Below are 54,901 nucleotides of genomic sequence, written 5' to 3'. Positions count from 1 at the left end.
GCTTGGCTATTTTGCTGAAGAAGGCATCGACCTGGAGCTGGTGTGCGGCTTCGGCGCCGACAAGGTGATGACCGCCGTCCTTTCCGGCGATGCCGAGATCGGCTTTATGGGAAGCGAGACAACAATCTATGCCTACAACCAGGGGGCAAACGATTATGTGGTAAACTTCGCACAGCTTACACAGCGCGCCGGAAACTTCCTGGTGGCAAGGAAAGAAATGCCGGACTTTGACTGGAACGATCTGAAGGGCGCAAAGGTGCTTGGCGGAAGAAAGGGCGGTATGCCGGAAATGGTATTTGAATATATCCTAAAGCAGCACGACATTGATCCGCTCGCAGATCTTACCATCGACCAGAGCATCGACTTCGGCTCCACCGCTGCCGCATTCTCCGGCGGGCAGGGAGATTTCACGATAGAGTTTGAGCCTTCCGCAACTGCACTTGAAAAAGAAGGAGTCGGTTACGTCGTCGCCTCTCTCGGTGTCGATTCCGGCTATGTCCCCTACACCTCCTACAGCGCAAAATCCAGCTATATGGAGGAGCATCCCGACATCATCCAGGGCTTCACGAACGCGCTGCAAAAGGGCATGGATTACGTAAACAGCCACACACCGGCAGAGATTGCCGGGGTTATCGCTCCGCAGTTCCCGGACAGCGACCTGGAGACCATCACCGCGATTGTCACACGCTACGCCGAACAGGATACCTGGAAAGAAAATCTAATATTTGAAGAAGAGAGCTTCACGCTCCTGCAGGATATCCTCGACACCGCAGGAGAGCTTTCCGGGCGCGTTCCCTACGAAAATCTGGTAACGACGGAATTTGCCGAGAACGCCGCAAAATAATCGCAAAACGGGCGCCCGCGATGGGTGCCCGTTCTTTATGCCGGCTCACTGTCGTTATCTTTAAATTTAATCTGCTTTGATACGCTCAGCGCCATCGTCATCTCTGCCATCAGGAACACAATGGACGTGCCTCCATAGCTGACGAACGGCAGCGTGATGCCCGTCGTCGGGATTGCGTTTGTGACAACGGCGATGTTGAGCACCACCTGCAGCGCAATGTGGATAAAGATACCGGACGCGATCAGCGAACCCAGAAGATCTGGCGCGTTCTGCGCGATAAACAACAGGCGGTACAGCATGAAAGCAAACAGCATGGACAGCACCACCGCACCGAAAATTCCCAGCTCCTCGCAGATGATCGTGAGGATCATATCGTTCTGCGCTTCCGGAACATAGTCAAGCTTCTGCAGGCTGTTTCCAAGCCCCTTTCCAAACACACCCCCGGAACCGATCGCGTAAAGCCCCTGCATGATCTGATAACCGCCAAGGCTGGAATTCGCCTCCGGATCAAGCCATGCAATAACACGGCGCAGACGGAAATTTTCGCTTCCGCTCAGCGTCTGCGCGTACATGATCACGGCGACTACCCCCACTGCCACAATCACTGCACCGACAATAAACGGCGTTTTCTTCGGGAAAACAATAAACAGCATCCCTACCGTAATTCCGGCAATAATGATCGCCGTACTGAGATTATCCGTAAAAAACAACGTGAGCGCTGAGCTAAGCGCGCCGCATCCAAGCACGATCCAGAACGCTTTCATGGTTTTCATATTCTTCCCCATCTTAACAATCAGCACCGACAGGAATAAGATAACCGCAAGCTTGGCTATCTCGGCGGGCTGGATCGAAAGCGAACCAATATAGATCCAGCGCTTTGCACCGTAGATTTCCGTTCCTACAAATTTTGTGATAAATAGCAGGATATTCGCCACCACATAGAGCAGCCCGGCAAATTTCGCATAAACATGATAATCAATCTGTGAAAAGATCAGCACTGCCACAAAACACGCCGCACTGATCGCCGCCTGCCTTTTAAAATAGTACATACCGTCGCCAAAGTCAATCTGCGCCGAATATGCGCTTGTACTGTATAACATAACCAGACCAAAACAGGTCAGCAGAATGATACTTGCCAGCAGATTGTAATCGTAATAATGAAACACCTGCTTCGCGGCGGTTCCCGCTGATTTTGCCATGCTCCGCACCTTTTTCTTCTTTGCTGTTGCCATGGATCTCTCCTTACTTTTCCAAAACCATTTCTCTGTTCTTCCGTAAATTTTAGCACAATCGGACAGCAGATACAACGAAAACTTTTACGGAATCACCTCCAGAAACTTTTACGGAATCACCTCCAGATGCTCCGGCAGGTAACTGCAAAGAAATGCATCCACCCGGTTTTCCTGCCGCAGCTTAAAACAGCCGTATTCAAATACCACCTCATTCACCCTCCACTCCCGCTGGCTCATTTCATATGCACTGACGATATCATGCGTGAATATCTCTTTTCCCGTCCGGTCCCGCATCCCGGAGCTTATCCGCTGATTTTCCATATTTATACCCATTCTTTTCGCCTCGCCCAAACACAAAACGTTATAAAAATGGGAGCGCCGACTTAGACGACAGCGCTCCCCGCTTTACATTTTCTAGTATTCTCTGATTTCCCCGCATGCCATTTTCGCACCGGAATCCCCGGAAGGCTGCGTCCGGAAATCATCCGGCATATCATGGACGATCACCGTGCGGCCAACGACTTCCTCCGGCGTGAAACGATCGGTAAAAAAGACGGACAGCGCATATCCGTTATTTTCCAAAAGCGGCGGCAGGTCGCCCGCATGAAACGGATGACTGCACTTTCCCGGATTAAAATGTCCACCGACATCCGCAAACGGATCTTCCTCCGTCCCTTTGCAGGCGCTTCCCTCATGGATATGAAATCCAAAAAAATTTCCACCGCAGACGCCTTCCTTCACCGGAAGGCCGGCAATCTCCGCCGTCACAAGCGTACCGCCCCAGAGCGGATAAAACAATACATTTCCGCAGATGCAATCCGTCTTTTGCTTCCCGTAGATCATCGCGTATGCCTCCGGCTTTCCCGTCCTTATCCTGTGCAAAAGCATCTCCATATTCCCGGAAATACCGCTGAAATTATCACAGCTCAGTGTTCCTGCCAGCTTCTTTTCCATATTCAATCCCCGCAGTCCGGGCATGATGCCGGCTGATCGAAGCTTAAGTTGAATGCATAGAAGTTTCTGCTGTCCAGCTTATCCTGCACAAGGCGCAGTGCTTCACCGAATCTCTGGTAATGCACCACCTCGCGTGCACGCAGGAATCGGATCGGGTCCGCCACCTCCGGCATGTTGCGCACGACGCGCAGAATGTTATCATACGTGGAGCGCGCCTTCTGCTCTGCCGCCATGTTCTCATGCAGATCCGTGATCGGATCGCCCTTCGCCTGGAATTCGCAGGCGTTAAAAGGAACGCCGCCCGCTGCCTGCGGCCAGATGGAAATGGTGTGATCGATATAATACGGACCAAGCCCGGAATTCTCAATCTCCTCCATCGACAGGTTTCTGGTGAGCTGGTGAATGATCGTAGCAACCATTTCAAAGTGCGCCAGTTCATCCGCTCAGCATTGATGGATATCAGCGCTTTTCTTCTCGTGTAAATCTTCCTGCTTCCGCATAAGCTCTGTCTCCGCCTGCTGCAAAAATTCCGCTGTCGCCCTCTTCAGACGATCGATTTGCTTTTCGCATTCCTCCTCCGTCAGCTCCGAATAATGGATTCTGGCAGTGCAATTCTCCAGATGCAATATTTTTATGTTTTCTTCCACAATATCACCCCTGTCATCCTATGTCTGACGGATTGTACCAGTTGCCTTTTTTCATCCGCACTGCATCCAATTTCTTCCTGCAGCTTCATAAAAGCCATAATCGCAAAAAAATCCGAACCCATCATCTGAGTTCGGATCTCTCTCCTGGAGCATACGGGATTCGAACCCGTGACCTCCACATTGCGAACGTGGCGCGCTCCCAGCTGTGCTAATGCCCCAAAATCTATAATTCATTATACCACTCCGCCTGAAAAATGCAACAGGAAATTTAAAAAAGTTTAATGGAAATTTAAAAAAGTTTAATGGTACCATTTAAGCTTTGGGATCGTCCAGAAGCTCTCGCCGGGATGATAGGTAAGCTCGACCTGCCTGGTAACGCCATGATCCTCCACGCGGCATTGAAACTGCTTATATTCCTGGAAGCGCGGGCTGCTGCTCTGATAGCTTGACAGCACCTTAAAGGATTCCCCGTGAACGCCGATGTACAGAGGAATCATATTGCCGCATTTATCAAAAGATACAATAACCGGAACGACCGTCATGGATTCCGGGAAATAGGACGGATCGGTTAGCTGTGTACGCATCCTTGTGGACTCCTTTTATTTGTTCTAATCATATTATAAAACATATGTTCGAAAAGTAAAGAGGGAAATATTCCCAGTTACTGTTCACTCCGTTCTCAGTAACTTTCACAAATCCATTTAAAATTCGCTTCGCGAATGGGATTTGCTCACACCTGAATCATGTTCTCACGCCTTAACCAGCAAGTGTTTGAGGCTGGTGTGAACAATAACTATTCCCGGACATACATCTGATCACATTTAAAAATCACATGGAAATCCCGGACAAATTGTGATAATATAGAGCCATTGCAGGAGTCAGAAATGGAGGTTGCTTTATGAGACGGATGGAATTTTCTATAGAGGATAACGGCGATATGCTGACGGTCGGGCAGATCGTGACAGTCAAGGAATATCTGACCACGCGGCTGTACAGCTACATGATCGAGCACGCGATCGGAATGTCCCGCCCATACGGCGCCGGCGAGCGGCTGAAAACGGACCGCGGCCGGGTGGTAGAGATAAAGAACACCGGACGTTTCAATATCGCCGTGCTGGAATTTGACGAAGATGAATAAAAATTCCCGGATGATTCATAGCTTGCAAAAGAAAAAAATAAACTAATGTAAGCTTTCGAATCAGCCGGGGATTTTTATGTGGCACGACTTTCATTCTGACGAGATATTCGAATACCTGCGCAAATCACGCTCGGATGACCCCTGTCTTTCCGTGGAGGAGGTTCTTAAGAAGCACGAGCGGATTCTGCGCGATTATGCCGAAAAGCACCTCACCGGTAAAATCCCGGAGAATCACATTTTTCGCGAAATTGCCTCCTCCGAGACGATAGACGGGCGTCCGGAGCTGCTGCGGCTCTTAAAAAGCATCGAAGATACGCGAATTAAAGCTGTTCTGGTGGTGGAGGTACAGCGTCTCAGCCGCGGCGACCTTGAGGACGCCGGACGGCTCATCAAGCTATTGCGCTACACAAATACGAAGGTAATCACACCGCAGAAAACGTATGACCTGCAGGACGAATATGACCGCGATATTTTCGAGCGCGAGCTAAAGCGTGGCAACGAATATCTGGAATATTTCAAGAAAATCCAGGCGCGCGGACGGTTAGCCTCCGTTCAGGAAGGAAATTATATCGGCTCCATCCCACCCTATGGGTACGATAAGGTGTTTGTTACCGTCGAAAAGAAAAAATGTCCCACGCTGGCGGAAAACAATGCCCAGGCGGAGGTTGTGCGCATGATTTTCGACCTCTACGTGAATAAGGATATGGGAATTGTGCGCATCGCAGACTATCTTGATGCACTCGGCATCGCCCCTCCGAAGGGCGTTCACTGGTCTCCCGCCGCCCTTCGCGATATGCTTCAAAATGTCCACTATATCGGAAAAGTTCGGTGGAACCGGCGCAAAACCGTAAATGTCGTAGAAAATCAGGAGGTTCTTAAAACGCGTCCCACATCTGAGCAATATCTGACTTTTGACGGAAAACATACCCCCATCATTTCGGATGAATTGTTTGAAGCCGCGCAGAAAAAACACGGCAGGAATCCCCGCGCAAAGTCAGATGTCACTGTACGCAATCCGCTCGCCAGCCTGCTCTTCTGCCGCTGCGGACGCGCTATGTCCCTGCACACGTACAAAGACCGCTCCGCCCCGCGGTTGATCTGTGATGATCAGACACATTGTCACAGCGGCTCTGTCCGCCATGAAGAGATGATAGACTGCATCTGTGAGATTATGAGAAAATGCATTGCAGATTTCACAGTAAAGGCAGATCCCCCGGTGAAAAGTTCCCGTCAAACCCACACAGCTCTTATCAAACACCTTGAAAATAAGCTTGATACTCTGGAGAAAAAAGAGCTGCACCTGTGGGAAACATATTCTGATAAACAGATGCCGGAGCATATCTTTCAGACACTAAAGGATAAACTTCAAAAAGAACGTTCGGAAACAGAAACTGCTCTTACACTCGCACAGAAATCTGTATCGACGGAAAACCATCACGACAGAAAATCTCTGCGATTTTCAGACGCGCTCGCCGCCCTGAAAAATCCGGATATCTCCGCCGCACTGAAAAACCGCTATCTGAAAACTATCTTTGAACGTATCATCTATCACCGCGAAAGACCGGTACGCATAACAAAAGAACGCTGCTCTCTCCCCTCTCAGGCGCCGGAAATATCCCGTCCGAATGGAAGCTGGTACTCTCCGCCCTTCGAGCTGGACGTCTTTTTCCGGAAATAATGCGTGTGCTGACCCTGTATCCCTTTTCAGAAGCAGCACGTACGCTGCCCCTGCATTCCTTTCGTAAGCAGCACGTATACTGACCTCGCATCCCTTTCGTAAGCAGCACATATACCGACCTCGTATTCTTTTTCAGAAGCAGCGCGTCCTTCACTTCCATCATGCACGTGCTGACTCTTCCGTTCCGATGTCAGTCAAAACGCCCATTGTCTGACGGTCCGGCATCGCATAACGCTGGGAAAGGTAGCGCATGGAGGCGCTGATCTCTCCGTCTGGTCCTCCGTATCACCGTACCATATAAAAAGCACAGGATAGTTTTTCTGTCCTGTGCTTCTTCTAAAATAGCATAAAAATCCGCTTTTGGCAACCACTCTTCAATTTTATTTGATTTATATGTCTTTTTCTGTTATAATTTTTTTGACGGGGAGCGGTGGCAAGCCCGCCCTCCCTGTTTGCCCTTAGCTGATTACTCAGCCCTTTCTTTTTGTTTCGGTTTATACTGCTCTTCTCCCGTCTCGATGAAAAGAATGAAATCATTGATTTCCTTTTCTGTCCATCCTGCAGCTCTTAATCCTAACAATAATCTCGCAACTTCTGTCATGTTCATATCGTTCATGTTCTGCTCCTTTCCCCGCTTGCCCGGCTATTGTCACTCGGTTTCCCTCTTGACAATTACATTATAAACTTTTTTTGGTTTATTGTCAATGCTTATTTTAAACTTTTTATGGTTTATTATCGACGTACTTAATTATATTGCCAGGCTGCATATCCAGCAACTCACAGAGCTGCCCCAAAGTCTTAATGCCTATCATTTCGCCTTTTCTCAGTTTCTGCATGGCTGATTGGCTAAGTATATTTTCTTTCAGTATCCTGGTGCTATTGTAGCCAGATTCTTTCAACGCTTCTATTACATCTATTTTATATGTTAGCATTTCACTATTCCCCCTTTTCTTTATTGTAATTCCAGAGAGAGAAAAAGTCAATAAAAATAATCCAAAAAAAGTTTATTTTTTACTTGACTTTAAACCATTATTGGTTTATAATATAATCATCAAAGGAACGGAGGAAAAAGTAATGAAAAAATATAATTTATCGGCTATAATGAAAAGAGCATGGGAACTGGTTAAGAAAGCCGGTATGACAATTTCCTCTGGTCTTAAAAAAGCATGGAAGGAAGCGAAAGAAATGGAAGAAAACTTAATCGAAAAACTGAAAGTAAATCTTGAAGATATGATGTATAATGATTATCATATCAACCTCGGCATCGACCGCGAGGTGCAGTCTAAAACATGGGAGAAGGGCGAAACTAAAAGAGAATACCTCTCAATCTCCTGCTTTACTGGAAACGGACGTTTTAAAGGCTCCTACAAATGCGGTTACGTTGACCTTGTAACAAACGAATATGTCTGCGAAAGATATGATGATGTGGACGCGGCAAACAAAGAATATATCGGAAGATAAGGAGGAAGATTATGATTATCAATGGCATCGGAGAAGTTGGAGAAGAAGTTATCAAAGGCATTCTGACGAATGAGGGGATCGATGCACTTGAATCCGGAGAAATGTCACTGGAAGAGGCTGGTGAAATGTACAAACTGGAACAGGTGAAAAAATTCAGTAGAATCGGTGAATTCGGGGATACTTTCCGTGCAAATTTCGCAAGGATTCCCGGCAATATCTACGATAAACTCTCCCCCGAAGAGGCTGCCCAGCTCGTGGATGCATTTTACAAATGCTATGGCGATGGAAAGAACGCATAGAAAAAAGGGCTTTAATAGCCCTCTTTCCTTTTTGCATCACTACACAATAACCGTAAATATTTCAATCCGCGCCCGCCAGATAGCCGGCGGAACCATGACAGGAAGCATCTATCCTGCCAGACAAATATATTTTACATGGTGCACGCGCTTTTGTCAACTCTTAATGATTGCATCAAACCCTGCTGCCTTCAGCCGCTTTACCAGTTTCTCCGCATTCGCCCGCACATCAAACGCGCCGCACTGTACTTTGTACTGACCATCCTCTGACTTGATGATGGCATCAAAGCCAGCTGCTTTAAGCTGCGCAACAAGCTTTTCGGCGTTCTTCTTTTCCTTGAAGCTTCCGCACTGCACTCTGTTCTGTTTGTTGAGCGGTTCTGGCTGCTTGTCCGTTTTATGTCCAAAGTACAGATGCCCCCATTTGTTGCTGCTGGAGTCACTGCCGAGATACTGGTATTCTGCAAGCAGTGTTGCGCATTTGTCTTTGTCAATCTTCCCGTTTCCGTCAGAGTAGTTCGTAAAACTCCGAAACTGAAGTATTTTTGCGTCCGTGAAACGCCGCACATCCTTTTTGAATACATCATAGACCGCCTGCCGCGCGGCATCGGATGTCGCCTTGGATCCGTAAGCAGAATAGTTTTTCCGCATGACTTCCGTGATGGTCTTTCCATATCCACCGTTCTCCAGCATATCATGGATACACTGCGCAACACCGAGGAATCCGTTCCGGCTTGCGATCACGCCAGCCTCGCCGTAGACCACCTTCGCAATAGCCTCCACATTACTGTCACCGATCTGCACACCTGAGATGTTCTCGTCAAACGCGCCGATCAGCTTCTTAAAGCGCTCCCAGTCACCGCGCGCCCGAATCTGCGATGGGCAGTTTTTCGCACAGACGTCATAGTGTGAGTATACCCGGCTTGCCGGAATGTTTAATTCCTTCATGAGCTGCTTCGTCACTTCTACGGTGTTCTGGAACGCTTTCTCGTAGTTGTAACCGGCATTAACGCACATTTCGATCGCTACGCTGTTACGGTTGTTCACGGTGCCGAACAGCTTGCCGCCGTAGTTTACTCCGACATGCCAGGTACCGCGGCTATACGGCGCCGCAAGTTCTGCGCTCTTATCGTCTACGTAGAGATGCGCCGACATGCCCTGGAAATTGCCGTCATGCTGGGCTTTTGCGTGCGCTTTCGCGTCAGCGCCTTTGTTAAAATTGTCTGTGTTATGGATAACAATATTTACCGGATTGTTCTCCGCGTATGTATTCTGGTTTGAGATATATTCTTTGCTGATATTCATATGTGCTCCTTTCCGCTGCGTTTTCGCAGCATAAAAAGAGGACGGTTGCCCGCCCCTACTCTGCAAATACCCAGTCCTCTGCCAGCATGTCTGCCTGTGAAGCAAGCCAGCCCATCTGGATACCCGACGTTCCAACAAATGCAATAGCTTCGTTCCCGATTGCTTCATGCCCGCAGTTATAAACATTCCCGTCAACAGTCATATAACTGATATTCGTGGCAAGCTCGATGTGCTGGTTTTTACCGTTCCAGCCTTTACGTGCCACTTTCCTCCCTTTCTTCAGAGCTTCAATTGCAAGACCAAATGGCATACTGTCGCATTCCCGATACGCTTTCTCAAATATCGTCTTCGGACTCCAGGAAATGTATCCGTCCGGGTATCTCAGCAGATAGCCTTCGTCATCCGGATTCTCATTTTCCGGAATCGTCCAGCCTCTGAACACATTATAGTCTCCTCTTGTCATGGGTTCTGCTTCAGTGATTTTTGTTCCAATATATTTTCTCATGGTTTTCTCCCTTCTCCCGGTTCTTTCGGGAATTAAAAAGAGGACAGTCTCCCGTCCCCTGAAATTTTACTTGAATATTCTGTTCTCGGATGTTATATTATAAATACAGGGAACAACCGCCCACAAGGGGTTGACCTCGACAAAATGGTAATAGAATTGCCACCCTGAAACCGGTCAAAGTTTAGAGGGTGGTTTTTCTATGCCTAAAACATCAGTGACAAATCAAATAAATGAATGTCAGTAATGCCAGAATAAACATTCCAAAAGACATTAAGTCTTTAAAATCAAAATGTTTCATCAGCACCACCCCCATTCTATGTAAGAATAGAGGTCAGCCACCCTGCAACACGGTTGTCCTGGTTCAAATATAACATACCGTTATCTGTTTTTCAATTAATATATTCTGCTACTCTTCCAGCTCTATAAGCCATTTATGATAATGTCCTAGTATACCACATATGAAAATGTCCCGGATGTGGTAAAATATCCTCTATCTATTTTAGATTGGAGGAAATCATTATCAGAAAGGTAATACTTACAATGGATGAACAGAAAAAATACGAAGTGATCAAATCTCTGGCAGATCACCCGGATGGGAATAAGGACAGGGCTGCCCTCACCCTTGGCTGCACCAAACGCCATATCAACCGTATGCTGGCTGGATACCGCAAAGAAGGAAAGGCTTTCTTTATCCATGGCAATAGGGGACGTAAACCGTCCACCAGCATCCCTGACGAGACCCGCAATCGCATCATCGATCTCTACCTTACAAAATATTTTGATGCTAATTTCCAGCATTATTCAGAACTCCTTGAGGCCCATGAACACATCTGCGTCTCACCTTCTTCTGTAGCTAAGATCCTGGAAAGTAAATATATTCTTTCTCCGAAAGTTACAAAGGCCAAGAAAAAGCGTATGGAAAAGGAGCTTCAGGATAAAAAGAAAAGTGCCTGCAGCCTGAAAGAAGCCGCTGTGCTCCAAACCAATCTCGTAGCGGTTGAAGATGCTCATTCAAGACGTCCAAGATGTGCTTATTTTGGGGAACTGCAGCAGATGGACGCAACTCCCTATGAATGGATCCCCGGGCAGGTATGGCACCTCCACCTGGCTATTGACGATGCTACCGGCCGGGTCACCGGAGCCTGGTTTGACACGCAGGAAACCTTAAAGGGCTACTATCACGTATTCCACCAGATCCTGACCACCTACGGCATCCCTTACAGGATCTTCACAGACCGCCGTACGGTATTTACCTATAAAAAGAAAAACTCCCCATCTCTTGATGAGGATACCTATACCCAATTCGCTTATGCCTGCAAGCAGCTTGGTGTTCAGCTGGAATCCAGCAGTGTCCCGCAGGCCAAAGGCCGCGTAGAACGCCTCAACCAGACACTACAGTCGCGCCTGCCAATCGAATTACGATTAGCAGGGATCACGACCATAGATGCTGCCAATGAATTCCTCCACTCATACATAAAAGAATTCAATGAGAAGTTCGCGCTTCCCCTTAATGGTATCAAATCTGTGTTTGAAACGCAACCGGAAAATGAAAAAATCAACCTGGTTCTCGCTGTCCTGACAGAACGGACCGTGGATTGCGGGCATGCGATCCAGTTCCGGCACCGCCATTACCGGATGCTGGACGCCAGAGGGAAACAGGTACATTACCGCAAAGGCACAAAAATAATGGTTATCCAGGCTTTTGACGGAAGCCTTTTCTGCTGTGTCAATGACAAGGATGTCCATGCACTGGAGGAGATCCCCGAACATATGGAAAGATCCCGGGATCTGGATGCAGACTATCAGCCGCCCAAAGCAAAAAGACATTATATTCCGCCAATGAGCCATCCCTGGCGCAGCAAAACTTTCCAGAAATTCGTAAAGACACAGGAGCACCATCTAATGGATGACGTTCCAGCATAAAAAGCAGCAGAAAAAGATGATAGGTATATACCTACCGAAAGGAGAGATCACATGAGGGACTGGATCGACTGCATCGAAGCGCATACAAAAGCACAGAAAAAATATGATAAAGAACATACACAGGGAATTTACTTAAAACTGAACCTCCGCACAGACCTTGATATCATCCGCTGGTTTTGGGAACAGCCGTCAAAACAGGGAGCCGTAAAACGGCTGATCCGTGAGGAGATCGCCCGAAAAAAGGCGGAAGGAACAGGGAGCGGAGGCGTTGTCAGGAGAACCGTGGAATAATGGGGTTGGGGCCCCGTTATGCCGCGAAAGTCTCTTGAGATAAGCCTCACGGAAAACGCTGTTTCTAAGGAGAAAGGATATATGCCCTTTCTCCTGCCCCCTGCGGGGCGGGTTCGGGCAGGGCCCGATTATGGGTCAAGGGACAGGTCCCTTGCGGGTTCTTAGGGCAGAGCCCTAAGCTTCCAGAGGACATCTGCCACGTAGCCATATGAAATCAGCACCGGAAAACCGGTGCTAATGTTTCAGTTTTTTCGGGACATTTTCAAAAATGCTTGACATTAATATATTCTGCTACTCTTCCAGCTCCGGCAGTCCTCCCACCGATGTCAGAAGGGATACGATCCCCGCCAGCGCCGAAGAGGATGCCACCAATACCCAGTTTACTTCTCCCATCGCCACGGATGAGCCGATTGTCGCCACGGCGGTCTGCGCCACCGTCTTTACTGCCCTTACTCCTGCCGCTTTAATCCATTTCTTCCAGTCTCTCATGTTTTACCCCTTCTTTCTCTTCCGGCATCGCCAGAAGTTTATGATACAGTTCCGTTGCCACATCATTGCCGCCTAAATTATGATATGCGGTATATACCTTTTTGATAGATTCCTTTGCGTAGATCGGACAATAACCCCGGTCTGTATATTTATTGTAGTTTTCCACAATACTGTCGCGGAGCAGAGACTGTACGCCGTCCGCAATCGCTGTATTCTTCCTCTGCTCCATTTTTAAACGCGCAGACACGCTCCGGTAACCAAGCCCCAAGGCCGCAGAAATGAGCGTAAACAGCCACTCCGTCCAGTGTGCCTGCAGATATTCCAGAATCTCCATCGGAATTCCTTTCCCCGGCGCGTGCCGGTGCGAATTTAAGTAAAATAAAAAGACCTTCGCGGTCCCGCCCTTATATCCATATGCCTCCTATTCTGCCGGCTCTGTTTCCGGCTCTGCTCCTGTCTCTGCTTCCGGGTCCGTCTCCTCTTCCACCAGCTCCCACGCATCCGGATATGTATCCGGGTCCCAGACGCAGCCATCCATCCGGCAGACGTAGCGTCTGCCATCCGTATAGGTCATTCTATCGCCGGTATTGTAGGCGTCATGTGCGCCGGTAGGCTGGATATACTCCGGGTATTCCTCCTTCACAGGCGGGGTGACTGTACCGCCCTGCAGAGTAGTGATCGCGTCCGTGTTGGCTCTGATGGCAGCTGCCATCTCTCCAAGGTTTGTAAAGATGCTGTCGATCTGTTTCTGTACGGATGTATAACTGTTTTCCGGGAGTGCGTTCTGACGGGCAAGTTCCACCAGTTCGGTTCTCTGCTCCTCCGTCAGACCTCCCTGCAGCCAGATGGTATCGATCTTTCCGAGCATGTCCGACAGCTCGTATCTGCCGGAACTGATTACGGTTTTGATAATATCGTACATGGTTGTCCTCCTTAAATGTTGTTAAGCGTGTTCTGCTCCAGGGCGGCTACGCGCTGCTCCAGCGCGCTGTAGGATTCTTTTGGCACGTAGTTCTGTGCGATATAGTTTTCCGTATCTGCCACGTATCTGACAGACATCCATGCTCCCGCATCATTACCGGTCACCGTTGTCGGATAGTTGGTATGGAGAGCGCGGTAAGCGGCGAGGTCTTCAGCGGAGAGCGGGTTTTCAATGGGCTGCGCTAAAATATATTGTACAGTAATCGGATTATCTTTTAATTTTGCTTTCATTTCATCTGCATTCTGCACAGAATCATCTTTTACATATATCCAGTTCTGCCCGGGATATCTCTCCGATCTGTCCTGATATAATCCGATTTGATTGTTTTTGAGATTTGCATCCTTCATGCCGGTATATGCATCACAGAACACTTTCCTTCCGGGAGTTTTGTCTGCATCATGTAAGTCTGCGTAGAATCTGCCGGAAGACGCTACCCAGTTTTTAGAGTTATCAAGAACAGTACTGCATACCCTCTGCACATACACCCCGCGTCCAAAATCCACCTCATCACATACCCACTGCTGCCCGTTTCCATCGGTGTAGTTTCCTCCGGATGTTACCGGGATGCCGGGGAGGCCGTTGGGTGTGGAGAGTGTGAGGGTTTGGGGCGCACGGGGCGGCTCGTAAGCGGTGCCCATTGTTCCAGTTTCTAATTGCGGCTCAATCAGTACATTATCAAAAACTGTACCGGATGCAAACCATACCCATATCTGCGATATGTAATCTCCTTCTTTTGCAGTATATGGTATGCCACCTGCCATATAGTTTCCGGAAATCCCATTAAGCAGTGCATACGCATGATTGCCGCTCATGGCATAACTGACGCCAGGCTTCAGCATCATTTCCCCTTTAAACAGTACAATGTTTACCCCCGATGATGCCGTGCCGTTATACAACAATGTTCCATCGTCATTCACGGTTATTGTGACACCATTAATCACTCTGTTTCCATCCACATACGGGAACGGGATCAGATTCTTCCCTGTCACATCCACATTAATATTCCCCTTATCCCCCGCACTCACAATCTCCTGTGGATATTCCGGGTTCGGTGAGGGCCTGCCTCCGGTGTAGGGTTCGTCAATAATAGCATTTCCTTTGCAGACACTCAGAGCAACGTCCGAATATTTCCTATAGGAAATACGTATATACCGGATTCCTTCCTGCAAATCCCAGCCGCCCGATGCAGTTGACTCATTTTCGCCACTCTGGTATACTAACCGTCTCATAAATGTCATATCCGCATCATAACAGCCGATACCTAACCATAAGCTGTGGTTTTCGGCAGCGGCCCGCATACTATACACTATGTGGCTCACACCAGAGACATCGATATAATTGTTATACTGCTCGTTCTGTTCCGGATTACCCGTACTTCTTATATTTCCTGCCGTATCGATATAACCGTCCTGGGAATTTTCCGGATCCCATAACTGCGCCCCCGCCGTGGTCTTCTGGGTGGAACGCCCGTAAATGCCCAGATGTTTAAACGGTTTTTCTGCACTGTCTTTCAGTACCACGTCTGCCCCCGAAGCACTCTGTATGATACCCGGCGCCGATACAGCAAGCTCTTCCTGCAGGCTCCTGATGCCGGATCGGTTTTCGCTGACCTGCTCCCGGTCTGCAGCGATCTCCGCGGCGGCTGCCTGCACTCTTTCTGTCTGGGTATCCCCTTCCATCTGTATGAAAGAGACCTGCGCGGATCCGGCTGTCTGTACGGCTGATACCTGCGCAGCTCCTGCCGCCTGTACCTCCGACAGCGCCTGTGTCTTCGCGGTGCTGGTATCTTCCACCGCCTGCGTCCCCGCTTCCTCCACGCGCTCCGTCTGGGTCTGTCCGGCATTATTTACATCGGCAACCGCCTGCTGGCGGAGCAGTTTAAAGTTATCTGCCATCTGTCTGACAGCTGCTCTGTCTTCTGCGACCTCTTCCCCGGTCTGCATGACAACTGCTTTTGCCTGCTCGGTCGCGTTCCTGCTCTCTTCCGTCTGCTGTGCAGACAATTCTGCCTGCCCTTCTGCTGCCTCGGCAGCTGCCGCAGACTGTGCTGCGGCTGCCTTGGATTTTTCCGAAGCCTGTTCTGACAGGAGTGCGTTTTCCGCCGCTGTCTGTGCCTGCGCCTTTAAAGCAGCCGTTTCCTTCCTGTCCGCAGATGCCAGCATTGCCGCAGCTTCCGCGTCTTCCGCAGACTTTCCCGCCCCGGCAAGGCTTGCGGCCGCATCTTCTGCCGCCCCACGCGCCCTGTCTGCGTAATACATGGCGTTATCCTCTGCGCGCTCCGGGAAATCCTCATGCCCGTGCGCCCAGCCTTCCGCGGACTTTTCTGCGCCTTCTGCGCGTCCTGCCGTTTCTGTGGTCTCTTTCCGCGTCTGCACAAACGCCTCCATGATCTGGTCGAAATAGCCCTCTGCCTCTTCCTCCAGACCGCCGTCCCCGGTATAGCCTTTTTCCCGAATGCGTACCCGCGCGGCGGATGTCGTGATCTTTGTGGTGCCGTCACTGCCGAGTACGCCAACTGCTCCCCTCTGGGCTTTGAGCCACGAGACCGGCACATCGCAGATATCATCCGTGCAGAGGGAGGTATGCGCCTCCCCGTCCTCGTCAATAAATACACCGCTCTTTACCAGCCCGTCCCAGTCCGGCGTTTCAAAGGTAAACTGTGCCCTGAGGTAATTGTCAGAGCCTTCCACGATGGCAAAATCATCCGTGCGTGCGATTTCCTGGTTTGTGACTGTAAATTTCAGTACTGCTTCCATCTTCTTGCCTCCGTTTGGGTGCTGATATTACTCTGTGCCTGCGGCGATCATCTCATCCTGCAGCACATAGGCCGCATCCTCGAATGCCGCATAGTCCGCGCGGCACTGCTCCCGGTGCTCCTTGTACAGTTTCTTCCCGTCCGTTCCCTGCGGGTAACGGCTGATGCTGATATCCTCCGGATTCTCGGAGCTGATTGTACACCGGTACCCTTCCACGGATACCTGTTTCGTGGTATCCCCCTCTGTTACCGTGATAACGGATTCTGCAGTTAATGTGATGCTCTTTTTCTGGTTGTTTAACATGTCTTTGTCCTCCTTTGGGTTGTGTTTTTACTTTTATGATGCCCTGCCTTCCGGCAGAAACCTCCTTTTTATGCCGCCCCAAGGCCTGCGATGAGGGCGTCCTGCTCTGCTATCCTTGCGCGCAGGGCGTTTATCTCATCCCTTGCCGCGGCAAGCTGGTCCTGCAGGGCGTCTATCCTGTCCTCTGCGGATACTATCCTGGATTCTGCCGTGTAAATGCGCCTGTCACAATCCTGCAGGCTGTCCCTTACCTCCGTATTACACCTGTGCTCGTTTTTGATCATTTCAAACATCAGCGGCACAACGATATTATTGTTCCACATTTCCGGGCTGCCGTCCGGGTTGTGGTCGATAGCGATCGGCATTACACCCTCCCAGTCCTCGACGATAAAGCCGGGGATGGTTTTCCTGTAGCGCTCATCTTCTACGCCAATGTAGCCCTCTTTGTATTTAAACCAGTGTACCGGGATATCGTACAGCGGCTCTATATCCTCTGTTGATAATACGGATACCAGGTCTTTATAACGTACAGATGACGAGGACGCCCTCGCAATACGTCCGGTCAGCCCTACCCTCACATTGGCCGCCTCGGTTGACTGGTAGGTATAGACATTGTGCAGATGCACGGTGCCGTCCACCTCGATCGCATCGCTTGTATAGATCTTCCCGGAAGCAGTAAGGCTGCCGTCTGTTATAAAGTTTTCGATGACTCTAAGGCCTCCGTTGATCCTCACATCTCCCTCTGTTACATTCACGTTGCATCTTACCAAATAATAAGTCCCGTTTGTAACGTCGAGGAATGCGCCATAATCATAGGTTCCCGTCGGGCATCCTTTCTTGCACCCGAAGATGCCAAACCGCTCATTATCAGTGCTGAATCCTCCCAGTGTAAAAATGTTCCCGCTTTTCGTGTCCTGCCGGATAATTGGGTAATATGATGTATTGGTGTGCGGCGTTGCTACAATGCATTTTGTGAACGTCGGGCTGTTGGCCCAGCTTGTACCCGTATGTGTCGGAAGCTGCAGCCCGCCGGTCTTCAAGGTGACGCTGGCGGCTGTCAGACTGCCAGTTACGGTCATAGACGCTGCTTTCAAACTGCCGCTTACTGTCGCGGATGCGGCGGTCAGGCTGCCGGTTGAAGTCATGGATGCTGCTTTTATATTTCCCGCCGACGTGATACTGCCGGTTGCGTCAATCAAGCCGTTGGCGTATATGTTGTAAGCATTTACTGTCCCATCCGAAGAAGCAACAAAGCGATGGGCGTTATTGGGGATGCCGATACTAATAAAATCTGTTCCGACAATGGTCTGCACGTTCCCATTCACGCCAAGTAAATATCCGCTGGTAATCTGAAGATCTCCGATATAACCATCTGTAGCCGTAACACTTCCCGAAAAGCTCCCGGTTGCACCATTTAGCGTGCCGTCAAACGTACTGTTACCTGTGATATGCAGGTTGGTAGCCGTAAAGGAATCCGCGATGGTAGCACCCTCCAGCGTGATCTTATCTGCTGAGATCTTTATACTTTCTGCTGTCTGGTTAATCGCCGATATGATGCCGGATTTTTCAACCCGCAGGGCGATCTGATCAGTATGCTGGGTGATCGTCGACTCTGCGGTGGTGATCCTGTTCTCTGCCGCCGCCAGATCGTTTTGGTACGCATAATAATTTCCTACAGTTGCAATGATGCCGTCTTTTGTAATCTTCTGGCTGGCTTCTGCCTTCCACGTTTCCAGCGATGAGACTTTACCGGATACGGTTGAGACCTCTGATTTTTTCGCATAAGTCTGCGAAACTGCCGTGGTGATAGAGTCTTTTGCAAGGTCGATTGCGGACTGCATCTGGGCGGTGGTGCTGTAGCTGGCAAATTTGTTGTCCACATCCTCCGGTGCCGGCGTCCAGTCGGTGACTTTATTGCCTTTTTCCAGCTTGAACCGCACTTTCAGGTCAATACTTCGTCCCGATGCGGTGTTGGCAATCGATATGTATCCGAGGTCATATCCAGTCCCATCAAATGTGATGGAATCCGCACCTGCTTTTATTTGCATGGACTTCTTAACCATCCCATTCTGATACAGTGACAGATTGTACACCACATCGCTTCCAGCAACCCGCTCCACGCTGAATGTGTAATTACCGGATAAGCCCGCCGCATCGGTCAGTTTTACGATTATAACATTTCTTGCGTCAGCAGTCGTTCCTTTTGCTGTCAAGTATCCATCATCATTGTAGGATATCGTCACACCATTGTCTTTTCTGTAGCTGTAGGCTGTTTTTTTAATCAGGTTCCTACCGCCGATCTGGATATTGTTCACCGCCGTCTGGATATCCTTCTGTTCCACCTTCAGTGCGATCTGCCCCTGCAGCGCAGTTATTGACGATTCCGCCGTCGACAGCCGGTTCAGCGAATCCGTAATCCTGGCGTCCGCATCATCTGCAAACTGCGTAAATTCCTGGCTTGTGACACGCAGCGAGATTGCCTTCTCATTTGCAGCGATTTTCGCCCCATGGTCCGTCAGCGTCTCGCCCTGCTCTGTCAATGCCTGTGTCTGCTCCGACAGCGCCACATTCAGTGTTTTACTGCCCACCTGCACAACGGTCCCGGATATAGTTACGCCCTGGTCCGTCAGCGCCGTATCAAAGCTCTGGAAGTCAATCTTCAGAGCCTGTATCGCAGCATCTTCGGCAACCATTTTATCCCGGATGATTTTCCGCTGGATGGTGTTCTCCGTAGCGCCGAGGGCATCCCAGATAAGATTCCCGTCAGCATCCCAGACAGCAAGCGTATAGTCATCCGACGCGTCCTTACCGATTTGCACCCGCACCTGCGAGCCGTCCGAAATCCGGATGGTATTGTCGGAGATCTGCATACGCCCGTCCGTGCCCGCCACGGTAACAATGGCGGTATCAATGGTACCTGCCCGGAGCTTGTTTGCATTTAAGGACGATATCTGCGCGTCGCCGATGCTCCCTTCCAGCATCCAGCCCTTTGCCGTCACCAGCTCCTCGTTGTATATCTTATCAATCAATGCTGTGTGGGACGCAAACTCATCCGTCGTCAGTGACTTGAACGATGCGTAATCACCCTCGATGTCATGTACCCGGATGTTTGTTGCATCCAGGCTTTCTATGGTGGCATATTTTAAATCTGCTTCATCGGCTTTCAGATAGTTCGCCTCGATCTCCCCGACCGTCAGCTCTGTCAGTGCAAGCTTGCCCTGGATGTCGGTAATGCTATTGTTTATGCCTCCGATCGTGCTGCTCCCGGCAAGCCCCTCTTCAAAGTGCAGGATATCCGATACATTGATAGTGCCTGTATAGCGTCCGTCTGCGGAAACCGTAAAGTTTATGACGGCGGCAGCTTCCTGGTATCTCTCCTGCATCTCTTCAAAAGTTAGCACCGTATTCGATATCTCGCAGGTATCCTTATCCGGGTTGTCCGGGTAGTGCACCATCTTCACAATACGCTGCTCTTCCATGGTACCGGTGGCTTCGTCAACCAGCTTTACCATATCGCCCAGACTGTAGGACAGAACGGAGTATCCTGGCTTCTGTGCGGCAAGGTTCCTTACCTCTGCCTGGTAGGACGCTTCTGGCTTTGCGTGGTCTTCCAGCCACAGTTCTGCATCTTCCTTCAGCGCCTGCGGATCCGTGTAGCTTTCGTCCTTCCAAATGTACGCGAGCACCTTGCTGCTGTACTGGAAGTTTTCCAGATATTTTTTCCCGTCGTTGACAGATTCGATCGTCAGCCCGTTCTCGCCGATCGGGATCACGCGCGTGTAAAACTCGTGGCTGCCGGATTCCTTCTTTAGTCGTTTCAGATTCAGCCCGGAAAGAAAATATACGCCCTTATCCTCCCCGCGCTTTGTGTAAAAGGATACCGTCTTTGCCTTTGTATCATAGACCGGCTCACACATAAACGCCTTACACAGGTTCTGGATCACACCCAATGTGTTGACATGCATCATCCCGGCATTGCGGCGTTTTGTGACGTCGCAGTACCCGACTGTCCAACCGCTCCCCGCAAGGGCGGTGCGCGCCGCCTCATCGACTGTGGTATCGGTCACAGAAAAAGTCTGCCATGCTTTTGCCTGCAGCCCTTCCAGATTCAATACCGCTACGATCTGCGGGAAGGCGCTACTGTCTGCCGGCGCCTCCTTGATCACGTACTCGTCATCCTCTGTCTGCACGTACATCTCATTTTCCAGAGATGGATCCTTTGCGAGGTATGTGAAATACAGCGTCTTATCCCCGGTGGAGACATCGCTCTCTATCCTGCAGTCCTTATACTTTGTGATATGCCCTATGGCATTGTAGTTCCTGTCAAATAGCTTAAGCACAGGGCATCCCCTCCTCTGTTATTCCTCCAGCATGAAGGAGAGCGCCAGCAGCTGCGCCACTGTGGGGATGCTGTACCGCTCCGCCTGTTCGCAGCGCTCCACCTCTTCCCTTTTGGCTTTCCGGATATCGATCTCGATCTTCGTGTCCAGCAGCGCCCCGTATTCCTCCTCAAACGCTTTCCAGTTTTCTTCGGATATCTGGTATTCCCGCGTTTTCTTTCCTTTGATCACGCTGTCCACCATGACAGCATTCCCGGCTCCATCCTTATCGGCATACTGTCTGCATAGTTTTTCGCGCTCCTTGTCGATGTGTTCCGCTTCTTTCTGGAGTTTTTCCAGGTTGCAGGCAAGCGCATAACTGAGCTTCGACGGGAGTACAAGTCCCCCACACCCTGCCAGGTCCGAAAAATGTCTGTTTACTTCTCCGAGAGTCATCTGCATTTTATTTTCTCCTTTACATAAAGCGCGGACGGTACTTCAGCGTGATGTCCGTCCAGCTATTGTTTACAGTTATTGTGTTTATGCCCGGGAGCAGCGCAGGCAGCCCCCAGATCTCCAATTCTTTTTTTACTTCCCCGTCCTGCGTAAACAGGCCGGTCTCCCCATCGAGGATGACGTTCTTTCCCGTCACTAGCTCCCCGATTGTTACCGGCAGGTCTTTCCCGGTACCCGCTTCCCTGCATAGCCCAGTGATCACCGTAGATGCTACGCCTGTCTGCGGTGTGATCTCCACACGTACCGGCGTGACGATGTTCCCGGGATTTGTGACGGAGATCTGTGTCTGCCCTGTGAAGGTCTGTGTCACCATGTCTGCGTATTCGTAACAGGAAAACTCCAGTGTCAGCTTCGCCGCGCGGTTGAATTTCACAAACAGCACGTTCAGCGAGTTTTCCTCCAGGCTATGCTTTGCCAGAATCCCGTAAAACTTATGCGTGAAATCATCCAGCTCCAGCTCCGCCGGTTCCAGCAGATGTGAGAGGATCCGGCTGCACCGCTGCAGGATAGCCTGCCGGTCGCGGTCCGCTTTTACCAGCAGCGTCACCTTTATAGACTTGAATCCTGTGGTATTCCCTATGAGCACCGGCATCGGGCTGCCGCGCACCCACTCACTGTCATTCGATATGGAGTGGAAGCCCGGCGTCACGTTCCACTGCACCGCTTCTGCTTCTGATATGTCCCATCCGTTGATTGTCACCGTAACCACCTCCTAAAAAAGTGTATAAAAAGAGAGCGGTTCATCCGCCCTCTTAAAATCTTTATTTCAGATTTTCAATTATTTTTACCTTGACACCCCCAGTTTTGTCATCAGTGCCTCCTGTAGTACCCGCGACACATTAATATGTGCTTTTTCAGCTTCCACGTTCAGCCAGTTTGGCAGCGTGACATTTCTTCTGACAGTTTTATTATCCATTCTTCTGCGGTACTCAGAAAAATCAATATCTACCAGTGTAAGAACCCCGGCAGAATAATCAAAGATGTCCGCATCTTCACGTGCTTTTGCAATCGCCTGTTCCCTTCCGGAGGGAAGCGGAATCTTTATACCGTCGTCCTCCATGTCTATTCCTTTCAGACCGATTGCATCGCGCGCCATTTCAATGGCATCCGCCATATCTTTCCCTTCCGTATAAATTTCCATATCAGGAACGTATACGAGAAAGTCCCCGCCATGCTCTGCAATAAATGTTGGATATACCTGTTTCATCTCTCCCATCCTTCCTTTCTATAAGATATAACCGGGAAACCGGGGGACTATTTCAGTCCCCATTTCCTTAGGATTTTCTTTGCCGTAATCTCATTGATTTCAGTATGTCTCGGAACCTGTTCTGTATCACTTCCACGTTTGTACGTGTCATGATTCCCGCCATGTTCCTTGAATGAAAACCCTGCCTCTTCCAGTTTCCTTATTAAATCCCTGCGTTTCATTAGTGTACCTCCTTATGTATATATTATACACACTTATTACACATCTGTCAACAAGAATATCCATTTAATACACATTTTTATGACATTTTTGATTGTGCAGCATATGTCTCTATGTCTCTATCGCGGTCGCCTTCTTCTGCCCGCCACGGCTGCATTTTCCTGGCTCAGGGGCTTCTGCAGTGCCCCGACCGTCTCCCCGGTGTCGAGCACAATCTTCATGTTCTTGATTTCCTCTACCATGTCGTGCATGCCGGACATCATCTGCTGCATCATCTCCATCATCCCGCTATTATCCACATTTACCACCGATGCCTGCGGTTGGTAATCCTCCAGCATCCGGTTTAGCCGCATGACGCCGGAATAATCCGGGATGGATGTCTGCAGCTCTGTCTGGCGCTTTGCCATCTCTTCCTGCGCCGCGTCAAGCGTCTCCTGCATCATCTCCTGTGCGGATCTCACCGCCGCTGGCGTGCCGTCCTCCATGCCGAGTGCTACCCCGGCAGGTATCTGCGGACCGGTCTCGCGCCGGAAGAGGCGTGACGGGCTGTGGATCTCTGCCTCCTCTTCCATCGCGCGCTTGATCGACTGTATCACTTTCTGCGCAGACGTCTGGATCTTCGCGTCATCCAGCATCCCCGCAAGGATGCCGTCCAGGGTACTGGAGCCGATCTCTCCGCCTTCTTTCTTCAGCGCGGAAAGCCCCGATGATACTTTGGATACGACTTTGGTCGTGCTCTTATAGACCTCTACGGAATCCGCAGCGCTTTTTATCCCGCCAACCAGACCGGATACCGCATCCTCCCCGACCTTTCCGGCCTTTGCGAGCAGGTTTTTCAGCGAGGAATCCATGCCCGCGTTCAGTTCCTGCAGTGCCGCGCGGTAGTCTGCGTTCAGCGCGTTTAATTCCGCCTGCGCTTCCGTGCGGAGCTGCGCGATCTCTTTATTGGTCTCCTGCCGGAGGGATTCGTTATCTTGCACCGCCTGTGACTGCGCAAGGGCATTTTTCTGCTTAAACAACTTCTCGTATTCCGTAAGCTGCGCATCTGTCGCATTTGCAAGTGAATAGATGTTTGCCGCCGCGTCCGGTCCCTGCTCCAGCAGGTAGTCGTAGAGATCCGTGGAGATCCCGCGCTTCTTTAACTTTTCCAGCTGCTGCTCCCACAGGGCAAGACCTGCTACCTGTGTCTGCAGGTTGTGCAGGAGTGTGTCCATGGTGTAACCGTCCGCGTCCCACGCCTCGAAAAGATCCATGGAGGAGAGGATGTCCTGCTTCCGTTCGGCGACCGCATCCTTATATGCGTCCTGCAATTCCTTTACGCTGTCTGCGAGCTGATCGTTGATATCTTTGCTGTTTTCCAGGTAATCCTCGTCCAGTTCTTTCCTCTGGTCGTACCACTCCTGCATCGCTTCAAAGTATTTCCGGTCTGCTTCGATGCGCTCATCTGTCCCGGTCTTAAACTGCTTTCTGGCGGTATTCCAGTAATCCATCTCCGCCTTTGCGGATACCTTGTAATAGACCTTATATTTATCAAGGATGCTGTCCTGCACGGATGCCTGTGTGGTCAGCCGGTCTTTTGCCGCCTGCGCGATCTGGTCGTTGATGGAATTGATCTGCTTCTGGGCGTCGTAATATCCCTGTGTGCCTTTTTTGAGCTGCTTCTGCACTCCTACCCAGTAGGCTTTTTCCTGCTTCAATGACACGTTATGCAGTGTCTCGTAATTTGACAGATACTTCTCTGCAGCAGAGTAGATCTCGCTGTAATAAGTGGCATCGTCCTTTTTGGTGGTCTTTTTTTTCTTCCCGCTGCCGGTGGTCGTTGTCTTCGAGACCCCGAAGTTTTTCGCGATCTGCCCTGCCAGCGAAGAGGATACCCCGGTCTGCTGGATGCTTATCTGCTTGATCTTCTGTGCAGCCTTTGTGTAGGCATCGGTACCTTTCTTTACGTGCTTCTGCACCTGCTGCCAGTACCACTTTTCATCCTCCAGGGATACCTGGTGGGATTTCTTATATTTCGACAGCCAGGATGTAGCATTGGTGTAGACCTTTGCGGACATCTTTTTCGCAGCTTTTCCGGCAAGGGATGCCTTCCGCGTGATGCCGAATGCCGTTCCTTCGGAGATGCGTTCACCGACATCTCTCTGGAATTTTCTGGACGGCGATTTAATCTCCAGCGCCGCCTTTGCCGCTGCCAGCGTCCGCGACGCCATATTTACCGCCGCATTGACAGCACCACTCGCTCCCCCGTAAATGCCGGAAGCTACGCCGGACGCCATGTTATAGCCGACGTTATAGAACGAGTTTTCCCAGGATGCCACTGCGCTGCGCGCAGAGGAAGCGATAGCACCGCCTGCCTGGGCCGCCTGCTGGCGTGCGGCATTTAGTGCATTAATATATGACTGTGCCGACTGCTGCCCGGCAGTCTGAAAATCTCTGGATTTATCCAGCATTGCCTTTGCTGCTCCACCGGCAACCGTATCCCCGGCACCGGATGCGCTTTTTTCTGCATTTTCCAAGCCGCCTGCAAAAGCTTCCCCGAGGGCTGTCCCGGCTGCGCTGTACTCTTCCGATTTTCCGGTGATTCCTTCTGTTCCCGGAGTCAGCGCATCGTTGATGCTCTTCTGCGTGTCTTGCAGGCCTTTTACGACGGCTTCCCCGAGCGTGCGCCCTGCCGTTTCGTAATCACTGCTTTTTTCGCTGATACCGTCCGGATTCAGGATCAGTGTGCCGTCAGATTCCGATACAGCCTCCTGCAGCCCTTCGGATATTTTCTCGCCGAGCGCAGCCCCTGCCTGCCGATAGTCATCCGCCTGTCCCTCTACTGCCGAAATTGCGTTTCCTACTACTTCCGTAAGCGCATCCCTTATGCTGGTATCGCTCTGTATTCCTTCAGCGATCGGCTTTACAAATTCCTGGCTTTTCTGCCGGAACTGCGTTGTTTCTATATCGTCCGCAGCATCTGCTATCTTTCCCTGTATCTTTTCAGCCACTGCCTCATCGATGCCGTCCAGACCTTTTTCGATATTTTCTTTGATGCCCTCCCCGACCGAAGTATAGCCTGCGATTGCATCGGCATCATCCTGCAGTTTTAGGTTCTCTGCGTACAAATCGGCTATTTCCTTGAATTTCTCAGCGTCCGAGCCGAGCGTATCCACAAGTGTCTGTACAAGATTTGCAGATTCCGGTCCCATTTCAGCCAGCGCGTCATACAGCTCCTGCGACATGTTTCCCCCGGCTTCCTCGCCCAGTATCTTCATGTTTTCGCTCCACTGCTCGATACCGGCTTTCTGGGATTCGAGGTTTGTAAGGATCTCGTCCGCCGTTACTTCCGCTCCGCCAGAAAATTCATCAAACAGTGATACTGTCCCTTCTATGGATCCGGCAATCGAATCCCGCATGTTGCTGTAGGCTTCTGCAATTTTCTCGGATGCTGCTGTCACGGCTGCTGCTTCCTCTTCGGACAGACCGGTCAGATCGTTTCCGTATTCATCAAGTACGCGCGCAGTTTCCCCTGCTGCATCCCCTACCGTATTTATGCTGTCTGACGCTTCTTTCGCGCTCTCCGGCAGCAGACCATACTGTTCCGCGATCCGCTCCAGTGCAGCGCTCTCATCATCTGCCTGCCCTTTTGCTTTTTTGAAAGTCTTGTTCGCCTCTTCCTGCGCCCGCTGCGCGTCCCATAACGTATCGCTTGCACTGATTACTGCTCCTTCGTAATTATTGAACGCGGTGCCGTTTTCCTCCACGTACTTCCTGCTTTTCTCCAGTGTGGCATCATACTCTTCCTGTGCCTGTCTTACTGCGTCATCCGCCCGCGCTTTATCCAGCGTTGCCTGTGCCAGTGCCTCGTAGGTCTGCTGTTCCGCTTTCAGGAGCGCGTTTTTCATCGCGAGCCCTTCCGCGTTTTTGAACATTGCCTCCAGTTCTTCGTTTGTTGCATTCAGTACACCCGTCTCTTCGTTAAACGCTTCCGTCAGTCCGGGAACCGAATCTCCCAGTGCGTGCACTGCACTCTCTAACTGGTACTTCTGGAATTCCGTCAGATTTTCCTGCTCATTCAGATCCATCAGCACTGTTTTGTACGCTTCCAAATTTTCCACATCGTCCGTCGCATTATCCACTACGGCCTGTGCGCTTTCCAGTGCCTTTTCTACTTCATCGTTAGATGCTTTTATATCTTCGACAAACTCGTCCAGGATGCTTTTCTGCGGCGTGATCTCCTCCCCGATGCCGTTGACAACTTCTGTCGCAGTCTCAAACAGACCCGTGATCTTCGGCAGTGCTGCATCTGCAATCGGAGTGACAAGATTCTCCTGGATTGCAGAGCCGAGACCGGATACCGCGCTTTCCAGATCGGAATAGCGCACTTCCTTCAGACTGTCCATCGTGCCGCGCACATTCTTGTAGGCATCGTTCACATCATCCAAGGCAGTGATCACCTGCATAGCGTTGTCCTCGCCGAGCGACGACCATACCTCGCTTGCGATCGTCAGCGCCTGCTGCTGGTTCTCCATCTCCGACAGGTCGTTTATAACAGAATAAAAGACATCGCTCGTCGATGCCTTCCCGTTTTTCCATTCTTCAAATAATTTCTTTGTGCCGTCCGAGAAATAGTCAATGTTGTCCCCGATACGCCCGTCTGCGAGGGAGTTCCCGAATTCCTTTACATAGTCATTTACCTTGTCAAGGTTATATGCCCCGGCGTCCAGACCATTTTCCAGGATGGCAAACATCTCTTCCGCGGAGAAGCCTGCCTGTCCCCAGATCTGGGCATACTCCGTAAGGTTGTCCGTCAGTTCCCCGGAGCGGTTCAGTCCGTTCTGCGCGCCTTTCGTGATGAGGTCAAATGCGGTCGTGGCATCCACGCCCATCGTCTTCATCATGACATCGACCGCGCGGATAGATTCGTTGACATCCATGTCGAAGGTATCGCGCAGGGTGATGGCGGATTCTGTGATCTCCGTCATGGAGGAATCATCCAGTTCGCCCATGATCTGGATGACCTCGCTCATAGCATCCGCCACATCACCATAGCTTTTCCCGAAGTTGTCACCCTTTATCTGTTTCATGACAGCCTGGTATTTCTTCGCGGCGGCTTCGGAAAAACCGGTGCTCGCAGCAAGCTTTGCGGATGCGCCGCTTAAATCGTACATGGATTCCTTTACGGCTTCCGCGCCTTTCTTCAACAGGTCCAGAGCGGCTGAAGCTCCTTTATCCACAAAGGCGGAAGCCACTTTATCCCCCAGCGTCGTCGTGATCTGCGTGACTCCATCCGCAGCGTCACCAAATACTTCCATCTCCTGCGATGTCTGTTTCGCTTCCTGCCCCATCTTATCAATGCTGGTCGCGCAGTGATCCGTCGCCTGTTCTGCTTCTTTCAGATACTGTTCATTTTTCTCTATTTCATCATTCTGCTTTTTCAGAGACTTTTCCGCTTCATAAACCTTTTTGTCCCATTCAGCGATACTGCCGATTTCCTTCGTCCGGGCAATATTCTGTTTATCATAAGCCTTTTCCAGCTCTGAAACCGCCTTCGCCTGCTCCTCGTACTCTTTTGTGCCCTGCTGCCCGGATGCTTCCATCTGCTCCTGCGCCTGTCTTGCTGACTTAAGCTGTTTATCCAGTTCCTCCAGACGCTTGCTCTGCTCACGGTAGTTTTCATTCGCTTTTTTCTGCCCTGCTTGCGCCGCTTCGAGCTGCTTCTGGTACGCTCCCTGCTGCTGTTTAAGCAGCTCCTGCTTCTGGCGCAGATAATCCATTGAGTTTGCATTACCTTCAAATTTTTCAGCCAGCCCTTTTAACTGCGCTTCAAACAACTTTGTGCTCTTCTGCGCCGCCTGCACTGCTGCAGTAAATTCTCTTTCTCCATCAAGGGCAAGTATACACCCAATTTTCTTTCCTGCCATAGTTATACCTCATAAAAATCTGCATTATAAAAGCGCCCATTTCTGAGCGCTTTGCGTTTAGTGATAAAATATATTTATTCTACCGGCAGCTTTAACTGCTCATATTCCGGCACCTTCACAAAATCATCTGTCAGCCGGATGCCAAACTGCTCGAAGATTGCCTTTAAATTCGCGGCAATCCGGTGTGGAGCAAGGTTCTGTCTTACCGCCACCCTGTCCATGACGTTTGCAAGTTTGGCTACTTCGCCAACCGGGATTTTCTCGGCAGCGATGATACCTATTCCCTCTTCCATCTGATGGAACCGGTTTATGTAGCGCGCTGTAAATTCCGTTCCCTTCTGCCCGGTAAGTTTGTGGGCAATAAATTCGCAGCCTTTCTTGGTGACGAGGTAGCAGGGCACTGTGCGGTTATTTTCTGAGGCGTAGGTGCTTTCTGTGAAGAAATCATTGAGGGGAATTTTTCCCTCAACTAACTGACTGCAGTATTTTCTAATATCCTTCAACAAATCGGCATGTCGCTTATCCACCATCTCCGCAACTTCCATTGAAGTAATTGTACTTTTCATAATCTCGTTCATACCGCTGCCCTCGCTTTCATTTCTGCCTTTGCTGCCTTCATACCCTGCATATAGCCATACTCGAAAACATATTCTTTGCCCTTATCCCAGTCGCATTTCGCTTCATCATTATATACACCGAAACCAATATCAAACAGTTCTGAAATCATATCCTTCTCTTTTCTGGATTTCCGTACCAGCCTGTTCCTCTTGATTTCATTCAGCGTATTCAGTGCGCGTTTATTTAAATCTGCTGCCTGTCTTTCTTTCCGCCAGCCCATCCAGATGTACAGAAGTACAGTGGATGCACGTTCCCCTTGTAACTTTTTAAACTGTTCAAATAATCCTTCTGCCTTGTCCAGGTACTTCACAGCCATAATTCGATTAATCAACTGTATCGTCTCCTCGATATCCGGTAATTCTTTATTAACCAGAATAGTTTCCATCTTTCTCCGACATACAACAAATTCGGCGGGATTTTTAACATCATATTGTTTTAAAAGCAGCCACACTTCCAGACTACTTAAATTTTCAGCAGACACTGGCAGAATATCCGGTATTTCTTTTGTCACAAGCTTCTTACTCATGCAGCATCACCGCCTTCCGCCAGAATTGCAGGAGCACTATGTTCCGCAATCTCTTTTTGCGCGGCTTCGTAACCACACTGATAGGCATATCGGAAAGTATCTTCCTGTATAGCGCAGACATATTCCTCAAACCATGTCTGCATTTTATCATAAGAGTCTCTGGTTTTCTGTGACACCTGCGACCCGTTCTCCAGACATTCCTCGTAAATCCTCTGGAAGCTTGCTTCGTCGGGGAATACCCCCCCCCGATAATTTTCTGATGTTTTGATTCTCATAATTAAAAATCTCCTTTCAAATTTTTCTTGAAAGAAGTCTCGCCATCTGATATGATAGATTTATCAGAAGGAGACTTCTGGTGTGGATTTAGAAGTTGCAGTCGTTGGTAGCGGGGCAACTTCTATTTTTTATCCAGTTCTTCTTTAACCATTTGAATCCCTTTATTTATAACCTCCGTTTTAGTTGAACTAAGTCTTTCTGCACACTCATTCAATAGCTCATGTTCTTGTTCGGTAAGTCTGATTTCCAGACGTATATTTTTGGGATTTTCTATTTTAGGTCTTCCTGCTGGGCTCATCTAATCACCTCCAAATATTGCCCGTACATTTATTATAATATGCGCCCGTACAATATTTGTCAAGTATTATTTTATAAAAATGAGACCAGATTTCTCCGGTCTCAAAAATCTGTATATTCACTTTTGCAAATCAGTAACATCGCTTACACGGTTCATATCCCATTTGTTCCGCTTCTGCTCTACTTACCTCCCTTGGAGAATCCATACCACTACACGTTGACTTACGGTGGTATTTTGATCCACTACTTGGAATCCATACTTTTTCTACATATTCTGTTTGAGATTCCATCTTTTTTTCACTGCTTTCACTAACCGGATTTTCTTCTTTAACCTCATCATTGACTTCATCCAGAGTTCCTGTTTCTCCGGTATCATAGTCATAATAAAATCCCGTATCTACATCAACAACTCGCTCTTTTATGTATTCTCCGGTAAACATTAAATTTGCATCCATTGTTTCTCCGGAAACATATTTGTGTACAGTTGCGTCTATCGATTGATCCGATAAACGAATACATGTAGAAGTTCTATCCTCTTTTTTCTCCGCACAATATATTAAACAATGAATCCGCTCGTTTTTAGCATCTTCTTTAAAAGCTTTATGATATCCTTCCATGTAATCATAAATATCAAACTCGTCCTCAGTCAGCACTAACCTCCAATTAAATGTTGTATCCTTTAATACTATATTGTAATAATACAACGCAATATTGTCTGTTAATTCAATTACTTCGTCCGGCTCAAGCACAAAAAAACCGGACATAAGGGTCTCATTCCACTCAACTTCAGGATACGTTTCCGCAACTACAATATTGGATGGCAAGAGTAATATGCAAGCAGCGCACAGTAAAATAAATATTTTCCTCATAACCAAATCCTCCCTCAAATGGTATTTTCTTCCATCATACCATACGCATAGTATTTTTCAATAAGTTTTCTCCCATTTTGCGCAGCATTATTTTATAAAATTATGCAGCAAGCTGTTTCGGCACATTCTGCATTATAAAATCCTTAATCTGGTCGTATCCCCATCCATAACTTATAAGCCCGCTTACCAGCATTTCAGCAGACTGCACCGCTTTTAATTCTTCCTCGCTGAAGTAATCCCGCAGATTATCCTTTTTGCCGATACCATACTCTTCCCGGAGCTGGCTGGCGTTTTTTCCAAAGATGGATTTATAGATTACATTGGTATAGGTCGAGTACGCGTGCCCATGCATACGCTCATTTTCGTTCGACTGCTGGAGTGCTTTCGTCAATGCCTGCCGCACAGCAATTCCCTTTGCACGTTCAAGTTCCTTTTTGTGATTAGCTTCCGCTACCAGTTTCAACGCCTGTTCACAGCCCAGAAAATATTTCCGTGCGTCCTCTCCGCGCTCTGATTTTGTTGCCATTGAGATGCGCTTTGCCAAAGAAGCGGTAATCCGGTAATCTTCTGTTGGTCTGCCGCCCTGCTTTGAGGTTTTCACCTTTAGTGGCGAAAACTCATTTTCTTCCGCAAACGGGTTTTCGGTTATATTTTCTTTTACCCATCTGGCATAATGCGCTGGGTTAAGTTCAAGCCAAGAATACAATTTCTTTGACGTTGTATACCCCTCGTCATCAATCTGCAATGCAATTTCAATCGGTGTTTTATTTGCTACATTAATTACTTCATTCATCATCTATTCCTCCTTGATAGTTTTGAATTTTGCGCACAAAAAAGACAGCCTTGCTCGACTGTCTCTTTGCGTTCGTTATTTAGTTTTGGTAAAGATGAGGACGAATTTCTTCGCCCTCATCTCCTATGCTTTATTACACTATTTTCAATAACCATTAGATTCTACACCGTAGACGGCCTGTTCATGAGTAAACCCTTCATACTCCAGTTGTTCAATTAATCCGTCTCGCGAAAATGCAGAATATTCCAAATAAGATTTAGCTGACTTTGCTGCCTGTTCATTCCAGTCAGCCCCACAATTATCAACAGCAAAAACTGCATCTTCATTTGAATATCCTTCATATTCAAGCTGCTCTATCAGCCCAGTATATGAGAATGCTGAATAATCCAAATAACTCAAAGCACTAGTAAGCGCATTTTTCTGTCCCATTGTCATATCCGACTGCGAATCATTCTCATTATCCTTATTCATTATTTCATCATAATAACCATATGCTGTTTTAATATGACTTTGGAATTCATTTACATAGCCTTTATACAATTCCTCCAGACCAACTACTGCCTCTTGACCAATCTCATGCGCATATGTCCCATCATCGTAACAGGTGCTAAGATAAACACTTGCAAAGAAGAACCCGGCCATTGCATCTGATGTTTCGTATTCTGTCATTTTCGAAACATCATCATAGTTATCCTCAAACAGCTTAATACAGACACCTGCATCAAATGATTGCTCCTTCAATGCAGTTGCCGTATGCGTTAAGATATCTTTCTGCGCCTTAAATTCATTGTCTTCCGCTGCTACACGGCTCGCATTACTAGCTACAAGTAATGATACACAAATACCTATAACAGTCACTGCCTTTTTTGTCCTCATAGGTAAACCCCTCCCTCATATGTGATACGCCCATTATAGCAGCTATTTCCATAAATTGGAATAGTATCATATATGGTAATTATCACCTTCCCCGGAAGGAGCCGCCCACACAGCCCCTAAAACATATCCAACAGATTAGGTTCTTTCTTCTTATGTCCGCTCAGTTCTAGGTATTCATCATAGATCAGATAAAACTTTCTCAGCGTCATCCGGAATGTCTCATTTTCCGAATAATTTAAAATCTTTCCTCCAACATAGAGCAGCCGGGCAATATTTACTGCCCGGTCCCTGCTTTTGGGTTTTCATCCCCATCCTCTTCTTCGTCGTTCTCTTCATCTTCGTCCGGATCCGGCATGGAAAGACCATATGCTTCCAGTACCTTCCATGCAACAGGTCTGTAATTTTCGAGCGTGAGAAATCTTCCGACCTCTTTTTCGCTGTGCTGCTCCCCGTCCGCATCATTCACAAGTGTCGTAACAACTGCCCGGAAATAGTCCAGCGTCTCATGGTCCATCTTCCCGTCAGCCGCTTTCGCTGCATACTGCATGACGTCAATCAGCGGCATGTTACATCTTGCCTGGATTTCATCAATCGCGTTAATGGTGAACAGAAGATTTCTCTTCTGCCCACCAAGTTCTATCTCAACGCCCTTCGGTCTTAAATCGCTCATTTCACCCTCCCGTTAAGCAGATGCCTGTCCGATTTTTGCCTGCTTATCCAGCCATGCCTTGGCAGCTGCCTCTGTGCTGAAAATAAGCCTTTTGCCGATGGACATTTTTACATTTCCATCTTCATCCTTGATTTCCACCGGGAACGCCTTTCCTTCGATCGTCGGTGTCTGGAAGTTTGTGGATTCACCTTTCGTTTCTGCATTCTCTGTCGGCTCACTGTTCTGCACTTTATACAGCCAAATTGCAGTAAACGATGTGATGTTATTCTTTCTGCGGCGCTTGTAAAAGCCCATCCCAACATACGGAGCGACATCGTCCGTCCCGATTTCAATTTCTTCCGGGGTAGCCGCATCACCCGTGCCCGCAGCCTCTTTGTAGGTGTGTCCCAGCAAATCAGCCTGCACCTTCAGTGACAAATCATCCGTGCTGAGCGATGTTCCCCAGTCCCTTACAGACAGATCCGTCTCCGACGCCCCGTCATCTGCATAAAGCGTTGTGTCATTTTTATTCGGCGTCCCGGTAAAACTGATTGCCTTACCCACGACATAGCCTGCATCATAATTGTTTCCTTCTTTCCACGGTGCCGCCACCGGGTATTTCATGCCAATATGTGCCATATCAAACTCCTCCTTTAGTTTTAAAGACCCACAGGTCTGTTAATGATTACTCTGATGCGTTATCGCTTTCAACTTTGCATCAGTCCTCTAATTCATCGTCATTTTCAATCTCGCATCAACACTCCAATTCATCATCATTTTCAATTTCGCATTCAAAAATCAGATGACGGATATTCCCCTCCGGTTCCGTCAGGTGCTCTACTGATGGATAGGTAAACCCAGCTGAAAATAACGCTTTGCGAATCCGCTTTTTGATGGAAAGATAATCCCTGTCCATAGGAAGAAAATAATGAATCTGCATGGATGCGACCACTTCCATCGGTCCATCATCTCCCGATAATGCTGCTTCATCTGATGCATAATTGAACGTGATATATTCTTTTTCCCCTCCGCCGGAAAAATCCGCAACAACCGGAATTCCGAGCGGTTTCAGAGCCCGCATTATCTTTTCGTTTACTGTCATATCCTACCCCCAGAGCTTATCCAGATAAGAATCGATTCCTTTCTGGATAAGTTCGTTGCATTCGCTTCTGACGCTTTCCACTGCTTTATCTCTAAGTCCGGCGCATGGTTCCTGCGGCGGTACCTCCCGCCCCCTGCTGTCTTTGTAACCACCACGTCGACCATATTCCAGAATCGCCAGTTTCTTCGCGTTGGACACTCCTTTTGAATCACTTCCAACAGGTCCGATTACTGAAAATACACCGTACTGGTTTTTCTTTGCCGGACGTGCAGCGATTGAGCGCTCAAGTTCATGATCGACGGAATAGCCTTTCTTCACTGCCCCGGCTATCTGGTTTTTCAGGCTTTTCTCCAGTACCGGCGCCGTTACATTGACAGCCTTAATAGACACCTCCGTTATATCTGCAAAGTTATCAAACGCTTTCATCAGTGCGTCAAACCCCTCCACTCGCATTCTTGCCACCGCGCTCACACCCTTTCCGAAATCTTTGTCCAGATTTCCATGTAATCCTTATCTTCCCGGTATGGGTTGACATATTCGATGTCATAATCCTTCCCGGCATACCGCACAATCATGTCGGTATTGATTTCTGCCTCCCCATACCGTATCAGAAAGCGCTTCTTTGCTTCCGAGAATTCCGAGTTTGCTTTTATAATCTCGCTTCCGCTCGTATTCGTAACCTGTGCCCACGGTTCCCGGACAATGCTTTCCGTTGGCGGCACTGGAAAACCGTTGGCATTCGTTCCGCCCGGAACCAGTCTGATAATCTGGATTTTTTTATCCAGATTTCCCGGATTTACATACATAATCGTCACCTCACAGCAGATTTTTCCGGTGCATTCCCAGAATCGTGTCAACAACCTTATTGAGATTATTTTTTTCCGGATAAAGTGCGCGGTTATCATACATATCCTGGCAGAGAATGAGCACAACAATATAAAAATCCTCGTGCTCATCTATCTCTTCATCTGTCAGCCCTGTATACGACCGGACAAAAGCGAGCGCAGCGCTGAGCAACGGCTCAACTTCCCGCGCGCTGCCCCCGTCCTGCCGGATATATTCCAGCACGTCCTTTTCCGTTATCTCACTTACTTTCACTGGAATCAGCTCCTTTTTCGCCGGAAGCGCGTTTTCTGCCGGATTTCACAGATGTTTTCCGGTCTCCGCCAGTTTCATCCGTTTTCTCTGCCGGAGCATCTCCTCCAGCACTCACATCTGGCTTTTCTTGGGCAGCATCAGCCTCTTCGCCAGCTTCATCCGGCTTTGCCTCAACTGTCTCAATATAACCTGCGTCCAGCAGGTCCGCAAGTACAGCACCGTCACTGCACTCGCGGATTTCCCCCTTTGCCATGCACAGGGAGCCGCAGAAGCTTGTCAGCGCCCTTATCTTCATTTGCAGCACCTCCTGTTTAGTCTGCCTGCTGTGCCGCCGCTTTCATCTTCAGAACAGCGATTTTCTGCTCGTCCTCGATTTTTGCGTCCATTTCCAGCCAGCCAACGACGCCAAGCGCGTGCTGAGTTGCAAAAATCTCACGCAGCACCTCGATATTCATGCCCTCGGAAATCTTAACGGCAAGCCCTGACATGTCACCATAAACAATTGCAGTCTTACCCGCTGCCATTTTCGGCATATTGTCTGAGCAGTACACATCGCTTCCGAACAGTGTATAACCCCATCTCGCAGTAGCGTCCTTGTTCAGGATATAGTTCCCGTCATTGTCCTTCAGCTTTCTGATCGATGTCCTGGTTGCCTTGTTCATGATCCAGATACAGCCCGGCTGGTATCTGTCCGGCACCTCTTCCTGCAGGTCAATCAGCTCATCCGGCGTAATCGCCGCCTCCGCTTTCGCAGTCACAACCTGTTTAGCTTTGGAGATGCCATCGATCTTATCAGCCGTTCCATTCAGACATTCATTCTCAATCCATTTCACGATTGCCTCCGCCATTGCATTGATCACAAAATTCACAATATCAAAAGAGGAGTTATTGACCAGTGACTTCGACACCTTTGTCAGTACTCCTGCGAGGAAGCCCTTCAGCTCAATGGATTTGAATTTACCGGATGAGGACTGCAGCTCGGTAAATTCCGTAGCATATGCCATTGTGATGGAGTTTTCCGATTCATCATAGTACGGAATAGCAAGGGTTCCACCGACCGCGTATCTTGTAGCAAGCTGGTAGATTGGGCAGATATCATATACCTTTTTAAGGATTTTGCTTGCAATGGATGCCGGGATCACCGCCCCGTTGTCACCGGCAGTCAGATTTTCCGCTCTCTCCTCCGAAACCACGCCCCGGATGTAATTCGCAAACGCTCTTTCCTCCTGTTCTGCAATTTCTTCTGCGCGCAGTTCCTCCTTCTTTTTATCATCTACGACATTCAGATTAAGGTCCCGCGCGCGTTCCTCGGCCTTGATCGTGCGATCGAGGTTCTTGATCTTTCCTTCAAGCTCCTCAAATTTCGTGTTCTCCTCATCTGTCATGGCTCTTTCTTCTGTTTTCGCAGTTTCCAGAATCCTGTCCAGCTCTGCCTTGAGCTGCGCTCTCTGTTCCATTAATTTTTTCAGATTCATTTCTTGTTCCTCCTTTGATAAAATCTACTGTTCCAGCGCCTGGATACGTTTTTCATAGCCGGAATAGTCTACAACGCTTCCTGGCTTTTCCTCCGGCGCATATTCGCTATATTCCGTGTCCATATACAGCGCCCTCGTTTCAACCTCTTCCTCTGTATCCGCCCGCACCTCGACGGATGTGGAAGAATAGACCGGAAGCCGGTTCATGACAAGTGTGATCTCATCCATGTCAAACGACTTCACATGGCGGATAGGAAGCCCTTCCGCACGCTCTTCGATGGAATCCGTCACATTCCGCATATTAAAGGACCATCCCTTTAATTTCCCAGCTTTTGCCCCTGCAATCACTTCCGCATCCGTAACAACCGATTCCGCCCGGAGCCCGATCTCATCTTCACGTGCTTTCAACGTGCCATCTTCCGTGGATGCCAACACGCGCGACTGGTTGTGATCCAGCAGAAGCCGGATATTTCCCGCCCTGCTAATCGCTTCAGCAAAAGCCCTCTGCTCAATAACCTCGATCACCCTGCCCCTCGGTGTCATAACCGGTCTGGATGTCCTGCCCGGAACATTGACGTAACCGCTGATATGCAGCCCGTCAGCCCTTAATTCTGCTCTCATACCCCTTCACCTCCCTTCCATGAATCGAACCATTTATTAATCAGCCCGAAAAATACCTGCTTGTCCGGTCTTGTCGGGTCATCCCGAACGCGCTGCAGGCATATCTCCTTCGGAGTATCCATCACCTTCAGCTCTGCATTTAAATATACCTGCCAATTACGGAGCGTCGGCAGGTCTGTTTCTGTCGTGATGATGTAGCACTTTCCCGGATTTTTCCGCTCGGAAACCGCCCGATATACTGCATCGCGGACAGTGCCGAGTATCTGCACCATCCCATCATCCACCTGCCCATGCATTTCATCATTTCCGCACAGGGCGCATTTAATGGAATCCAGATCCAGCACCATCTCTCCCGGCTGCATCTGTCCATGTACCCATGTCGTCTTTCCGCTTCCTGGCGGTCCAGTGATGATCAGATTCTGTCCCGTGTATGCCCTGTTTTCGCCATTAAGTGCCGCGTTCATACTGTTCATATTCTGGACCGCATTGGTATTGGGCGTGTAAATCTGCCCCGTTTTCGGGTTATAGAGCACCTGGTCCAGACCAAGGGTAATCCAGTCAAAGCCCATCGGCTCCATATCCTCTTTTTCCCGTACTTCATCGATCTGCATGAAATTCTTCTCCAATGCGATTTTATATGCCTCGTACCGCTCCTTTATATTGCCGCGCGTCAGCTCTTTCGTGTCAAACGCCCAGTAAAAAAGACCTTTTTCTGATTCCAGAAGCAGGTCACGGTCCAGGCTGCACTCGATATCATTCATGATGCCGGTGCACAGTCTTATGAAATTGTCAAAATCTTTATCGGTTGCTCCGCCGGTAATCATACCCGGAGGAACCCCGATACACTCACAGATACTTTTCGTGTTGGATTCCTTATTTTCGTTAAGCTGCAGCTCAACAGATGTATTCGACGATTCCTGGAATTCAATGCCGTTATTCAGTACAACAACGTTTTCCTCGGAATTACTGTACAACTTACGGAATGCTTCCTTCAGTGCATCGATTGCATCCCTTGTCAGAGATTTCTGCGACTTCAGAAAGCCCCGTTTGTTTCCACCTTTGCGGACCATGTTTTCCTCATAAACCATTGAGGCGTATGCAACAGCAATCAGAAGCGGGTTTTCCTCCACGATACTCCTGGAATCCCATCCATTTTTTGTCTTCCGCAGGATCTTGAAAAACTGGTACGGCTTGTACCTCTGCCCCTGCACCAGAATGTCATAGTCCTTGAATATGGGGTCTGTGCTGTACTGGAAGGAAATACATGTCTCATCTACGTAATGCAGGCTCCATACTTCCATCCCCACACGGTTTATATAGGCATAACCGCCTTTTCCGAGGAAATAATCCTCCAGGATTGCCCTCCAGAACTGCGTCGCCGTCAGCGTATCTCCTGTTTCGTTATTCAGTATGAACGCCCTGCGGTCTCCCCGGACCTCCTCTACCGTTCCGTTGCTGTTCTGTTTGTACAGTCTTATCGGCAGCGTAGAAATGGTCCCGGCAATCAGATTTATACACCCTTGCACTGCCGGAATCTCCAGTGCCTTTTCTTTCGATATCACAGATTTTCCGAGCAATGCGCTGAGCAGCACATCAGATTCCACGATATTCCCGCTCTGCGCATCCGTGTCAGCCCGTATCTCTTCTTTTCGTCTGCCAAATGGCCAGATGCCCATTATGATTGTCTCCCTTCAAAATGCTCGTCATCAGCACTGCACCACAAAAGTACTGCCATATAACTGTTCCTGCTGGAGCAGATACATTGCATTGATCAGCGCAACGCAGAGATCCACCTTTCCTTCGCTCTTCTTTTTGTTCACATATTTATTTTTATTCGTATCTTCAGTTACACGGGCATTCTGGAAATTAATCTCCAGAAGCGTACTCCTTGCATACCGGAACAGGGCGCTAAGAATTACTTCTTTAAGCCATTTTGTCGGCATATGCAGCACAGATGAATGCTGTTTTATTTCCACGCATTCAATTCCTGCTTCTTCCAGCTTTTGTACTGTAGAAATAGCGTTGTACCTATCATACCCCACCTGCTCAATCTCCACTCCGTACTCCTCCTGCAACGTGTGGATGATAAAGTCTTCCACAAAGCCATAAGAAATCACCTCGCCGCCACACGCAAAGCATTCGCCGGATTTTACAAGCTCCCTGTAATCAACGCCCTCTTTTTTGCTCTTGATGAGGATCCTGTCTTTCGGAATAAATCCAAAAGCTTTGGCATAAACAATTCCTTCATGTTCCGTTACCATCGCCACAGCAGTATTATCTTCTGTCTGAGACAAGTCCATCCCAATCCATACCCGCCTGCCGTGCCACCAAGGAAGCGGGATATCATCTGCACAAAGCCGTACTTTCTGCGGATCAATATACTGCTCCGTCCCAATGCTCCGGTAGAGCAGGTTTAGCGCTTTGCACAGAAATTCCTGGCGGTAAGTCTCGTATAGAACAGCCGTGTCCCTGTCATCCACGATGCTCTGGAAGTGAATTTTGTTATGCACGGATACCGGATTCGCCTGGTAAATACATCTGTCGTCTGTCTGCCATGTATCTCCCTGCTTCAATTCGTCATCCGGTTCATAAATCAGCGCAAAATAGCGCTTTTTGCTCGTCCCATCAAGCACAGATTTTGCTATTCTGAGTTCTACGATAAACCCGTTGTCGTAGTTTGGATACTGTGTTGATATGATAAGCCCAAGCTTCGACAGAAGGGTTCTCTGGCTTGTCCGCATGGCAGATACAGGATAGGAATCCATCGCCGCAACTTCATCTGCGAGAAAACAATTTGCCAGCTTTCCATCCATCTTGTCCTGCGAATAAGCAAGAGGAATATAATTGTTCTCGTTTAAGAGACAGATGATTTCTTTCCGGTTTATTTTAAAAACCGGATCCTCTTCATCAAACAGCAGCGGGCTGCTCTTGATAATCTTTTTGACTGCGATGTACAGCTCCTGCGAAAGCTTCAGCTCCGGAGCAACCGAAAAGAACCGGGAAAAATCCGGTTCCGTAAGCATCAGCAGGATAAATATGACCGCTGCATTAAACGTTTTGTAATTTTTTCTTGCTATCTCCAGCAGTCCCGTCTGGTAATACCGGATCTTAAGCTTTCCGGTAGTATCTCCCGAAAGCTTATAATATTCTGATTCTGCCCTGCACATCGTGCACAAGCACGCAACAATAAACAGCCACGCATAATCTTCCAGACCATCATACATGCTGCAATGCAGATCCGGATGTATCATTAGCTGCAGGAGCTTACAGATTTTCTCATAAGCTCCCTCATCCACATACGCATCCGGATTTTCACCGTCCGCAATCTCCAGCCACTTTTCAGCCTGCAATTTTACGTAGCGAGGTGCTTTTCCCTCTGTTTCAGACAGACACCATTTCGCATATGCATATGCTTTTCCGTCTCTAACCACCCGAAAGCACTTCCTTCAAGGCATTTTTCTTCGACTCCGGCTTTTTAGGTATCGACCTCAAAGCAGATGCAATCGTCATTACATTTTCCTTCTCCATATCCAGCAGCATTTTTCGCTTTGTCTGGATCTGCTTATCCATTGACACGAGGTTACGCTGCATGGACACCTCGGTGGAATATGCTTCTTTCCATGACAGTTCCTCCCGCTCCACAAGTTCTTCCATCCTTTCCTGGAAGTCGCAGAGCTGTTCGTATATCTTCTCTCTCTTCTGCTGGAACTCCTCGCATTCAGCTATTAACATACAGTATCTGTTTATCGTCTCACCATAAAGGTCATCGTCTTTGTCAATAGATTTCAGCAGCTTCCTAAGTCTCTGAAATTCTTTATGAGCTATCTGATTATTTTTTACTTCTCTCTTTTCCTTCAGAACAACCCCTGTCAGAAGAGCTGCTTCTGCATTTTTCCGCTGCGCAATCTCTTTTTTCGTTCTATGGGAACGTTTTTCCATTTCCAGTATTTTAGCTGGTTTTGCCGGTGTCGGCATACCGCAACCCTCCTTTCAAAAGCTGATCTGGGAATTTTTTATCTTCGTGCCCCCAGCTGTACGTCTGAGCAATTTCCGCACAATTCAGTCAATTACCCCGGGGGATGCCTCTGTCGCTTCCCTTTTCGCTTCCTGTTCGTCGATGATGCCTTTAACCACTTCATACGGGATTTCTCCATTCTCTGCCATCTCATGATGCATCTGGCAGACTGTCAGCAGGTTATCGTCATCCAGCCGCTTGTCCCAGTCCGTATTGACCGGAACGGCATGATGGACAGACAGTCCATTATAGTTATACTGCCAGAGTGTATTATATAGTTTCCGCATACATATCTGACAGAGGTAATTATCCCGCTGTCTTATTTCGATGCTTTTGTCTGTCCATGCCTGTGACCTCCGGAAGCGGTCCGTTTCTGTGGCAGCCGCTCTTTTCCGCATCGGTCTGCGCCCGCAGTCATACCTACTGTCGTGGATTCTGCCACAATACTGACACGATTTAAGCATTTGCTACCGCTCCAGAGTCTTTTAATGCAACATCAATACCATATTCCATCTCTCCCACCGACACCAAAGAACTACCGCATTCGCTACAGACTCTGCCATCTGTATATTTTGCTTTGCTACGTGGAACTATCTGCGTAGCACGGCAATTCATGCATCTATATGAATATCCCTTCATCAGTGGATCTCCTTTCTTTATTGCATGATAAAAGCGCCCAATATTTCTACAGGGCGCCAGTCAAAATAAGAAAATTTAGGTAATTGCGAAACTCGCAATGCTCGTTCACAATCTTGAATCCAAACAAGGAAGAATTCGTATAGAGTACGAATCCTAAGATGAGAAGTGGATAACTACCGTTTTTAGGCGCACTTTAATAAGCTACAGGCTTTATAAAGTTAATAAGACCTAAGCGATGAGTGGTTTCAGACTTCGTATGTATTCATGATGTTTGATTTTGTCTGCAAGAACAACTGTAATGAGTTGGGTGATTCCAGCAAGAATTAAGTCTGCATGCAATGTTTTCTCATTCTGAGTACGACGTCCTGCAAGACAGAGATTCTCTTTTATGTGATTGATATCTCTTTCTACTGCGGTTCTGATTTTGTAAGTGTTATCCCATTCTTCGGTTCCACGAATGGTTCCGGGATAGGCACGAAGATCTTTTTCAGGATAAACATAGATCATACGTCCACACTCAGAAGTAGTACAGGGATTATCGCAGATACAATGTCTATGATATTTTCCGGTTGATGCATCCTTAACATACTTTATCTTAGGACAGATAAACTTATATCTTTTTAAACCATTTTTTCTTGTAGATGTGCCTTCGTGTTTCATTGGAAGTGAATCATCATTAGGGCAGCAAGGGATGCCGTTTTCATTCACTTTACAATCAGGATTTTTTAATCCGGATCTGGAATTCAGAGGAATGTATGCTTTTTTAAAGTGTTTATTTTCGCCAAAGGTATTGCCTGTCAGCAGTTCTCCATAAAGCTGGCAGGAGTCAAATGCTGCATCACCAAGAAATGTTTTGGGATTCATAAGCGGATGCTTCGCAAAGAAATCTTTTAGTGTAGGAATGAGTAATTTAGCATCATGAACACACTTATCTTCATCAGGAGAATCAGATTTCTTTTCCACAACGATTTCAGGATGTGAGGTCATAAAGTCTTTGTTGTAAAAAGATATATGCCGGATAATGCCAAGACCATTGGTAATAATGCCAAACTTGAAGACATAGCAAAAATGACCATTAATGTATAACTGTTTAATTTCTGGATTTGCGGATGCGTGTGTTGGCATAGAACCATAAGCTGCTTTATAAGGATCATAACTCTTGTCGAAGCTGTTAGCTTTGGCATAAGCTTTGAGTTGCCTGATAATACGATTTGCGTATTTCGGATTATTTTCAGTAACGAAAGCCTCAATGCCAGAAGAATCAAAGATGGTCATATCAGCTTTTGAAGAATCAATAGCATGACAGATTGGTTCGGTTAATTCAACAAGGTTATCAAAAACAAGCTGAAGGTCATCCATAAAGTCCTGTTTGAAGCGGGTGATTTTAGAAGCATCTGGAACTTTAGTGAAACCACAAAATTCACGCAGTGGTTTTGAATAAGCAAGAAAAGTTAAAAGAAGCTGGTCTGTGGGAATAGAAAAAATACGCTGAATAATCAACGCCCATAGCAAAGCGCTTAAAGGGTATTTACGGGTTCTGCCCGTTGATGCATAGAAATGATTTCGAAAAGAAATCGGAACGATCTCATCAATATCGATGTGGTTTTCTAATAGAGACAGAAACCCAGGTTTGTCATTTTCAAATTTATCTTGGCAATCCGAAAAAAAATCTGCCAAAGAAAGCTGTTTATATGGTATCATAGATGTCAGAATAACTCCTTTCTTGGATGCATGGTTTATAGTTTTTCGTCAACTCTATTATACCATATCCGGTGAGGGGTTATTTGTTTTTTGTGGTTAAAAAATGCCGTATTTATGCGGCATTAGGCGTTTCGCAAACGCCTATAAGAAAATTATGAGGGAGGGAAGTAAAAGAAAAGAGACAGGTCTCCCTATCTCTCACTTCTTTCAGTTTACACTATAACACAGGTTGGGTGTATCATTCCATATCATTTTACAAATTTTTTTATTTTGCCCCCACTTTTTCCATCAGTGCTTCCTGCAGAACCTGTGAAAAGTTGACATCCTGTCTTATGGCAATATCATTCAGCCATTGCGGAATAGTAAGTGTCTTTTTTACCGCCCTGCTATTATGCATTCTTGCATATTCCACAGTATCGCATGCAATATAATTCACGAAATCTCCGTCTGATTTCTCTACGTTTTCTGCTTTTGACGGTGCCGGAATTTCCCGTCCCTCTGACTCGTAATCATAAAGGACAAATGCCAAAACATCATTTGCCATAAACAGAGCATCCTGCAGATCATCGCCACAGGTATAACATCCTTCCAGATCCGGAAAGAATACGGAATATCCCCCTTCTTTTTCCGGTGTAAAAATCGCCGGATATACATATTTTGCCATTTTCATGACTCCTTTCTAATGATGTCTATATATGCCAGATGCAAGGGCTATCTCAGCCCCGCATCCTTCAATATCCTGTTTGCTGTTCCAGTCGCTATTTCTTTGCTACCATGCCGCGGAATCATGAAATTTTTCCCGGTGATATCACTGTGCCATTTATCGTGCTCTTTTCCATGTTCCACGAGATAACAACCATTTTTCTTTAATAGCTTAACCAACTCTGATGCTTTCATTGTATCCCCCTTTCATGATTATATTTTAACACGTATCGGCACGTATGTCAATCACATATTATACATATTTATACGTATTTTAAGATATTTTCTAATGCCCTGCTGTGGATTCTATGTGTCTGCGCCCACTCCTTTTCAATTTTCACGCATATCTGCTCCCAGCTCATCAGCTCCAGATACCGGTACGACATCACTTCCCGCTCATCTGCTGTCGGCAGGCGCTCAATCGCATTCTTAATCTCCGCAAACACCCGTATCCGCTTGTAGCGCGCTTTCTGAATCTTTCTCCATAGCTTCTCCCGCTCCACCATTTCATCCGACAGATCAGCCTGTCCACCACCGCCCTTCGGCATATCCGAATACCGGATTGCACTGGCACTCTCCTGCATCCCGACCAGTTCCGCAAGCTCTTCCTCCCAGCGCCGGACATCCTTTCGTGCTTCCCGGTACCGCCATAACCATGCCTTTACCTGCTCATTCTGCTTTTTAATTTCATCTCGGCTTATGCCACGCTCTTCTGCACACACCCTGCTGCCCAGCATTTCCCCGCCTGCTACACTACTACGTATTCTGCTGCTCTGCACTGCAATCACCCCATTCCCATACTATCACACCATTACGTTCAGTCTTTCGCGGCACATGTGCGTGCCGCCGCAAATACCAATAACTAAAGCATTCCCTTATCCCATATCGGTTCACCAGAAGCGCAAAATGCGGATATATACCTGCTACTGTCCAGATCTGGCTGATTATTTTAGCCTGGTTCATCTTCCCACAGCGGTCTGTTTCCCTTCTGGCAATCCTGTATAACTTTATCTTGTCTCCTGTTCTCATGTTCCCTCCCTGGCATTTCCGCTACCGCTTCCGGCTTCGGATCACCCTGCTGTTATCCTTGCTGCCTTTTGTCATCCGCATATAGCCGTCTCTCTTCGCATCAGATAGCTCTTTATCCTTCATGCGTCGTGCATTAACAGCTTTCGCTTCCCTGATATTCTGCTCTTTCACAGACAGGTATGCCTTGCAGGAAACGTGACAGCCAACACGGCGCTCAGAACATTTATTGCATGGATATTCGACCATCATCCTCACACCTCCGAATAAAACCTTGCCGCCTGCTGCACCTCTGCACGTTCCAGCGCCTGCTCCGGTGTGATGCCGTGGTCTGCGGCGTATCTGTTTACGTATTCCCGGAATGCCCGGTTGAACATGTATTCATTCTGCATTTGCGTGTAATCACTCCTTTGTTTTCTTTTTCTGATTCTGTGTAGATAGCATCTATACAATCATTCCATCCCGCCACATGAGAGCACTTGCTTATTGGTGGATAATCCGGCTTCTCCGGCATCGGTATCAGCGGGCACCAATTCTGTTTAAAATCCTTTGGATACGGATAATCTATGGTTCTGTTATTTGCTTTACACACCATGTCACAGTAAATATTCTGGAAAAACGGACACAGTTCACAACTCTCCGGCATCTTCTCCAGTACCAATAGTGCTTTTCCCATTTCACATATCCTCCAGTATGTAAATTCCTTCATCAGTCTTCAGATACCGCGCGCCCATTTCTATGTCTAGCAGCACCGCTCCTTCATAATCGCTCTCGATTACGATGTATTCCGGTTCCTCTGGGTGCTCATTGCCCAGAAACGGTAGCGCTGCAAGTATCAGTATGCATTTAATCATCCAGCTAGTCCTCCTTCTGGCGGTAGGGTTTCGGAAGCGTCCGCCACGCATTCACGTATAAATCGTTACCGATACACGTATCATCTCCGTCACAATCTCCCAGATAAAATGCCCTCCAGTTTCATCCGCGCCGTATCTTCCTACCAGTGGCAGTGAAAAATTCGAAAATGAAAGAAGAATGTAATCATTTGTTTTTGGTGGAATTTCTGCCGGGATCCACCCATTATCCAACTTGTCAGTATTACTTACAGGTTCATCTTCCATGTGGGAGCAGATAATTTCCTGGCATTCTTTGTATGCTTCTATAAATGCTTCCGCTGTTTCGTTTGCTATTACATCCAGCCTATCGCATGGACATGAAACCATTAATTCCTTTGCTTTTTCAATTTTTTGATCAATCTCCTCCAAAATCTGCTCTAAAATATTCATTCCCCTTCCTCCTGTTCAGATATCAAGCCGCATCTGCTGTCCGGCCGGATCAAAATTCATCCAAATTACTTCTGTCTTTCTGCTGGCGATCTGGGAGTATGCCGTGCGCTCTTCCCTGTTCCATTTCCGCAGCCTTTCGCTGTATAACGGCGAATCATAGCCGCTTAATATTACCGGTCCTGTATGGGCTTCCAGCGCATCCAACAGCCGCTCATGCTGCTGGTCATCCATTTCACAGCGGTATTGCTTCCCATGCCTGGTCTGGAGCATGTACGGCGGATCGGCATAGATTAATACGTTGGAGTGGTTAAATCTTTTTATCAGCTCCACTGCATCCATATGCTCAATCTGGACGCCCCGCAGCCGCTCGGCCGCCTCCACGATCCGCTCCGGCAATGTACACCAATCTTTTGCAGCATAGGCTCGTTCCCGTCCAACCACGTCATTTTTCCATCCGACCCTTTCTCCGTTCGTCCGAAAGCCGCGCCTGCAGAAGCGCATGTTTTCTGTGTGCTCCTTTCCGGTTTTATTGATCAAAATGCAACTCCATCGGCTCATGCCCGTAATATCTCCTTATCGGATTCACGGCATCTATCCACCGCACCGGGAAATCCGCCATGACCTGTAATTTGCTCGTGAGACCATTGTCATTCAGTTCTCCCTTCGGAATATCGCGTGTCAGTTCATATGCGGTCTGGACTGATGTATGCAGCACAGCCGCGATCTGTTTCGGCGATTTACCCTGTCCGTATAATTCATGTGCAGTCCCTGCTATTAAGTTTCTGTCCATTGCCTGTCTCCCCCATATCCTTCTGTTTTTCCTCAAGATAATCCGCAAAGGCTACCATCAGCTTCTGTCCGAGCCTCGAATGACACTTCTGGTCTATCTCCTCCGTCCGCCTTATAACGGCAAGCCAGAATTCATCATTATCTTCCGGTATGTAAAATTCTTTTATCATGGTCCAGAGCATCCCCATCATTTCCGATTCATGTGGGATGTCTGCTTTTGTCACGCCTGCCATATAACACCTCCATACCGCATTAACGGTGTCACCTTTATTTTTTATGTTACCGCTGTGTTCCGTTCTGTGTTCCCGCGCAAACCCGCGTAAATACTGGATTTTTTGTCATACGTAACACAGTAACACCTTTTTTGTGTACACCTACGCGTGGGGATAAAAATAATAAAATTCCCATCTTAAAAAAATATTTTTATTTTTCTCTATATATAGATGGTTTTTCCGGTGTTCCAGGTGTAAAAGTGTTACCGTATCCCGCAAACCCGCATAAATACTGGATTTTTTGAACATTTTGCGGTATCACCTGCCGGAACACAGGGGCGTTACTCAAGTAAACGGGATTGTCTCCTGCACACCATCTTCAAGCTGCAAGAACCCGTTTCTGTCCACTTTCATCCCATTTCCGAGATGCTCTGAACCGTCCGCATCTGTCTCTTTTTCCTCTGTCAGTTTCAGAAAAATGCAGCGCACTTTCTTACCGCCGATACTCTTCACCCTGCTTCTCTTCCCTTGGCAGTCCGTCTGTATCAGTTTTTTCCGCTCTGCCCATGACAGGAAAGATTTCCGCGAAAAACCACCCTGCTGGCAAAGCTCATTGAATGCCTGCGGATAAAAGGCAGCATAATCCCCGTCAATAATCCCCCACTTCTCAATATTTGCAGTTGCGTCGAACCGGCTGCTGTTCATTGCTATCTTGTCCAACAGGAACCGGTAGCACCTCTCATTGTCAGACAGCTCATTACGGTCAATAAGAACCTCCCTGGCTTCATCCAGCGAAAGATACTGTCCGTCCTTAAAAAGATAGTCTGTAGCAATCTTATCCGCCGTCAGAACGATGGACAGGGATATCGACTGCTTCTGCATTTTCTCATCCGAAAATATCTCCTTCTGGAATTCCTTCTGTATCTTTCTGATTTCATCAGCCCCTATAAGCCTTACGGTGTCCACAAAATCCTTTCCCGCAAATCCGTAATTCTTCTTTACGATTTCCACTGTCTCCTGCGGGTCAGCAAAGATGTGATCCCCTGCTTCGACTTCCAGCACACGGTTGAAAGCTCCGCCCTGCGAAACGTTGCCCGTAACCGGCTGCTCCCCGTTTGTGAGAACGATATTTTCCCACGTATTCTCGCGGTTGATGCCGAGATCCTTGTTGGAACGTGTTTTTCCCTTGCCGGAGCAGAGGTTGTATATTATCTCCTCAAAACGCTGCTCCACCATCTTGTTGCGTTTACTCGTATCATCCAGGACCACCGGCAGGTTATTTAAAAAATCTGCCAGTGCTTCAAGCCCGACGTCCGTACTTGCGTAATCCCTTATGTAGAGTCCTTTTCCGGGATTTGCCCATACTGATGCCGCCACCATCAGCGTCACCGACTTTCCCCCTTCTGTCTCGCCCCACAGGTCCACGATAAAGGGCAGCCCGCCCGTGATTTTGAGCAGGACGCTCGCAAAAGACGCAGCCAGCAGAAACTTAATCTCAAACCTCCCGGACCTGCGGAGCTGTTTAATGTGCGAGTACCATTTCGCCCGGTCGCCGCTGCTCTTTACCGCCTCATATGTCTGCCGGAATTTTGCATTTCCGTCAAACACGATGTCTGTATCGTATGGCAGGAAGCTCTCTTTTACCCATCCGAGCTTTGATGACGACAATACCAGCGGTATATCGCCCTCATTGTCCGCTTCTATGTCCGCGAGGTAACGCACAAGGTATTTTGCATTCTCGCTCGTTACAAGGATGGATTTTGCCGAAAGCCCGCATATTTTTGACGCCTGTGCGATTGTTGTCTTGGGAACCGTAAGTTCCGACCATTTCCCATTGCGTTTAAAGGCAATCGTCACCTGCTCCTCATCCGTCTGCAGGTTTCTCATCCGTCTCACCGGCATGATCGGATGCCTGCACGCTACGATATCCTGTGCCCCACTGTTTGTGTTGTACAGGCGCACACCATCATCCGTAGCAATCCACTGCGCGCATTTCATCCGGTCGTAACCACCGCCTGTAAAGTTGGTCCAGTGTTCCAGCAGCGTGACGTCCTCTTTCTTTTCGTCACGTTCCTTTTTCTCGTATGCCTTCAGCACCCTGTCAAACTCTCCTTTTATCCGCAGCTCCTTTGCTCGCATAGAAAGAGACGCAATTAGCTGAGAACGGTATACGATGTCCTGCTGGCTGAATATCTCCTTAAAGACAGCCTCATCCATTATGCTGTTTTTGTCATAGTCATTCAAAGGCTTCATATATCCGCCCTCATTTCATTCAAGATGTCATGTAAATATAGCTGGTACGGCAGCGCGCTCTGGCAAAAACACCACTCCTCAGAATAAACAGGAAAATACTCGATTCCATTCCGCAGTGCCGAAATATAGCGGTTATTTTCATCTATGCGCTGTTTCAGCCGCGCTTCCTTTTCTGCGCGTTCCTGCCGCCGCTTCTCTGCCTGTCTTATCTTCTGCTTGACTTCTTCCCGGTCCTCCGTGTCATAGGTTCCGCCAAGCGCCATAAATGCCTCCTTGAAGGAAAGGTCATCCATGCGCATAACAAAATCTATCTGGTCTTTTCCCGCTCCGCAGGCGTGGCAGTACCAGTCTTTTTTGTAAACTTTCAGTGATGCGCCCTTATCTCCCGAATGGAAGGGGCAGTGTATGAATCCCGCCCTGTTCGGCGTAAATCCATACCGCTCCACTACTTCGCGCATCGGAATCTGCTTTACTTCCTCCAGTGTCATAAGCCGTCACGCAGGATCTCAATAATGCGTTTCCCGGTCTGCTGTTTGCTGCAGAATTCCCAGCGCACACCATAACGTTCCGAAAGCGTCCGCATCTGCTTTGCAAGCGTCGGTCCTGGCGTTGGTGGAGCCGATACTTTAAACCCATACTGTTTTGCCAGCATGATTGCATCCTCGATTGGGAAATCATACCCGCAGCCAGCCTGCTCCCGGATCTTCTTTTCCCATGCCCGCGTGCGCGGATTCTTCCATTTCTCCACATCGTCAATGCTTTTTATATGTGCACTGTGCTCCACCAGGATAACCATCTGTATACCGCGCTCCTGCGCTCTTACAAGCTCATCCTTAAAGCGCTTATGCTGCTGACACAGATTCCCGCATACCTCTGTAAGCGACCGTTTCCGGTCTATGATAAGGCGCGGATTGTCCAGCGACATGTAATCGCCCACCCATAATTTGCTCGTATAATATCCAATACCCTGGCGACCAAACTCATCAATGATTTTTGTGATCGCCCGCGCCTTTTCGCGCGAATCAATCTGTATGTCCAATACTGTCACTTCCTCTCGGTTTGTATACCCTCTCGCTCTCCAGATATTCCTCGACCTTTTTCTGCTCATTGATCAGATTTTTTAGCCTGTCGAAAAACTGCCTGTTGCTCTTGTCGCCATAAAATTTCGCCACATTTTCCAACATCTGCGCCCGGTCTTTCAGCCGCCTGCGCTCTTTCCGACTGCGGCTCAGTCTCGTCGCAATCTTATTCCGCTCCTGCTTACTGGCGGAAAATTCGAACTCATGCAGGAAATCCTGCACACATCTGTCATGCTTCCAGACGGCAGACGAACATTCCTGGTATTCTTTCTGGCAGGCTTTCATGTAAGCAAGGATTTCTTCAAGGACTTCTGAGGGCTTTCTGTTCTCATCCAACCATATCACTCCCTCATGCAAACGGCAGCCCGTCCTCTATGCAGCAGTAATTCTCAACTACCGAAGCAAAGGCGCAGCCGCACTCCAAAATAAATGCCGCTATTTCATCTGCACGCGGTCTGTTCTCAAATTTCTTTTCAGCAATCACGCTCTTGGTTCCATCGAATCCCACGCTTATTCCACGGACAACGTAATAGCTGATTAATTCCACTTCTTTTTCGGTTTTTATCTTAACTCTCATAATCTTTCTCCTTTACAGGCGGATAGAAAGCAATCCTCTACCCGCCCTACGCAATAATCATGGCTTATAAAATCTCGTGATATATTTATTCCCATGTGAAACGCATGTCTGGTTGATAGTTGCTATGTAACGTTGATCAACACTCCCGCCCTTACGAGATCACCGTAAACTGCGGCAGCTCCGCCAGCTCATACTGCAGATACTCTTTTACGTTCTTCATTGCAGCATTCATCCATGCCCCGCCGTCAGCCTCAAAGATGGCGCATTCCACACCGTCACGCTCATTCTGTCGCATACGGAACACAAACGCGCTCTCCGGCTGCTCTACCTCCATAAATGTGCGGAACGGACGCAGCTTCACCGGGTTCGGCACGATTGCTTCTCCTTTGGATGCGATTCCTGTTTTGATGGTCGCCTTCTGGGATACCCCGTCATCGCCATACTGCGCGACAGTGCCATTCTCCACTGTTCCTGCAAATCTCAGCAGCAGATCACGGTCCCCATTGCCGATAAATTTAGACTGCAGTGCGATCAGAAAGCTCTCATGCCCCATATAGCTGCCATACCGGAACTCGGGCACCTGCGCATTAACCTCCACCATGTACTCACGTTCACGGTCCAGATCCAGCGGCGAACACAGCAGTACCCGTGTCGGGCTTACCACATGGACAATCATCCTGCCATCCATGTCATCGATACCCGCTTTCAGATATTCCACCAGGCTTGTCAGCGTGGTCATTCCAATCTTTCCGGCTTTCGGGTTGTGACAGATGCGGTACAGGCGCTTGTCGGAATAATCTTCCCCTCCAACATTCACAATCTCCGGCTTTTTCAGCTCTACTGCATACTCCAGTGCTTCTTTTAATCCATTCATCGTTTTATCCTCCTTTTTATGCCTGTCTGGCTGCCCTGAAATCAACTACGGTTTTCTCTGTTTCCCCTTCGGCGGAAGCGCTCTCTTCCTCCTGCTTCTGGTAATCCTCCATCGACATCTGCCCGCGGACCTGCGTGCCATACTCTTCGGCATAGGTTTCACCGGTCTTGATGTCGTGTCCGATAGACATCCTCGTTCCGATCGGCTTTACAGCTGCCAGCTTGGTTTTTACTGCAACACCTACAGATGCATCGTCCCTGTCCTCATTCTGCTCAAATGTTACATCAATCGTGATGCCGCGCTTGTTTTTCCACGGCGTATTTGGGTCCATCATGTTTTTCAGTACCTGCTCCATAGCAGCATCAAATTTCTCCTGCAGGGCACCGCCTGCGAATGTTTCGAGATTTACTTTATTCATTGCAAATTTTCCTTTCTTCTTTGTTTTTCTGGAACCAGTAAAATCCGCGCGCATACCACCAGTTCGCATTTTGCTCTATAATAAACTTGAACGTTCAAAATTGTTGTCGTATAATAAAAACAGTTATTGGCTGTTTTGGGGAGAGGAAAAGCCTCAAAAGGGAAAAGTGCGGTTAGCCGTCATAAAATTTCTCGCAACTCTGTTAATTTGTACCAGCACTTTTTCATTCAGTGCGGAAAGAGAGGTTCTTATGAAAAATACACCTAACGTAACAACCCAATCCACTGTTACTAAGATTAGCGTGGCGGCTAATCACTCTTTCCCCAAAGCAGACGATTCCTTCTAAAACGGTACCAAACTTACATCCACTGAAATCCCCTTCTTCGCCACTGCAACCCGGCATCCTGGGTCAACAGCTTTTTCTGCTTCCGTCATAAACCGGATTTCATCGCTGTTGCATTCCGACAGATGACATAGTGTAACGGTCCGCAGTTCCGGGCTGTTGTTTGCCCGCAGAAAATCCAGCGTGGTCTGCAACTCTAAATGTCCGGTTAATACATGGGCACGGTTGGCTGCATCCGGATCTATCAAATCGGCAGCATAGTTTGCTTCCACCAGAATGTGATTAACATTGCTGCCAAACCGCCACTTGATCAGCTCGCAATCCGTAGCATACACCATGCTGCCCATCTCCGGATGGATGATATAAAATCCATAACAGGGGCACTCCGAGCCGTCTGAATTGCTGTGCATAAATCTCCCCTGCCTGTCCGTCAGGTCGAATGCAGTAATCTCAAATCCGCCCAGGTATGCCAGTCTGGTGGTTTGCTCATACGGCTTAAGTACCGGGATACCAACTGCCTCGTACTCATAGGCCCTGCCGGAATGGTCAGCATGACTATGGGTGCATATAACACCCACAATCTTGCTGATATTAAAATTCAGGGCTTTCTTGATTTCCTTGAACGGAACACCCGCTTCGATCACAAGGCATTCTGTATCATTCTCCAGCAGATAACAGTTTCCGGATGAGCCGGAGCCAATGCATTTAAGTATCATTTCCGCCTACCTCATTTCATGAAATCCGGCACATCATCTTCTTCCACAACTTCCCCGGATACCCTCTCCGGGACCGGAGCAGATGCCTGCGGCTTTGCCTGTC

67 protein-coding genes, 1 tRNA gene and 2 pseudogenes (2 of these 70 cut by a window edge) are annotated in these 54,901 nt (G+C 48.3%); 7 read left to right on the top strand and 63 right to left on the bottom strand.

Annotated elements, in window-relative coordinates; genetic code table 11:
• Positions 1-844 carry the 3' portion of an ABC transporter substrate-binding protein gene (locus tag ACLU9Q_RS10505; protein WP_412625197.1) on the top strand. 158 nt of this gene lie to the left of the window's left edge, so the window shows 844 of its 1,002 coding nt (coding positions 159-1,002); its start codon lies off the left edge, out of view; it ends in the stop codon at positions 842-844.
• A gap of 35 nt (positions 845-879) precedes the next feature.
• Here ACLU9Q_RS10505 and ACLU9Q_RS10500 read toward each other — a convergent pair whose 3' ends face one another.
• The 7 genes and pseudogenes from ACLU9Q_RS10500 to ACLU9Q_RS10470 all read right to left on the bottom strand — a co-directional run bounded on the left by ACLU9Q_RS10500 (position 880) and on the right by ACLU9Q_RS10470 (position 4,261).
• Positions 880-2,076, bottom strand: coding sequence for an FtsW/RodA/SpoVE family cell cycle protein (locus tag ACLU9Q_RS10500; RefSeq protein WP_296831689.1), 1,197 nt, complete (start codon positions 2,074-2,076; stop codon positions 880-882).
• 108 nt (positions 2,077-2,184) lie between these two features.
• Complete coding sequence (locus ACLU9Q_RS10495; RefSeq protein ID WP_412625196.1) at positions 2,185-2,409, bottom strand: hypothetical protein; 225 nt, start codon at positions 2,407-2,409, stop codon at positions 2,185-2,187.
• Positions 2,410-2,490: 81 nt separating this feature from the next.
• Positions 2,491-2,970 (bottom strand): superoxide dismutase family protein, encoded by a 480-nt coding sequence (locus tag ACLU9Q_RS10490; protein WP_412625203.1) that lies wholly within the window; start codon positions 2,968-2,970, stop codon positions 2,491-2,493.
• Between the two features lie 62 nt (positions 2,971-3,032).
• Positions 3,033-3,470, bottom strand: a pseudogene (locus ACLU9Q_RS10485) (manganese catalase family protein); the annotation flags it as partial.
• Positions 3,471-3,473: 3 nt separating this feature from the next.
• On the bottom strand, positions 3,474-3,677 hold the full coding sequence (locus tag ACLU9Q_RS10480; RefSeq protein ID WP_296831683.1) for a hypothetical protein: 204 nt from the start codon (positions 3,675-3,677) through the stop codon (positions 3,474-3,476).
• A gap of 145 nt (positions 3,678-3,822) precedes the next feature.
• Positions 3,823-3,895: transfer RNA gene (locus tag ACLU9Q_RS10475), tRNA-Ala, on the bottom strand.
• 81 nt (positions 3,896-3,976) lie between these two features.
• Positions 3,977-4,261, bottom strand: coding sequence for a hypothetical protein (locus ACLU9Q_RS10470; RefSeq protein WP_296831682.1), 285 nt, complete (start codon positions 4,259-4,261; stop codon positions 3,977-3,979).
• A 314-nt stretch (positions 4,262-4,575) separates the two neighbouring features.
• On the opposite strand from ACLU9Q_RS10470, the gene ACLU9Q_RS10465 reads away from it, so the two are divergent.
• Together ACLU9Q_RS10465 and ACLU9Q_RS10460 are read left to right on the top strand one after the other, a co-directional pair.
• Positions 4,576-4,815: a hypothetical protein gene (locus ACLU9Q_RS10465; RefSeq protein WP_296840880.1), complete on the top strand. Its 240-nt coding sequence runs from the start codon at positions 4,576-4,578 to the stop codon at positions 4,813-4,815.
• 76 nt (positions 4,816-4,891) lie between these two features.
• Positions 4,892-6,493, top strand: coding sequence for a recombinase family protein (locus ACLU9Q_RS10460; RefSeq protein WP_412625194.1), 1,602 nt, complete (start codon positions 4,892-4,894; stop codon positions 6,491-6,493).
• 168 nt (positions 6,494-6,661) lie between these two features.
• Here the strand turns inward: ACLU9Q_RS10460 and ACLU9Q_RS10455 are convergent.
• The 3 genes and pseudogenes from ACLU9Q_RS10455 to ACLU9Q_RS10445 form a co-directional block, all read right to left on the bottom strand.
• Positions 6,662-6,778 (bottom strand): annotated as a pseudogene (locus tag ACLU9Q_RS10455) (manganese catalase family protein); the annotation flags it as partial.
• Between the two features lie 181 nt (positions 6,779-6,959).
• On the bottom strand, positions 6,960-7,109 hold the full coding sequence (locus tag ACLU9Q_RS10450) for a hypothetical protein (protein WP_296840887.1): 150 nt from the start codon (positions 7,107-7,109) through the stop codon (positions 6,960-6,962).
• Between the two features lie 106 nt (positions 7,110-7,215).
• Entirely contained in the window at positions 7,216-7,425 is a 210-nt protein-coding gene (locus tag ACLU9Q_RS10445) for a helix-turn-helix domain-containing protein (protein ID WP_296840890.1), read from the bottom strand.
• A gap of 142 nt (positions 7,426-7,567) precedes the next feature.
• Between ACLU9Q_RS10445 and ACLU9Q_RS10440 the strand changes: the two genes are divergently transcribed.
• Together ACLU9Q_RS10440 and ACLU9Q_RS10435 are read left to right on the top strand one after the other, a co-directional pair.
• Positions 7,568-7,954 (top strand): hypothetical protein, encoded by a 387-nt coding sequence (locus tag ACLU9Q_RS10440; RefSeq protein ID WP_296840893.1) that lies wholly within the window; start codon positions 7,568-7,570, stop codon positions 7,952-7,954.
• Positions 7,955-7,965: 11 nt separating this feature from the next.
• Entirely contained in the window at positions 7,966-8,253 is a 288-nt protein-coding gene (locus tag ACLU9Q_RS10435; protein WP_296840895.1) for a hypothetical protein, read from the top strand.
• Between the two features lie 153 nt (positions 8,254-8,406).
• On the opposite strand, the gene ACLU9Q_RS10430 is transcribed toward ACLU9Q_RS10435, so the two are convergent.
• Positions 8,407-9,555 (bottom strand): SPOR domain-containing protein, encoded by a 1,149-nt coding sequence (locus ACLU9Q_RS10430; RefSeq protein ID WP_296928661.1) that lies wholly within the window; start codon positions 9,553-9,555, stop codon positions 8,407-8,409.
• A gap of 55 nt (positions 9,556-9,610) precedes the next feature.
• The gene (locus tag ACLU9Q_RS10425) at positions 9,611-10,060 is read right to left on the bottom strand and encodes a DUF2829 domain-containing protein (protein ID WP_296928663.1); all 450 of its coding nucleotides are present in this window, start codon (positions 10,058-10,060) and stop codon (positions 9,611-9,613) included.
• Positions 10,061-10,600: 540 nt separating this feature from the next.
• On the opposite strand from ACLU9Q_RS10425, the gene ACLU9Q_RS10420 reads away from it, so the two are divergent.
• Entirely contained in the window at positions 10,601-11,983 is a 1,383-nt protein-coding gene (locus tag ACLU9Q_RS10420) for an ISNCY family transposase (protein ID WP_412624485.1), read from the top strand.
• A 51-nt stretch (positions 11,984-12,034) separates the two neighbouring features.
• Positions 12,035-12,274, top strand: a complete 240-nt coding sequence (locus ACLU9Q_RS10415) for a hypothetical protein (protein ID WP_412624486.1) — start codon at positions 12,035-12,037, stop codon at positions 12,272-12,274.
• A gap of 291 nt (positions 12,275-12,565) precedes the next feature.
• Here the strand turns inward: ACLU9Q_RS10415 and ACLU9Q_RS10410 are convergent, their stop codons facing one another.
• The 51 genes from ACLU9Q_RS10410 to ACLU9Q_RS10160 all read right to left on the bottom strand — a co-directional run.
• Positions 12,566-12,763 carry a holin gene (locus tag ACLU9Q_RS10410; protein ID WP_296928665.1) on the bottom strand — a complete coding sequence of 66 codons (198 nt, stop codon included), beginning with the start codon at positions 12,761-12,763 and terminating at the stop codon, positions 12,566-12,568.
• On the bottom strand, positions 12,738-13,097 hold the full coding sequence (locus ACLU9Q_RS10405; RefSeq protein WP_412625193.1) for a hypothetical protein: 360 nt from the start codon (positions 13,095-13,097) through the stop codon (positions 12,738-12,740). The genes ACLU9Q_RS10410 and ACLU9Q_RS10405 overlap by 26 nt, the downstream gene beginning before the upstream one ends.
• An 87-nt stretch (positions 13,098-13,184) precedes the next feature.
• Positions 13,185-13,685 carry a hypothetical protein gene (locus ACLU9Q_RS10400; RefSeq protein ID WP_412625192.1) on the bottom strand — a complete coding sequence of 167 codons (501 nt, stop codon included), beginning with the start codon at positions 13,683-13,685 and terminating at the stop codon, positions 13,185-13,187.
• A gap of 11 nt (positions 13,686-13,696) precedes the next feature.
• Positions 13,697-16,501, bottom strand: coding sequence for a hypothetical protein (locus tag ACLU9Q_RS10395; protein ID WP_412625191.1), 2,805 nt, complete (start codon positions 16,499-16,501; stop codon positions 13,697-13,699).
• Between the two features lie 27 nt (positions 16,502-16,528).
• Entirely contained in the window at positions 16,529-16,804 is a 276-nt protein-coding gene (locus ACLU9Q_RS10390; protein WP_412625190.1) for a hypothetical protein, read from the bottom strand.
• 68 nt (positions 16,805-16,872) lie between these two features.
• Positions 16,873-21,144, bottom strand: coding sequence for a phage tail spike protein (locus ACLU9Q_RS10385; protein ID WP_412625189.1), 4,272 nt, complete (start codon positions 21,142-21,144; stop codon positions 16,873-16,875).
• 18 nt (positions 21,145-21,162) lie between these two features.
• Positions 21,163-21,585, bottom strand: a complete 423-nt coding sequence (locus ACLU9Q_RS10380; protein WP_296840185.1) for a hypothetical protein — start codon at positions 21,583-21,585, stop codon at positions 21,163-21,165.
• A 13-nt stretch (positions 21,586-21,598) separates the two neighbouring features.
• Positions 21,599-22,339, bottom strand: coding sequence for a hypothetical protein (locus ACLU9Q_RS10375; protein WP_296840188.1), 741 nt, complete (start codon positions 22,337-22,339; stop codon positions 21,599-21,601).
• An 84-nt stretch (positions 22,340-22,423) separates the two neighbouring features.
• Positions 22,424-22,846 (bottom strand): type II toxin-antitoxin system HicB family antitoxin, encoded by a 423-nt coding sequence (locus tag ACLU9Q_RS10370; protein ID WP_296840189.1) that lies wholly within the window; start codon positions 22,844-22,846, stop codon positions 22,424-22,426.
• Positions 22,847-22,893: 47 nt separating this feature from the next.
• Positions 22,894-23,067 carry a type II toxin-antitoxin system HicA family toxin gene (locus ACLU9Q_RS10365; protein ID WP_296840192.1) on the bottom strand — a complete coding sequence of 58 codons (174 nt, stop codon included), beginning with the start codon at positions 23,065-23,067 and terminating at the stop codon, positions 22,894-22,896.
• A 117-nt stretch (positions 23,068-23,184) separates the two neighbouring features.
• Positions 23,185-28,971 carry a phage tail tape measure protein gene (locus ACLU9Q_RS10360; protein ID WP_412625187.1) on the bottom strand — a complete coding sequence of 1,929 codons (5,787 nt, stop codon included), beginning with the start codon at positions 28,969-28,971 and terminating at the stop codon, positions 23,185-23,187.
• 74 nt (positions 28,972-29,045) lie between these two features.
• The gene (locus ACLU9Q_RS10355; protein ID WP_296836735.1) at positions 29,046-29,549 is read right to left on the bottom strand and encodes a Rha family transcriptional regulator; all 504 of its coding nucleotides are present in this window, start codon (positions 29,547-29,549) and stop codon (positions 29,046-29,048) included.
• Positions 29,546-30,115 (bottom strand): hypothetical protein, encoded by a 570-nt coding sequence (locus ACLU9Q_RS10350; RefSeq protein WP_296836737.1) that lies wholly within the window; start codon positions 30,113-30,115, stop codon positions 29,546-29,548. Before ACLU9Q_RS10350 ends, ACLU9Q_RS10355 begins: the two co-directional genes overlap by 4 nt.
• A complete protein-coding gene (locus ACLU9Q_RS10345; protein WP_412625186.1) occupies positions 30,112-30,390 on the bottom strand; it encodes a hypothetical protein in 279 nt (92 codons plus the stop codon). Before ACLU9Q_RS10345 ends, ACLU9Q_RS10350 begins: the two co-directional genes overlap by 4 nt.
• 122 nt (positions 30,391-30,512) lie before the next feature.
• On the bottom strand, positions 30,513-30,689 hold the full coding sequence (locus ACLU9Q_RS10340) for a CopG family transcriptional regulator (protein ID WP_412625185.1): 177 nt from the start codon (positions 30,687-30,689) through the stop codon (positions 30,513-30,515).
• A 130-nt stretch (positions 30,690-30,819) separates the two neighbouring features.
• Positions 30,820-31,557: a hypothetical protein gene (locus tag ACLU9Q_RS10335; protein ID WP_412625184.1), complete on the bottom strand. Its 738-nt coding sequence runs from the start codon at positions 31,555-31,557 to the stop codon at positions 30,820-30,822.
• 100 nt (positions 31,558-31,657) lie between these two features.
• Positions 31,658-32,353 (bottom strand): antA/AntB antirepressor family protein, encoded by a 696-nt coding sequence (locus ACLU9Q_RS10330; protein WP_412625183.1) that lies wholly within the window; start codon positions 32,351-32,353, stop codon positions 31,658-31,660.
• 141 nt (positions 32,354-32,494) lie between these two features.
• The gene (locus tag ACLU9Q_RS10325; protein WP_412625182.1) at positions 32,495-33,226 is read right to left on the bottom strand and encodes an Ltp family lipoprotein; all 732 of its coding nucleotides are present in this window, start codon (positions 33,224-33,226) and stop codon (positions 32,495-32,497) included.
• A 274-nt stretch (positions 33,227-33,500) separates the two neighbouring features.
• On the bottom strand, positions 33,501-33,896 hold the full coding sequence (locus ACLU9Q_RS10320) for a hypothetical protein (protein ID WP_296836748.1): 396 nt from the start codon (positions 33,894-33,896) through the stop codon (positions 33,501-33,503).
• 12 nt (positions 33,897-33,908) lie between these two features.
• Complete coding sequence (locus ACLU9Q_RS10315; protein WP_296836751.1) at positions 33,909-34,514, bottom strand: major tail protein; 606 nt, start codon at positions 34,512-34,514, stop codon at positions 33,909-33,911.
• A gap of 115 nt (positions 34,515-34,629) precedes the next feature.
• The gene (locus ACLU9Q_RS10310; protein WP_296836754.1) at positions 34,630-34,977 is read right to left on the bottom strand and encodes a phage tail protein; all 348 of its coding nucleotides are present in this window, start codon (positions 34,975-34,977) and stop codon (positions 34,630-34,632) included.
• 3 nt (positions 34,978-34,980) lie between these two features.
• Positions 34,981-35,439: a hypothetical protein gene (locus ACLU9Q_RS10305; protein WP_296836756.1), complete on the bottom strand. Its 459-nt coding sequence runs from the start codon at positions 35,437-35,439 to the stop codon at positions 34,981-34,983.
• Positions 35,440-35,444: 5 nt separating this feature from the next.
• Entirely contained in the window at positions 35,445-35,783 is a 339-nt protein-coding gene (locus ACLU9Q_RS10300; protein WP_296836760.1) for a phage head closure protein, read from the bottom strand.
• A 10-nt stretch (positions 35,784-35,793) separates the two neighbouring features.
• Positions 35,794-36,075, bottom strand: coding sequence for a head-tail connector protein (locus ACLU9Q_RS10295; protein ID WP_296836763.1), 282 nt, complete (start codon positions 36,073-36,075; stop codon positions 35,794-35,796).
• Positions 36,062-36,370 (bottom strand): hypothetical protein, encoded by a 309-nt coding sequence (locus tag ACLU9Q_RS10290; protein WP_296836766.1) that lies wholly within the window; start codon positions 36,368-36,370, stop codon positions 36,062-36,064. Before ACLU9Q_RS10290 ends, ACLU9Q_RS10295 begins: the two co-directional genes overlap by 14 nt.
• A 16-nt stretch (positions 36,371-36,386) precedes the next feature.
• The gene (locus tag ACLU9Q_RS10285; protein WP_296836769.1) at positions 36,387-37,550 is read right to left on the bottom strand and encodes a phage major capsid protein; all 1,164 of its coding nucleotides are present in this window, start codon (positions 37,548-37,550) and stop codon (positions 36,387-36,389) included.
• A gap of 24 nt (positions 37,551-37,574) precedes the next feature.
• Positions 37,575-38,171: an HK97 family phage prohead protease gene (locus tag ACLU9Q_RS10280; protein ID WP_296836772.1), complete on the bottom strand. Its 597-nt coding sequence runs from the start codon at positions 38,169-38,171 to the stop codon at positions 37,575-37,577.
• Positions 38,168-39,847, bottom strand: a complete 1,680-nt coding sequence (locus ACLU9Q_RS10275; protein WP_296836775.1) for a phage portal protein — start codon at positions 39,845-39,847, stop codon at positions 38,168-38,170. Before ACLU9Q_RS10275 ends, ACLU9Q_RS10280 begins: the two co-directional genes overlap by 4 nt.
• A 30-nt stretch (positions 39,848-39,877) precedes the next feature.
• Positions 39,878-41,602: a terminase TerL endonuclease subunit gene (locus ACLU9Q_RS10270; RefSeq protein WP_296836777.1), complete on the bottom strand. Its 1,725-nt coding sequence runs from the start codon at positions 41,600-41,602 to the stop codon at positions 39,878-39,880.
• Positions 41,595-42,146, bottom strand: a complete 552-nt coding sequence (locus ACLU9Q_RS10265; RefSeq protein WP_296836780.1) for a hypothetical protein — start codon at positions 42,144-42,146, stop codon at positions 41,595-41,597. Before ACLU9Q_RS10265 ends, ACLU9Q_RS10270 begins: the two co-directional genes overlap by 8 nt.
• Before the next feature lie 84 nt (positions 42,147-42,230).
• The gene (locus ACLU9Q_RS10260) at positions 42,231-42,650 is read right to left on the bottom strand and encodes an HNH endonuclease (RefSeq protein WP_412625180.1); all 420 of its coding nucleotides are present in this window, start codon (positions 42,648-42,650) and stop codon (positions 42,231-42,233) included.
• A gap of 403 nt (positions 42,651-43,053) precedes the next feature.
• Positions 43,054-44,526: a transposase gene (locus tag ACLU9Q_RS10255; RefSeq protein WP_412624679.1), complete on the bottom strand. Its 1,473-nt coding sequence runs from the start codon at positions 44,524-44,526 to the stop codon at positions 43,054-43,056.
• A gap of 265 nt (positions 44,527-44,791) precedes the next feature.
• The gene (locus tag ACLU9Q_RS10250; RefSeq protein WP_296836787.1) at positions 44,792-45,190 is read right to left on the bottom strand and encodes a type II toxin-antitoxin system HicB family antitoxin; all 399 of its coding nucleotides are present in this window, start codon (positions 45,188-45,190) and stop codon (positions 44,792-44,794) included.
• A gap of 47 nt (positions 45,191-45,237) precedes the next feature.
• A complete protein-coding gene (locus ACLU9Q_RS10245) occupies positions 45,238-45,423 on the bottom strand; it encodes a type II toxin-antitoxin system HicA family toxin (RefSeq protein ID WP_296836789.1) in 186 nt (61 codons plus the stop codon).
• Between the two features lie 68 nt (positions 45,424-45,491).
• A complete protein-coding gene (locus ACLU9Q_RS10240; protein ID WP_296836791.1) occupies positions 45,492-45,965 on the bottom strand; it encodes a hypothetical protein in 474 nt (157 codons plus the stop codon).
• 313 nt (positions 45,966-46,278) lie between these two features.
• On the bottom strand, positions 46,279-46,506 hold the full coding sequence (locus ACLU9Q_RS10235; protein ID WP_412625179.1) for a hypothetical protein: 228 nt from the start codon (positions 46,504-46,506) through the stop codon (positions 46,279-46,281).
• A gap of 2 nt (positions 46,507-46,508) precedes the next feature.
• Positions 46,509-46,646 carry a hypothetical protein gene (locus tag ACLU9Q_RS10230; RefSeq protein WP_296836797.1) on the bottom strand — a complete coding sequence of 46 codons (138 nt, stop codon included), beginning with the start codon at positions 46,644-46,646 and terminating at the stop codon, positions 46,509-46,511.
• 285 nt (positions 46,647-46,931) lie between these two features.
• Positions 46,932-47,108 (bottom strand): hypothetical protein, encoded by a 177-nt coding sequence (locus ACLU9Q_RS10225; protein WP_412625177.1) that lies wholly within the window; start codon positions 47,106-47,108, stop codon positions 46,932-46,934.
• 51 nt (positions 47,109-47,159) lie between these two features.
• Positions 47,160-47,537, bottom strand: coding sequence for a hypothetical protein (locus ACLU9Q_RS10220; RefSeq protein WP_412625175.1), 378 nt, complete (start codon positions 47,535-47,537; stop codon positions 47,160-47,162).
• A 15-nt stretch (positions 47,538-47,552) separates the two neighbouring features.
• Positions 47,553-48,095: a DNA adenine methylase gene (locus ACLU9Q_RS10215; protein ID WP_412625173.1), complete on the bottom strand. Its 543-nt coding sequence runs from the start codon at positions 48,093-48,095 to the stop codon at positions 47,553-47,555.
• Positions 48,064-48,327 (bottom strand): helix-turn-helix domain-containing protein, encoded by a 264-nt coding sequence (locus tag ACLU9Q_RS10210; RefSeq protein WP_296835000.1) that lies wholly within the window; start codon positions 48,325-48,327, stop codon positions 48,064-48,066. Before ACLU9Q_RS10210 ends, ACLU9Q_RS10215 begins: the two co-directional genes overlap by 32 nt.
• Positions 48,293-48,559: a hypothetical protein gene (locus ACLU9Q_RS10205; protein ID WP_296839633.1), complete on the bottom strand. Its 267-nt coding sequence runs from the start codon at positions 48,557-48,559 to the stop codon at positions 48,293-48,295. Before ACLU9Q_RS10205 ends, ACLU9Q_RS10210 begins: the two co-directional genes overlap by 35 nt.
• A gap of 324 nt (positions 48,560-48,883) precedes the next feature.
• Entirely contained in the window at positions 48,884-50,791 is a 1,908-nt protein-coding gene (locus ACLU9Q_RS10200) for a DUF927 domain-containing protein (protein WP_296839631.1), read from the bottom strand.
• The gene (locus ACLU9Q_RS10195) at positions 50,788-51,279 is read right to left on the bottom strand and encodes a CHC2 zinc finger domain-containing protein (protein WP_296839629.1); all 492 of its coding nucleotides are present in this window, start codon (positions 51,277-51,279) and stop codon (positions 50,788-50,790) included. Before ACLU9Q_RS10195 ends, ACLU9Q_RS10200 begins: the two co-directional genes overlap by 4 nt.
• On the bottom strand, positions 51,276-51,839 hold the full coding sequence (locus ACLU9Q_RS10190; protein WP_308594259.1) for an ERCC4 domain-containing protein: 564 nt from the start codon (positions 51,837-51,839) through the stop codon (positions 51,276-51,278). The genes ACLU9Q_RS10195 and ACLU9Q_RS10190 overlap by 4 nt, the downstream gene beginning before the upstream one ends.
• Positions 51,814-52,206 (bottom strand): hypothetical protein, encoded by a 393-nt coding sequence (locus tag ACLU9Q_RS10185; RefSeq protein WP_296839623.1) that lies wholly within the window; start codon positions 52,204-52,206, stop codon positions 51,814-51,816. Before ACLU9Q_RS10185 ends, ACLU9Q_RS10190 begins: the two co-directional genes overlap by 26 nt.
• Positions 52,207-52,219: 13 nt before the next feature.
• Positions 52,220-52,447: a hypothetical protein gene (locus ACLU9Q_RS10180; protein WP_296839620.1), complete on the bottom strand. Its 228-nt coding sequence runs from the start codon at positions 52,445-52,447 to the stop codon at positions 52,220-52,222.
• Positions 52,448-52,598: 151 nt separating this feature from the next.
• Positions 52,599-53,321, bottom strand: a complete 723-nt coding sequence (locus ACLU9Q_RS10175; protein ID WP_412625172.1) for a hypothetical protein — start codon at positions 53,319-53,321, stop codon at positions 52,599-52,601.
• 16 nt (positions 53,322-53,337) lie between these two features.
• Entirely contained in the window at positions 53,338-53,739 is a 402-nt protein-coding gene (locus ACLU9Q_RS10170; protein WP_296839615.1) for a hypothetical protein, read from the bottom strand.
• Positions 53,740-54,081: 342 nt separating this feature from the next.
• Positions 54,082-54,798, bottom strand: a complete 717-nt coding sequence (locus ACLU9Q_RS10165) for an MBL fold metallo-hydrolase (protein ID WP_296839604.1) — start codon at positions 54,796-54,798, stop codon at positions 54,082-54,084.
• A gap of 11 nt (positions 54,799-54,809) precedes the next feature.
• A protein-coding gene (locus tag ACLU9Q_RS10160; protein WP_296839593.1) for a recombinase RecT crosses the window boundary here: on the bottom strand, positions 54,810-54,901 show its end. Its footprint extends 910 nt past the window's final position; 92 of the gene's 1,002 nt are visible here — the last part of the coding sequence; its start codon lies beyond the right edge, outside the window; its stop codon occupies positions 54,810-54,812.

It is taken from the genome of Marvinbryantia sp., from assembly GCF_047017445.1.
In the GTDB taxonomy this organism is placed as follows: domain Bacteria; phylum Bacillota; class Clostridia; order Lachnospirales; family Lachnospiraceae; genus Marvinbryantia.
Note: the sequence above shows the minus strand (reverse complement) of the source record. Positions and strands in the feature narration are given on the sequence as shown.

Excerpts from the sequence above, each read along its gene's own strand:
- ACLU9Q_RS10500 (WP_296831689.1), bottom strand. The coding sequence starts at position 2,076 with ATGGCAACAGCAAAGAAGAAAAAGGTGCGGAGCATGGCAAAATCAGCG.
- ACLU9Q_RS10495 (WP_412625196.1), bottom strand. The coding sequence starts at position 2,409 with ATGGGTATAAATATGGAAAATCAGCGGATAAGCTCCGGGATGCGGGAC.
- ACLU9Q_RS10490 (WP_412625203.1), bottom strand. The coding sequence starts at position 2,970 with ATGGAGATGCTTTTGCACAGGATAAGGACGGGAAAGCCGGAGGCATAC.
- ACLU9Q_RS10470 (WP_296831682.1), bottom strand. The coding sequence starts at position 4,261 with ATGCGTACACAGCTAACCGATCCGTCCTATTTCCCGGAATCCATGACG.
- ACLU9Q_RS10465 (WP_296840880.1), top strand. The coding sequence starts at position 4,576 with ATGAGACGGATGGAATTTTCTATAGAGGATAACGGCGATATGCTGACG.
- ACLU9Q_RS10460 (WP_412625194.1), top strand. The coding sequence starts at position 4,892 with ATGTGGCACGACTTTCATTCTGACGAGATATTCGAATACCTGCGCAAA.
- ACLU9Q_RS10450 (WP_296840887.1), bottom strand. The coding sequence starts at position 7,109 with ATGAACGATATGAACATGACAGAAGTTGCGAGATTATTGTTAGGATTA.
- ACLU9Q_RS10445 (WP_296840890.1), bottom strand. The coding sequence starts at position 7,425 with ATGCTAACATATAAAATAGATGTAATAGAAGCGTTGAAAGAATCTGGC.
- ACLU9Q_RS10440 (WP_296840893.1), top strand. The coding sequence starts at position 7,568 with ATGAAAAAATATAATTTATCGGCTATAATGAAAAGAGCATGGGAACTG.
- ACLU9Q_RS10435 (WP_296840895.1), top strand. The coding sequence starts at position 7,966 with ATGATTATCAATGGCATCGGAGAAGTTGGAGAAGAAGTTATCAAAGGC.
- ACLU9Q_RS10430 (WP_296928661.1), bottom strand. The coding sequence starts at position 9,555 with ATGAATATCAGCAAAGAATATATCTCAAACCAGAATACATACGCGGAG.
- ACLU9Q_RS10425 (WP_296928663.1), bottom strand. The coding sequence starts at position 10,060 with ATGAGAAAATATATTGGAACAAAAATCACTGAAGCAGAACCCATGACA.
- ACLU9Q_RS10420 (WP_412624485.1), top strand. The coding sequence starts at position 10,601 with ATGGATGAACAGAAAAAATACGAAGTGATCAAATCTCTGGCAGATCAC.
- ACLU9Q_RS10415 (WP_412624486.1), top strand. The coding sequence starts at position 12,035 with ATGAGGGACTGGATCGACTGCATCGAAGCGCATACAAAAGCACAGAAA.
- ACLU9Q_RS10410 (WP_296928665.1), bottom strand. The coding sequence starts at position 12,763 with ATGAGAGACTGGAAGAAATGGATTAAAGCGGCAGGAGTAAGGGCAGTA.
- ACLU9Q_RS10405 (WP_412625193.1), bottom strand. The coding sequence starts at position 13,097 with ATGGAGATTCTGGAATATCTGCAGGCACACTGGACGGAGTGGCTGTTT.
- ACLU9Q_RS10400 (WP_412625192.1), bottom strand. The coding sequence starts at position 13,685 with ATGTACGATATTATCAAAACCGTAATCAGTTCCGGCAGATACGAGCTG.
- ACLU9Q_RS10395 (WP_412625191.1), bottom strand. The coding sequence starts at position 16,501 with ATGGAAGCAGTACTGAAATTTACAGTCACAAACCAGGAAATCGCACGC.
- ACLU9Q_RS10390 (WP_412625190.1), bottom strand. The coding sequence starts at position 16,804 with ATGTTAAACAACCAGAAAAAGAGCATCACATTAACTGCAGAATCCGTT.
- ACLU9Q_RS10380 (WP_296840185.1), bottom strand. The coding sequence starts at position 21,585 with ATGCAGATGACTCTCGGAGAAGTAAACAGACATTTTTCGGACCTGGCA.
- ACLU9Q_RS10370 (WP_296840189.1), bottom strand. The coding sequence starts at position 22,846 with ATGAAACAGGTATATCCAACATTTATTGCAGAGCATGGCGGGGACTTT.
- ACLU9Q_RS10365 (WP_296840192.1), bottom strand. The coding sequence starts at position 23,067 with ATGAAACGCAGGGATTTAATAAGGAAACTGGAAGAGGCAGGGTTTTCA.
- ACLU9Q_RS10360 (WP_412625187.1), bottom strand. The coding sequence starts at position 28,971 with ATGGCAGGAAAGAAAATTGGGTGTATACTTGCCCTTGATGGAGAAAGA.
- ACLU9Q_RS10355 (WP_296836735.1), bottom strand. The coding sequence starts at position 29,549 with ATGAACGAGATTATGAAAAGTACAATTACTTCAATGGAAGTTGCGGAG.
- ACLU9Q_RS10350 (WP_296836737.1), bottom strand. The coding sequence starts at position 30,115 with ATGAGTAAGAAGCTTGTGACAAAAGAAATACCGGATATTCTGCCAGTG.
- ACLU9Q_RS10345 (WP_412625186.1), bottom strand. The coding sequence starts at position 30,390 with ATGAGAATCAAAACATCAGAAAATTATCGGGGGGGGGTATTCCCCGAC.
- ACLU9Q_RS10340 (WP_412625185.1), bottom strand. The coding sequence starts at position 30,689 with ATGAGCCCAGCAGGAAGACCTAAAATAGAAAATCCCAAAAATATACGT.
- ACLU9Q_RS10335 (WP_412625184.1), bottom strand. The coding sequence starts at position 31,557 with ATGAGGAAAATATTTATTTTACTGTGCGCTGCTTGCATATTACTCTTG.
- ACLU9Q_RS10330 (WP_412625183.1), bottom strand. The coding sequence starts at position 32,353 with ATGATGAATGAAGTAATTAATGTAGCAAATAAAACACCGATTGAAATT.
- ACLU9Q_RS10325 (WP_412625182.1), bottom strand. The coding sequence starts at position 33,226 with ATGAGGACAAAAAAGGCAGTGACTGTTATAGGTATTTGTGTATCATTA.
- ACLU9Q_RS10320 (WP_296836748.1), bottom strand. The coding sequence starts at position 33,896 with ATGAGCGATTTAAGACCGAAGGGCGTTGAGATAGAACTTGGTGGGCAG.
- ACLU9Q_RS10315 (WP_296836751.1), bottom strand. The coding sequence starts at position 34,514 with ATGGCACATATTGGCATGAAATACCCGGTGGCGGCACCGTGGAAAGAA.
- ACLU9Q_RS10310 (WP_296836754.1), bottom strand. The coding sequence starts at position 34,977 with ATGACAGTAAACGAAAAGATAATGCGGGCTCTGAAACCGCTCGGAATT.
- ACLU9Q_RS10300 (WP_296836760.1), bottom strand. The coding sequence starts at position 35,783 with ATGTATGTAAATCCGGGAAATCTGGATAAAAAAATCCAGATTATCAGA.
- ACLU9Q_RS10290 (WP_296836766.1), bottom strand. The coding sequence starts at position 36,370 with ATGAAGATAAGGGCGCTGACAAGCTTCTGCGGCTCCCTGTGCATGGCA.
- ACLU9Q_RS10285 (WP_296836769.1), bottom strand. The coding sequence starts at position 37,550 with ATGAATCTGAAAAAATTAATGGAACAGAGAGCGCAGCTCAAGGCAGAG.
- ACLU9Q_RS10280 (WP_296836772.1), bottom strand. The coding sequence starts at position 38,171 with ATGAGAGCAGAATTAAGGGCTGACGGGCTGCATATCAGCGGTTACGTC.
- ACLU9Q_RS10275 (WP_296836775.1), bottom strand. The coding sequence starts at position 39,847 with ATGGGCATCTGGCCATTTGGCAGACGAAAAGAAGAGATACGGGCTGAC.
- ACLU9Q_RS10265 (WP_296836780.1), bottom strand. The coding sequence starts at position 42,146 with ATGCCGACACCGGCAAAACCAGCTAAAATACTGGAAATGGAAAAACGT.
- ACLU9Q_RS10260 (WP_412625180.1), bottom strand. The coding sequence starts at position 42,650 with ATGCTTAAATCGTGTCAGTATTGTGGCAGAATCCACGACAGTAGGTAT.
- ACLU9Q_RS10255 (WP_412624679.1), bottom strand. The coding sequence starts at position 44,526 with ATGATACCATATAAACAGCTTTCTTTGGCAGATTTTTTTTCGGATTGC.
- ACLU9Q_RS10250 (WP_296836787.1), bottom strand. The coding sequence starts at position 45,190 with ATGGCAAAATATGTATATCCGGCGATTTTTACACCGGAAAAAGAAGGG.
- ACLU9Q_RS10245 (WP_296836789.1), bottom strand. The coding sequence starts at position 45,423 with ATGAAAGCATCAGAGTTGGTTAAGCTATTAAAGAAAAATGGTTGTTAT.
- ACLU9Q_RS10240 (WP_296836791.1), bottom strand. The coding sequence starts at position 45,965 with ATGCTGGGCAGCAGGGTGTGTGCAGAAGAGCGTGGCATAAGCCGAGAT.
- ACLU9Q_RS10235 (WP_412625179.1), bottom strand. The coding sequence starts at position 46,506 with ATGATGGTCGAATATCCATGCAATAAATGTTCTGAGCGCCGTGTTGGC.
- ACLU9Q_RS10230 (WP_296836797.1), bottom strand. The coding sequence starts at position 46,646 with ATGCAGAATGAATACATGTTCAACCGGGCATTCCGGGAATACGTAAAC.
- ACLU9Q_RS10225 (WP_412625177.1), bottom strand. The coding sequence starts at position 47,108 with ATGATTAAATGCATACTGATACTTGCAGCGCTACCGTTTCTGGGCAAT.
- ACLU9Q_RS10220 (WP_412625175.1), bottom strand. The coding sequence starts at position 47,537 with ATGAATATTTTAGAGCAGATTTTGGAGGAGATTGATCAAAAAATTGAA.
- ACLU9Q_RS10215 (WP_412625173.1), bottom strand. The coding sequence starts at position 48,095 with ATGAGCCGATGGAGTTGCATTTTGATCAATAAAACCGGAAAGGAGCAC.
- ACLU9Q_RS10210 (WP_296835000.1), bottom strand. The coding sequence starts at position 48,327 with ATGGACAGAAACTTAATAGCAGGGACTGCACATGAATTATACGGACAG.
- ACLU9Q_RS10205 (WP_296839633.1), bottom strand. The coding sequence starts at position 48,559 with ATGGCAGGCGTGACAAAAGCAGACATCCCACATGAATCGGAAATGATG.
- ACLU9Q_RS10200 (WP_296839631.1), bottom strand. The coding sequence starts at position 50,791 with ATGAAGCCTTTGAATGACTATGACAAAAACAGCATAATGGATGAGGCT.
- ACLU9Q_RS10195 (WP_296839629.1), bottom strand. The coding sequence starts at position 51,279 with ATGACACTGGAGGAAGTAAAGCAGATTCCGATGCGCGAAGTAGTGGAG.
- ACLU9Q_RS10180 (WP_296839620.1), bottom strand. The coding sequence starts at position 52,447 with ATGAGAGTTAAGATAAAAACCGAAAAAGAAGTGGAATTAATCAGCTAT.
- ACLU9Q_RS10175 (WP_412625172.1), bottom strand. The coding sequence starts at position 53,321 with ATGAATGGATTAAAAGAAGCACTGGAGTATGCAGTAGAGCTGAAAAAG.
- ACLU9Q_RS10170 (WP_296839615.1), bottom strand. The coding sequence starts at position 53,739 with ATGAATAAAGTAAATCTCGAAACATTCGCAGGCGGTGCCCTGCAGGAG.
- ACLU9Q_RS10165 (WP_296839604.1), bottom strand. The coding sequence starts at position 54,798 with ATGATACTTAAATGCATTGGCTCCGGCTCATCCGGAAACTGTTATCTG.